General features: G+C 63.7%; 57 protein-coding genes and 2 pseudogenes (1 of these 59 cut by a window edge). 28 read left to right on the top strand and 31 right to left on the bottom strand.

Annotated features, from left to right (window positions below; translation table 11 throughout):
* On the top strand, positions 1 to 165 hold the final stretch of the coding sequence (locus tag VAE54_RS06025) for an ABC1 kinase family protein (RefSeq protein WP_322801041.1). The gene continues 1,482 nt to the left of window position 1, outside the view; the window shows 165 of its 1,647 coding nt (coding positions 1,483-1,647); the start codon falls outside the window, past its left edge; its stop codon occupies positions 163 to 165.
* 240 nt (positions 166 to 405) lie between these two features.
* Here the strand turns inward: VAE54_RS06025 and VAE54_RS06020 are convergent, their stop codons facing one another.
* The 7 genes and pseudogenes from VAE54_RS06020 to VAE54_RS05995 all read right to left on the bottom strand — a co-directional run bounded on the left by VAE54_RS06020 (position 406) and on the right by VAE54_RS05995 (position 6,550).
* Positions 406 to 621, bottom strand: coding sequence for a hypothetical protein (locus tag VAE54_RS06020; RefSeq protein ID WP_322801040.1), 216 nt, complete (start codon positions 619 to 621; stop codon positions 406 to 408).
* Positions 622 to 888: 267 nt separating this feature from the next.
* Positions 889 to 1,908, bottom strand: coding sequence for a tyrosine-type recombinase/integrase (locus VAE54_RS06015; protein WP_322801039.1), 1,020 nt, complete (start codon positions 1,906 to 1,908; stop codon positions 889 to 891).
* A 320-nt stretch (positions 1,909 to 2,228) separates the two neighbouring features.
* Positions 2,229 to 2,633 (bottom strand): hypothetical protein, encoded by a 405-nt coding sequence (locus VAE54_RS06010; protein WP_322801038.1) that lies wholly within the window; start codon positions 2,631 to 2,633, stop codon positions 2,229 to 2,231.
* Positions 2,634 to 2,729: 96 nt separating this feature from the next.
* Positions 2,730 to 2,915 (bottom strand): annotated as a pseudogene (locus VAE54_RS14565) (helix-turn-helix domain-containing protein); the annotation flags it as partial.
* 65 nt (positions 2,916 to 2,980) lie between these two features.
* Positions 2,981 to 3,130, bottom strand: a complete 150-nt coding sequence (locus tag VAE54_RS06005) for a hypothetical protein (protein ID WP_322801037.1) — start codon at positions 3,128 to 3,130, stop codon at positions 2,981 to 2,983.
* Positions 3,131 to 3,293: 163 nt separating this feature from the next.
* Positions 3,294 to 3,938 (bottom strand): class II aldolase/adducin family protein, encoded by a 645-nt coding sequence (locus tag VAE54_RS06000; RefSeq protein WP_322801036.1) that lies wholly within the window; start codon positions 3,936 to 3,938, stop codon positions 3,294 to 3,296.
* A gap of 218 nt (positions 3,939 to 4,156) precedes the next feature.
* Complete coding sequence (locus tag VAE54_RS05995) at positions 4,157 to 6,550, bottom strand: TIM-barrel domain-containing protein (RefSeq protein ID WP_322801035.1); 2,394 nt, start codon at positions 6,548 to 6,550, stop codon at positions 4,157 to 4,159.
* A 127-nt stretch (positions 6,551 to 6,677) separates the two neighbouring features.
* Here VAE54_RS05995 and VAE54_RS05990 point away from each other — a divergent pair, with 127 nt between their 5' ends.
* Together VAE54_RS05990 and VAE54_RS14560 are read left to right on the top strand one after the other, a co-directional pair.
* Positions 6,678 to 8,000, top strand: coding sequence for an MFS transporter (locus VAE54_RS05990; protein ID WP_322801034.1), 1,323 nt, complete (start codon positions 6,678 to 6,680; stop codon positions 7,998 to 8,000).
* Between the two features lie 28 nt (positions 8,001 to 8,028).
* Positions 8,029 to 8,226, top strand: a pseudogene (locus tag VAE54_RS14560) (nucleotidyltransferase family protein); the annotation flags it as partial.
* A gap of 132 nt (positions 8,227 to 8,358) precedes the next feature.
* Here the strand turns inward: VAE54_RS14560 and VAE54_RS05985 are convergent.
* The 8 genes from VAE54_RS05985 to VAE54_RS14550 form a co-directional block, all read right to left on the bottom strand.
* Complete coding sequence (locus tag VAE54_RS05985) at positions 8,359 to 9,246, bottom strand: carbohydrate ABC transporter permease (protein ID WP_322801033.1); 888 nt, start codon at positions 9,244 to 9,246, stop codon at positions 8,359 to 8,361.
* 1 nt (position 9,247) lies between these two features.
* On the bottom strand, positions 9,248 to 10,126 hold the full coding sequence (locus VAE54_RS05980) for a sugar ABC transporter permease (protein WP_322801032.1): 879 nt from the start codon (positions 10,124 to 10,126) through the stop codon (positions 9,248 to 9,250).
* 74 nt (positions 10,127 to 10,200) lie between these two features.
* Positions 10,201 to 11,505 (bottom strand): ABC transporter substrate-binding protein, encoded by a 1,305-nt coding sequence (locus tag VAE54_RS05975; protein ID WP_322801031.1) that lies wholly within the window; start codon positions 11,503 to 11,505, stop codon positions 10,201 to 10,203.
* Between the two features lie 12 nt (positions 11,506 to 11,517).
* A complete protein-coding gene (locus tag VAE54_RS05970; RefSeq protein WP_322801030.1) occupies positions 11,518 to 13,629 on the bottom strand; it encodes a glycosyl hydrolase family 95 catalytic domain-containing protein in 2,112 nt (703 codons plus the stop codon).
* A 71-nt stretch (positions 13,630 to 13,700) separates the two neighbouring features.
* A complete protein-coding gene (locus tag VAE54_RS05965; protein ID WP_322801029.1) occupies positions 13,701 to 14,696 on the bottom strand; it encodes a LacI family DNA-binding transcriptional regulator in 996 nt (331 codons plus the stop codon).
* Between the two features lie 171 nt (positions 14,697 to 14,867).
* Positions 14,868 to 15,311: a YbjN domain-containing protein gene (locus VAE54_RS05960; protein WP_322801028.1), complete on the bottom strand. Its 444-nt coding sequence runs from the start codon at positions 15,309 to 15,311 to the stop codon at positions 14,868 to 14,870.
* 153 nt (positions 15,312 to 15,464) lie between these two features.
* Complete coding sequence (locus VAE54_RS14555; protein WP_416223779.1) at positions 15,465 to 15,635, bottom strand: 2Fe-2S iron-sulfur cluster-binding protein; 171 nt, start codon at positions 15,633 to 15,635, stop codon at positions 15,465 to 15,467.
* On the bottom strand, positions 15,614 to 15,880 hold the full coding sequence (locus VAE54_RS14550) for a FadR/GntR family transcriptional regulator (protein ID WP_416223778.1): 267 nt from the start codon (positions 15,878 to 15,880) through the stop codon (positions 15,614 to 15,616). Before VAE54_RS14550 ends, VAE54_RS14555 begins: the two co-directional genes overlap by 22 nt.
* A 5-nt stretch (positions 15,881 to 15,885) precedes the next feature.
* Between VAE54_RS14550 and VAE54_RS05955 the strand changes: the two genes are divergently transcribed.
* From VAE54_RS05955 to VAE54_RS05900, 12 genes are all read left to right on the top strand, one after another.
* Entirely contained in the window at positions 15,886 to 16,689 is an 804-nt protein-coding gene (locus VAE54_RS05955; RefSeq protein ID WP_322801027.1) for an IclR family transcriptional regulator, read from the top strand.
* Positions 16,690 to 16,702: 13 nt separating this feature from the next.
* The gene (locus VAE54_RS05950) at positions 16,703 to 17,380 is read left to right on the top strand and encodes an RraA family protein (RefSeq protein ID WP_322801026.1); all 678 of its coding nucleotides are present in this window, start codon (positions 16,703 to 16,705) and stop codon (positions 17,378 to 17,380) included.
* Positions 17,381 to 17,399: 19 nt separating this feature from the next.
* On the top strand, positions 17,400 to 18,977 hold the full coding sequence (locus tag VAE54_RS05945) for an ABC transporter substrate-binding protein (protein WP_322801025.1): 1,578 nt from the start codon (positions 17,400 to 17,402) through the stop codon (positions 18,975 to 18,977).
* 122 nt (positions 18,978 to 19,099) lie between these two features.
* On the top strand, positions 19,100 to 19,960 hold the full coding sequence (locus VAE54_RS05940) for a sugar ABC transporter permease (protein WP_322801024.1): 861 nt from the start codon (positions 19,100 to 19,102) through the stop codon (positions 19,958 to 19,960).
* Between the two features lie 17 nt (positions 19,961 to 19,977).
* Complete coding sequence (locus VAE54_RS05935) at positions 19,978 to 20,844, top strand: carbohydrate ABC transporter permease (protein ID WP_322801023.1); 867 nt, start codon at positions 19,978 to 19,980, stop codon at positions 20,842 to 20,844.
* Positions 20,845 to 20,846: 2 nt separating this feature from the next.
* Complete coding sequence (locus VAE54_RS05930; RefSeq protein ID WP_322801022.1) at positions 20,847 to 21,968, top strand: ABC transporter ATP-binding protein; 1,122 nt, start codon at positions 20,847 to 20,849, stop codon at positions 21,966 to 21,968.
* Positions 21,968 to 23,044, top strand: a complete 1,077-nt coding sequence (locus tag VAE54_RS05925) for an ABC transporter ATP-binding protein (protein ID WP_322801021.1) — start codon at positions 21,968 to 21,970, stop codon at positions 23,042 to 23,044. The genes VAE54_RS05930 and VAE54_RS05925 overlap by 1 nt, the downstream gene beginning before the upstream one ends.
* Positions 23,045 to 23,056: 12 nt before the next feature.
* The gene (locus VAE54_RS05920) at positions 23,057 to 24,229 is read left to right on the top strand and encodes a Xaa-Pro peptidase family protein (protein ID WP_322801020.1); all 1,173 of its coding nucleotides are present in this window, start codon (positions 23,057 to 23,059) and stop codon (positions 24,227 to 24,229) included.
* Positions 24,230 to 24,237: 8 nt separating this feature from the next.
* Complete coding sequence (locus tag VAE54_RS05915; protein ID WP_322801019.1) at positions 24,238 to 24,873, top strand: bifunctional 4-hydroxy-2-oxoglutarate aldolase/2-dehydro-3-deoxy-phosphogluconate aldolase; 636 nt, start codon at positions 24,238 to 24,240, stop codon at positions 24,871 to 24,873.
* 95 nt (positions 24,874 to 24,968) lie between these two features.
* Positions 24,969 to 25,919 (top strand): sugar kinase, encoded by a 951-nt coding sequence (locus VAE54_RS05910; RefSeq protein ID WP_322801018.1) that lies wholly within the window; start codon positions 24,969 to 24,971, stop codon positions 25,917 to 25,919.
* Positions 25,920 to 25,940: 21 nt separating this feature from the next.
* Positions 25,941 to 26,714 carry a glucose 1-dehydrogenase gene (locus tag VAE54_RS05905; protein ID WP_322801017.1) on the top strand — a complete coding sequence of 258 codons (774 nt, stop codon included), beginning with the start codon at positions 25,941 to 25,943 and terminating at the stop codon, positions 26,712 to 26,714.
* 229 nt (positions 26,715 to 26,943) lie between these two features.
* Positions 26,944 to 27,351: a hypothetical protein gene (locus VAE54_RS05900; RefSeq protein WP_322801016.1), complete on the top strand. Its 408-nt coding sequence runs from the start codon at positions 26,944 to 26,946 to the stop codon at positions 27,349 to 27,351.
* Positions 27,352 to 27,444: 93 nt separating this feature from the next.
* Here VAE54_RS05900 and VAE54_RS05895 read toward each other — a convergent pair whose 3' ends face one another.
* From VAE54_RS05895 to VAE54_RS05845, 11 genes are all read right to left on the bottom strand, one after another.
* Entirely contained in the window at positions 27,445 to 28,377 is a 933-nt protein-coding gene (locus VAE54_RS05895) for a hypothetical protein (protein ID WP_322801015.1), read from the bottom strand.
* Complete coding sequence (locus VAE54_RS05890; protein WP_322801014.1) at positions 28,367 to 28,837, bottom strand: PTS glucose transporter subunit IIA; 471 nt, start codon at positions 28,835 to 28,837, stop codon at positions 28,367 to 28,369. The genes VAE54_RS05895 and VAE54_RS05890 overlap by 11 nt, the downstream gene beginning before the upstream one ends.
* A complete protein-coding gene (locus VAE54_RS05885; protein ID WP_322801013.1) occupies positions 28,838 to 29,083 on the bottom strand; it encodes a PTS glucose/sucrose transporter subunit IIB in 246 nt (81 codons plus the stop codon).
* A gap of 165 nt (positions 29,084 to 29,248) precedes the next feature.
* A complete protein-coding gene (locus VAE54_RS05880; RefSeq protein ID WP_322801012.1) occupies positions 29,249 to 30,340 on the bottom strand; it encodes a PTS transporter subunit EIIC in 1,092 nt (363 codons plus the stop codon).
* Between the two features lie 78 nt (positions 30,341 to 30,418).
* Positions 30,419 to 31,588 (bottom strand): DUF362 domain-containing protein, encoded by a 1,170-nt coding sequence (locus VAE54_RS05875; protein ID WP_322801062.1) that lies wholly within the window; start codon positions 31,586 to 31,588, stop codon positions 30,419 to 30,421.
* 317 nt (positions 31,589 to 31,905) lie between these two features.
* Complete coding sequence (locus tag VAE54_RS05870) at positions 31,906 to 32,718, bottom strand: enoyl-CoA hydratase/isomerase family protein (protein ID WP_322801011.1); 813 nt, start codon at positions 32,716 to 32,718, stop codon at positions 31,906 to 31,908.
* Positions 32,719 to 32,847: 129 nt separating this feature from the next.
* Positions 32,848 to 33,213: a cupin domain-containing protein gene (locus VAE54_RS05865; protein WP_322801010.1), complete on the bottom strand. Its 366-nt coding sequence runs from the start codon at positions 33,211 to 33,213 to the stop codon at positions 32,848 to 32,850.
* A 36-nt stretch (positions 33,214 to 33,249) separates the two neighbouring features.
* Positions 33,250 to 34,377, bottom strand: coding sequence for a transaldolase (gene tal, locus VAE54_RS05860; protein WP_322801009.1), 1,128 nt, complete (start codon positions 34,375 to 34,377; stop codon positions 33,250 to 33,252).
* Between the two features lie 3 nt (positions 34,378 to 34,380).
* Positions 34,381 to 34,938 carry a DUF6036 family nucleotidyltransferase gene (locus VAE54_RS05855; protein ID WP_322801008.1) on the bottom strand — a complete coding sequence of 186 codons (558 nt, stop codon included), beginning with the start codon at positions 34,936 to 34,938 and terminating at the stop codon, positions 34,381 to 34,383.
* A 3-nt stretch (positions 34,939 to 34,941) separates the two neighbouring features.
* A complete protein-coding gene (locus VAE54_RS05850; RefSeq protein ID WP_322801007.1) occupies positions 34,942 to 35,343 on the bottom strand; it encodes a hypothetical protein in 402 nt (133 codons plus the stop codon).
* Between the two features lie 148 nt (positions 35,344 to 35,491).
* A complete protein-coding gene (locus VAE54_RS05845; protein WP_322801006.1) occupies positions 35,492 to 36,130 on the bottom strand; it encodes a superoxide dismutase in 639 nt (212 codons plus the stop codon).
* A 357-nt stretch (positions 36,131 to 36,487) separates the two neighbouring features.
* On the opposite strand from VAE54_RS05845, the gene VAE54_RS05840 reads away from it, so the two are divergent.
* On the top strand, positions 36,488 to 37,366 hold the full coding sequence (locus VAE54_RS05840; RefSeq protein WP_322801005.1) for a ParB/RepB/Spo0J family partition protein: 879 nt from the start codon (positions 36,488 to 36,490) through the stop codon (positions 37,364 to 37,366).
* Positions 37,367 to 37,405: 39 nt separating this feature from the next.
* Here the strand turns inward: VAE54_RS05840 and VAE54_RS05835 are convergent, their stop codons facing one another.
* On the bottom strand, positions 37,406 to 37,825 hold the full coding sequence (locus VAE54_RS05835; protein WP_322801004.1) for a heavy metal-responsive transcriptional regulator: 420 nt from the start codon (positions 37,823 to 37,825) through the stop codon (positions 37,406 to 37,408).
* A 24-nt stretch (positions 37,826 to 37,849) separates the two neighbouring features.
* Complete coding sequence (locus tag VAE54_RS05830) at positions 37,850 to 40,030, bottom strand: cation-translocating P-type ATPase (protein WP_322801003.1); 2,181 nt, start codon at positions 40,028 to 40,030, stop codon at positions 37,850 to 37,852.
* 262 nt (positions 40,031 to 40,292) lie between these two features.
* On the opposite strand from VAE54_RS05830, the gene VAE54_RS05825 reads away from it, so the two are divergent.
* From VAE54_RS05825 to VAE54_RS05780, 10 genes are all read left to right on the top strand, one after another.
* On the top strand, positions 40,293 to 41,150 hold the full coding sequence (locus VAE54_RS05825) for an ABC transporter ATP-binding protein (protein WP_322801002.1): 858 nt from the start codon (positions 40,293 to 40,295) through the stop codon (positions 41,148 to 41,150).
* The gene (locus VAE54_RS05820) at positions 41,119 to 41,838 is read left to right on the top strand and encodes an ABC transporter ATP-binding protein (RefSeq protein WP_322801001.1); all 720 of its coding nucleotides are present in this window, start codon (positions 41,119 to 41,121) and stop codon (positions 41,836 to 41,838) included. The genes VAE54_RS05825 and VAE54_RS05820 overlap by 32 nt, the downstream gene beginning before the upstream one ends.
* A 13-nt stretch (positions 41,839 to 41,851) precedes the next feature.
* Positions 41,852 to 42,760: a branched-chain amino acid ABC transporter permease gene (locus VAE54_RS05815; protein ID WP_322801000.1), complete on the top strand. Its 909-nt coding sequence runs from the start codon at positions 41,852 to 41,854 to the stop codon at positions 42,758 to 42,760.
* 1 nt (position 42,761) lies between these two features.
* Positions 42,762 to 43,871: a branched-chain amino acid ABC transporter permease gene (locus VAE54_RS05810; RefSeq protein ID WP_322800999.1), complete on the top strand. Its 1,110-nt coding sequence runs from the start codon at positions 42,762 to 42,764 to the stop codon at positions 43,869 to 43,871.
* Positions 43,872 to 43,873: 2 nt separating this feature from the next.
* The gene (locus VAE54_RS05805) at positions 43,874 to 45,094 is read left to right on the top strand and encodes an ABC transporter substrate-binding protein (RefSeq protein WP_322800998.1); all 1,221 of its coding nucleotides are present in this window, start codon (positions 43,874 to 43,876) and stop codon (positions 45,092 to 45,094) included.
* 108 nt (positions 45,095 to 45,202) lie between these two features.
* Positions 45,203 to 46,549 (top strand): glutamine synthetase family protein, encoded by a 1,347-nt coding sequence (locus tag VAE54_RS05800; protein ID WP_322800997.1) that lies wholly within the window; start codon positions 45,203 to 45,205, stop codon positions 46,547 to 46,549.
* 14 nt (positions 46,550 to 46,563) lie between these two features.
* Complete coding sequence (locus tag VAE54_RS05795; RefSeq protein WP_322800996.1) at positions 46,564 to 47,682, top strand: amidohydrolase family protein; 1,119 nt, start codon at positions 46,564 to 46,566, stop codon at positions 47,680 to 47,682.
* A 48-nt stretch (positions 47,683 to 47,730) separates the two neighbouring features.
* The gene (locus VAE54_RS05790; protein WP_322800995.1) at positions 47,731 to 48,468 is read left to right on the top strand and encodes a gamma-glutamyl-gamma-aminobutyrate hydrolase family protein; all 738 of its coding nucleotides are present in this window, start codon (positions 47,731 to 47,733) and stop codon (positions 48,466 to 48,468) included.
* Positions 48,469 to 48,778: 310 nt separating this feature from the next.
* A complete protein-coding gene (locus tag VAE54_RS05785) occupies positions 48,779 to 48,994 on the top strand; it encodes a DUF2281 domain-containing protein (RefSeq protein ID WP_322800994.1) in 216 nt (71 codons plus the stop codon).
* A complete protein-coding gene (locus VAE54_RS05780; protein ID WP_322800993.1) occupies positions 48,994 to 49,365 on the top strand; it encodes a PIN domain-containing protein in 372 nt (123 codons plus the stop codon). The genes VAE54_RS05785 and VAE54_RS05780 overlap by 1 nt, the downstream gene beginning before the upstream one ends.
* Positions 49,366 to 49,484: 119 nt before the next feature.
* Here the strand turns inward: VAE54_RS05780 and VAE54_RS05775 are convergent, their stop codons facing one another.
* Genes VAE54_RS05775 through VAE54_RS05765 form a run of 3 tightly spaced genes read right to left on the bottom strand, consistent with a single transcriptional unit; the run spans position 49,485 to position 52,181 of the window.
* Entirely contained in the window at positions 49,485 to 50,576 is a 1,092-nt protein-coding gene (locus VAE54_RS05775; RefSeq protein WP_322800992.1) for a HAMP domain-containing sensor histidine kinase, read from the bottom strand.
* A gap of 4 nt (positions 50,577 to 50,580) precedes the next feature.
* Positions 50,581 to 51,081, bottom strand: coding sequence for an NUDIX hydrolase (locus tag VAE54_RS05770; protein ID WP_322800991.1), 501 nt, complete (start codon positions 51,079 to 51,081; stop codon positions 50,581 to 50,583).
* A 41-nt stretch (positions 51,082 to 51,122) separates the two neighbouring features.
* Positions 51,123 to 52,181: an alpha/beta hydrolase family protein gene (locus tag VAE54_RS05765; protein WP_322800990.1), complete on the bottom strand. Its 1,059-nt coding sequence runs from the start codon at positions 52,179 to 52,181 to the stop codon at positions 51,123 to 51,125.
* Between the two features lie 114 nt (positions 52,182 to 52,295).
* On the opposite strand from VAE54_RS05765, the gene VAE54_RS05760 reads away from it, so the two are divergent.
* The gene (locus VAE54_RS05760) at positions 52,296 to 53,294 is read left to right on the top strand and encodes a prenyltransferase (protein WP_322800989.1); all 999 of its coding nucleotides are present in this window, start codon (positions 52,296 to 52,298) and stop codon (positions 53,292 to 53,294) included.
* A gap of 248 nt (positions 53,295 to 53,542) precedes the next feature.
* Positions 53,543 to 54,934: an AAA family ATPase gene (locus tag VAE54_RS05755; RefSeq protein ID WP_322800988.1), complete on the top strand. Its 1,392-nt coding sequence runs from the start codon at positions 53,543 to 53,545 to the stop codon at positions 54,932 to 54,934.
* Positions 54,935 to 55,021 lie beyond the last annotated feature (87 nt).

The following is a 55,021-nucleotide window of genomic DNA, read 5'->3' as shown; positions in this document are numbered from 1 at the left end:
GCGGAGGGGTTTCAGCGACTGGTCTGGCAGATCACCGGGTTCGTGTGGGTGATGCTGGCGCTGTTCGCGTTCGCGAACCAGCAGGTGACGCTGGCCGGGGTGCTGTTCGGGATCGGGGGGTTGTGGCTGCTGTGGGGGCTCCGCCCGCTGCGGCGGCAAAGGTGAACAACACGGATATCCCCCCGATCAGGAGGCATTTGAAACCGGAAAAATTCGTGATAGAGAATAACCGATGGATCCCGGCGGCTGAGGATGACCCCATCCGGCTCCCGGAGGGTCTCAGCGATTCGATTCTCCTGTTCCCGCATCTCCGGGTGTTCCTGGATAGGAGACCAGCGCTCCGCGGTCAGACGGATCCGGCGGCCCGTGAAGTCCAGGAGCTCCCTCATCCGGGGTCTCCTGGATTCAGGAGGGTCGAGGGCCGGTCTGCGGCCGCTCTTCCTCCTCCAGCCATGCATCCAGGGCCGTGCGCAACGCCAGCAGGGTTTCCCGGCGGGCGGCGCGCAGATGCCGCCAGAAGCCCTCCGGGAGCATCGCCTTCATGGCCTCCTGGAGCTCCCGGGAAGCCGCCCGCAAATGGGTCCGCGCCTCCTCTGGCCATCGCTTCCGCGCCTCGGCCATGCGCCACCCCCTGGAAGTTTTTCAGGCCATGTTCATTTTGACCGGAAAACGGAAGTCATGCAAACCCGTTCGGCCAGCGGTTTCCGGCGGCCGAAATCTCCTGTCATCCTTTGCCGACCGGCATCCTCTCCTCGAAACGCAGGGACTCATCGAAGGGGCCCGTGTAGCCGCATGCGCCCACGCGCGGCGAGTTGACGATGGGCATTCGCTTTGGCGAACGTCTCGCCGCACAGGAAGCATGATGGGCTTCCCTTGGATAGATCTGGATCATGGATCCGGCTCCGATCCTTCGAAGGCCTGGCGGTGGACCGCGCGGAGCCGCTTCGGAGAGACCCGGGCGTAGCGGCGGGTGGTGGTCGGGGAGGCATGCCCCAGCAGATCCTGAACCGCGGCCAGATCGCCCGTGGCCTCCAGGATCCGCGTGGCGAAATAATGGCGGAATTGGTGGGGCGTGAGGGCTTCCTCCAGGCCAGCCTCCCGGGCCAGGGCCATCAGCGCCCGCCGAACCCCCTCCGGGGTCAGGGGTCGCACGGCATCCCCCGCGCCCCGATCGTGCCGGGCAAACAGCGGCCGGTGATCCACCGCCTTGCCCCGGGCTCCGGCATCCCGGGCCTGCAGATAAGCCTGAAGGGCCTGCACAGCGGCGCGATCCAGGAACGCCAGTCGCTCTTTCCCACCTTTCCCGTGACGCACCCACAGGATCCCCTGAGCGGGGTCAAAATCGCCCCGCCGGAGAGCCACCAGCTCGCCCACCCGGATCCCGCTGCTGCGCAGGACCAGGAGCAGGGCAAGGTCCCGGAGGCGGAGCAGTTCCTTCCGGCGGGAGCGCGCGGCCGGCCGGGAGCGGGCTGCCCGGAGCAGCGCCTCCAGCACCTCCTCCCGGGGGAGCCGGGGCAGGGGAGGGGAGGGCCGCCCCCGTTGCGATCGCAGCTCCCGTACCAGCCGGCGGGCTTCCTCCGCCGGCAGCCTCCACAGGCCTTCATCCAGGAGGAAGTTCACCCAGCCCACCAGGGCCGCCAGATAGGTCTGGCGGGTGGCCGTCGGCAGCGCCCGGCCTTCCTCCCGGTATCGTCCCTCCAGATAGGTGATGAAATCCCGCACGATCCCGGGGTCCAGATCTGCCGTCGTGTGCTGATCGGGATCCACATTCAGCGCCGATAGATATTCCAGGAAACGCTGGAGGGCGGTTCGATACGTCTGGATCGTGCGGGGACGCCGGCCGTAGCGGACGGCCAGGCCCTCCAGGAAAGCCAGCACCGCGCTGCGCAGGCCCAGCGCCTCGGTCATGGGTCCCCCCTGGAAGCGCTCTTCAGGCTCCGGCTCGCGCCGCCCGCAGGCCGTTGGCGACCGCGAGGAGGGAAGGGTAGACGAACCATCGACCCTCGAAGGTTTCTTCCATCGCGACGTCTCCTCCGTCTTGGGGCTTGCTAGGATCGGCCCGGGGAATCTCCTGGAGCGATCGCCCGCTCTATTGTAAACCCGCAGCAGGGCGATCCAGGGGACGAACGGGGTGGGGTAGGCCGGCGGGGGTCCTGGGTTCCGTGGCAATTTTGATTTGTTTAACATACCTTATGCCAATCATATAGAGGCCTCATGGCGAACGCCATCTACACCGCGTCCTCCCCCCGCACATAATCCTTTCGAATGCGCTCCAGCGCCCTCATGATCTTCCGATTGGCCTTTCTCCCTCGCACGTTCAGATATTCCGCAAGGGCCTGATGCAAACAGAGAAAATCATCCAGAAGCTCCTCAGGCTCCACGGATTCCTCCATGGGCGAAAGCGAAACCAGCTGCACCCCCAAGAGCGCGAACACCAGATGGAAAAAGCGCGGATCCGCCGCCCCCAACCACCCCAGCCGGCTGTAAGAGGTCACCAGCACCGCTCGAAACGCTCTCTCCCGGGCCAGCAGCAGAAGACGCTGAAGCCCCACCCCCAGCTGATGGCCGCGCTGCAGATCGTATTCCTCATACACCACCGGATAGCCGATCTCCGATGCGGCCCGCCGGAGCATCCGGAATTGTTCCTGGATCTGTCTATACCGGTGACCGCGCGCATATAAAGCAACGCCGCGGTCCACAGAAGGGTTTGAAACTCCTCGATCCCGCAGGACCTGTAGAATCGACTCCAGCGGATATCGATAGTGTCCACCCGCCGTTCGAACGGCAGCGATCCTGCCCGATTGCGCCCATCCACGCAGACAGCGTTCCGTCACCCGTAGCAGTCGCGCAGCCTCTTTGGGCTTGAAAAGAACATTTTCTAAGATAATTCCAGATAAAAGACGATTTTTGCTCATATATTATCTCTCTTAAATTAAGTTTTGCAAAATATGATGTGTGCTGACAGGCTATGAGGATTCTCTCATGAGGGTTTGTGTTCCGCGGGAGCAAGGGTCCGGGGGGACGTCAGCAGCTCCCGGGTCAGCAGACGCTGACGCAGGGCCTCTACCCACTCCGGGTGCCGGTCCAGCAGGCGAATCGGATCGTTAAAATCCCGAACCGTAAACCCCATCCGGGATCTCCCGCCCCATTTTATTTATCATGGGCATCCTGGGATCCGCCAGGGCATTCCGGCTTTTAGGACCTTTTGCCTTGACGTCGAGGTTTGGGTTCGATCCCCCATGGGTTCCGTGCACACCCCGTCCTTCACGCCGGCTACGGGCTTGCCCTGGGGATTAGCCCGCCGTGACCAGGGCGGTCAGGAACTCCGGGGGCAGCGGCCGGGCCTCCCCCAGCACCCGGCTCAGCAGATAAACTTTCGCCGCATACTCGATCCGCTCCAGGATCACCCAGGCCTCCTCCACGGTCCGCCCCACGGTCACCACCCCATGGTGGGGCAACAGCACGGCATCGTGCTCCCGGATCCACTCCCGGATGGCCAGGGCGTCATCCTCGGAGCTGGGGATCGCCAGCCGGGCGGTCGGCACTTTCCCTACCGTCATCACGACTTCAGGCAGGACCTCGGAGGGGAACGGCACGCCCGCCACGGTGAGGGCTACCGTGAAGGGGGGATGCGCGTGAAGGACCGCGCCGGCATCCGGACGCTGCCGATAAGCCTCCACATGCATGGGCCACTCCGAGGAGGGCATGGCCATGCCGCGCCCGGGCTGGATCACCCGGCCTTCCCGATCGATGACCACGAGATCCTCCGGGCGCAAGCGCCCTTTGCTCCGCCCCCGAGGGGTGATCAGGATGCGCCTTTCATCCAGACGGGCCGAGAAGTTCCCATCGTTTGCAGAGACCAGGCCGCGGGCGTATAGCCGGGCTCCGATCTCCACCAGCGTCTCCCGCAAGCGTCGCTCCCGAATTCCCCATCGCATCCTGTCCGCCTCCGCGATATATGAGTCGAATGAATTCGACCTCCATGGGCCTCCGGCCACCGGCCGGCCTGCGCCGGCCGAAAACATCTTCGCGTCGGCCTGCGCCGACGCGAGGCACGTTAGCGCCTCGCGAGGCCGATTTCCAATCGGCGTGAGCGGCCGACGTTCGACGCGGAGCGCCTTGCGAGGCCGATTGCCCATCGATGCATAGCCCCGATTCATGCGGAGTCGATCTCCACGATCAGCTCCTCAAAGAGAGGGGCGATGACCGTTTGCCCCTCCACCGGAACAGGACGCCCATCGGCGTGGGCACGGGCCGGAGCGACCCCATGGATCCGAAGCCGAAGACCCCCCTCGGGCCACGGGAGATCCCCCTCCCATATGCGGCGGATGCGCAGCACGCCTTCTTCCCACTGCCCGTGGAACCGATCCACCCGATAGGGACCGAAGCCGTCCCCGGCGTCCTGATACAGGATGCCCTCCCCTTCCCCATCGGACGGCCCATACAGATGCAGGGTGAGCCTGTCCTCCGCCATCGGCAGGATGCTTCCTGCCCGGACGAAGACCGGGATGCGCTCCAGAGGGGCTTCTACCTCCACAACCCCCGGGCCGGCGAAGCGCCGATCGCTCCAGAAGTCATACCACTCCCCCGCAGGGAGAAAAACCGCCCGTGAACGCGCCCCTTCCTCCATCACCGGCGCCACCAGCAGGGCGGAGCCCAGGAGAAACAGATCCTCGATCTCCCAGAGGGCTGGATCTTTCGGATCCAGCCAGAAAAGCGGACGCGCGAGCGGAGCCCCGGTCTGTGCCGCCTCCCAGGCCAGAGTGTAAAGATACGGCAGCAGGCGGACGCGCAGGCGGAGAAATTCCCGGAGGATGGAGAGGGCGGGCTCGCCGAAGACCCAGGGCTCGCGCCGCGGTGTGCCCTTCGCCGCATGGTTTCGGAAAAAGGGCATAAACGTCGCCGCCTGGAACCAGCGGACGAAGAGCTCCACGGTCGGTGCCCCGCTGAACCCCCCGATATCGGGTCCCGTATATGGGATGCCAGAGAGACCCAGTCCGAGGACCGTAGGGATCGTCTGCCGCAGCGCCGCCCATGTGCTCTCCGTGTCTCCCGTCCAGTTCCACGCGTAACGCTGGATCCCCGCCCATCCCGAGCGGGTGAGCAGAAAGGGACGCCGCTCCGGGCGCAGCCGTCGTAATGCTTCCCACGCCGCTCGGTTCATCAGCAAGCCATACAGATTATGCGCCTCCCGATGATCCCCTCCCCGTCCCTCCATCGCGTGGCGCACCCCACGGGGGAATGTGGGTTCCCCCCACGCGACAAAGGTCGTGGGTTCGTTCATGTCATGCCAGAAGCCCGCGACGCCCATCTCCACAAAGGATCGATACTGATCTCCCCACCACTCCCGGACTCCCGGATCGGTGAAGTCGGGGAAGACGCACCAGCCCGGCCACACCAGCCCGCGGTAAACGCTCCCGTCCGGCAAACGGCAGAACCGGCTGTGTGCCATCCCTTCCCGATAAACGGAGTAGCCCGGATCCACTTTCACCCCCGGATCCAGGATCACCACCGTTCGGACCCCCTGCCCTTCCAGCTCGCGGATCAATCCGGGGAGATCGGGGAACCGTCGGCGATCCACGGTGAACACCCGGTAACCGTCCATGTAATCGATGTCCAGGTGGATCGCATGGAGCGGGAGATCGTGGTCCCGGAACCCCTGAACCACCGTCCGCACTTCGTCGGCGCTCTCGTAGCTCCAGCGGGACTGATGGAAGCCCAGCGCCCAGCGGGGCGGCATGGGAGGGCGTCCGGTGAGGGCGGTATAACGCGCCAACGCCTGATCTGGAGGCCCCATGCAGACGAAATAGCGCAGCGCTCCCCCCGCGAACGTCAGGCAGGCGACATCCGGCTCGGTCGCGCCCAGATCGAAGATCGCCTCAAAGGGGTTCTCATAGAAGACCAGGTAGCTTCCCTCCGGGCCCAGGCTGAGCCAGAGGGGAACGCTCAGATAAAGGGGATCCGCCCCGGGGCCGTAGCTTCCGCCCGGATCGCGGTTCCACATGCGGTAGATCCGACCCCGCCGGTTCAGGGGAGTGGCCCGCTCGCCCAGGCCGTAGATCCGCTCTTCCGGGCCGAGCCGGACTCGATGGCGCCACGCTTCCCCGGCGCGCGCCGGCGGCTCCTCCTCCCGCCAGATCGTCCCCGAGGGATCCCGAAAGTGGATCCCTCCGTCGGCCCGAATCTCCAGGCGCATCGCCGCGCTCTCCAGGGACCATCCTTCCGCGTGCCTCTTGTGGGAGACCGACGCCTCCGTCAGGCGCTCCCGGACCACCGCGTAAGGCAGCGGGAGGACGCCGGGGGTCCAGGTGAGGCGGACGACGTCGGGGGCCAGGAAGCGAATCTCCAGCTCGGCGTCCGGCCCGGCGAAGCGGGCGCCGTCCGGAAGCGGTTCCATCGTTTCCAGAGGCTTCACCATCCGCCAGGCCGCGGGAACAGCCGGCAGGACTCTGCCTTCCCATCGATCTCGCTCCCGCGCCGCACGCACGGCCCGGAGGGTGGTGCGCAGACCCACGAAGCGGAGGGCCAGAAGGGCTTTCCGCAGATCCATCGGCCGTGGGCTCCCTTTGGATTTCTCGCGCATGCGGATCCCATGATACCGGAAGACGGACGGTTCGCAGAGCGCCCCGTCGCTTTTACAATAGTTCGGCGATGATCGGATCAAGGAGTGCTTGTCCATGCCCTTCCGTTCGGTCTTCCGAAGCCTTCAGGCGATCTCTATGGCCGTGCCATGGTGGCAGGAATCGGCGGCGGGCCGTTCCCGCATCCTGCGCCGGTTCTGGTGGGATGGGGTGCTGGCCCGTCTCTCCGATGCGTTTGTGGTGGATTACGTGCCCCTCTTCGCCCTGACCATGGGCGCTGGACCGCGGGAGATCGGCTGGCTGAATGGCCTGGCCCAGCTGATCTACGCGGCTCTCCTGATCCCGGGGGCCCGCCTGGCCGAGCGCTGGGGCCATCGCAAGGCGCTGGTGATGATGTCCGTAGGCCTCGCCCGCGCGAATCTCTTGCTCTGGGCTCTCATGCCGTTCTTTCTCTCCGGCCCTCCGGCGGTCCGCCTGATCGTCCTCACAGGGGCATTGCGCGTCGGCTTGTGGGGATTGGGATTGCCGGCATGGACCAGCCTGGCAGGCGACTGGGTGCCGCGGGAGATTCGAGGACGCTATTTCGGCTGGCGGAATATCGGCAGCGGACTGGCGGCCCTGGCCGGGGTTGCAGCCGCCGGCGCCATGATCACCGCCCTCGGCGGCGTCCAGGGTTATCAGGCCGCCTTCGCCATCGCTTTTCTGGTAGGGGGGATCGGATGGATGCTGTTCGCCAGCATCCCGGAGATCGGCCCCGGCGTGGTGCGAGGCAAACGACTGCCTCCATGGCGTGAGGTCCGACAACAGCCAGCATTCCTTCGCTATCTGGCCATGGCCGGGACATGGAACTTCGCCGTCTTCCTGGCCGGCCCTTTCTTCAACGTCCACCTGGTCCGGAACCTGAGAGCAGATGCCCGCACGGTCGGCTTGCTCTCCATGGTGTCGACGCTAACGGCCCTGCTCGGCCAGTGGGTCTTCGGGCGCTGGAGCGATCGCATCGGTGCCCCTCGAGGGTTGCTGTGGGCAGGTGTCTGGATCCCTCTGCTCCCATGGGCATGGCTGCTGGCTCGCTCGCCGTGGCACGTCCTCCCGATCAACGCCCTGGCCGGCTTCCTGTGGGCCGGCTTCGAGCTGTGCAGCCTGAATACTCTCCTCGCCTTCTCGCCTCCGGAAACCCGGCCCCGCTATGCGGCCCTTTACAATCTCGTCTCCGGGATATCGGCAGCCCTGGGGGCCGCGACGGGGGGATGGATCGCCGCCGGATGGGGCTTTTATCCGTTGTTTGCCCTCTCGGGATTCGGACGAGCTCTGGCCATCGGCGTCTATCGCTGGAAGGTTCTCCCCTGCCTTTCAGAAGGAGACCTGCAAAAGCCGTCGGGTTCGGAGGGAGATCCATCGGAGCTCGCTCTTTCAGGGTGAGAAAACTGGTGCGTAAGTCTGGGCCTTCGGCTCCCTGGTCCGCGATCCACTGGATGAGCGTTCGGACATCGATCTGGCCGTTGTCGGTCTGGCGGAGCGGGATCTGTGCCGGGCGGTCGGCCAGCTCCAGGCTCTGGACCCCGAATTCCCCATCGATGTGGTGCGGCTGGAGGATGCCTCGCCGTCGCTTCGCCAGCGAATCGAGGATGAGGGAGTGCCGCTGTGAGCGCTCGCTTCTTGCCACTCAGAGGAGAACGATAGGTTCGCCATGCGGCCTGCTCCGCCACAGCCCCACACGTTCGAGGTTTACGTTGCTGAAATGGCCTTCTGCCTGCTCGAACCGTGAGCGCCGGTATCCCTACCCTTCCCGCAGCCCCGTGAGGGCGATGCCCCGGGTGAAATAGCCCTGGAACAGGAAGAAGAGCAGCAGGATCGGCACGCTGTTGAACATCGACCCGGCGAGGACCACCGAGTAAACCGTGTAATATTCCCCTTTGAACCAGCTCAGGCCCAGGGGCAGGGTGAATTTCTCCGGGGAGTTGAGCACGATCAGGGGCCACATGAAGGCGTTCCACTCCCCCTGGAAGGTGAATAGGGCCAGCGTCAGCAGGGCCGGCCGGCTGATGGGCAGGACGATGCGGAAGAAGATCGTGAACCATCCGGCCCCATCGATCATCGCCGCCTCCTCCAGCTCCCGGGGGAGGTTCTTGTAGAACTGGGTCATCATGAACACCCCAAAGGCCCCGGCGATCCCCGGCACGATCAGGGCCATCAGGCTGTCCAGGAGCTTCATCTGACGGATAATCAGAAAGTTCGGGATCAATGTGACCTGGCCGGGGATCATCATCGTGACCAGCATGGCCCAGAAGAGGAGATCCCGCCCCGGGAAGCGGAGCCGGGCGAAGGCATAGCCCCCCATGGCACAGAAGAGGGTGCGGACCACCGCCAGCAGCCCGGCCACGAAGGCGCTGTTGAGCATCCAGCGGGGGAAAAGGTGCCGGAACTCGGTGACCACCTTCAGGTAGTTTTCCAGCGTGAAAGGGATCGGCAGGAGGAATGGCGGCTCATAGAGGTGTGTGAGGGGCTTGAGGGAGAAAACCACGGTCAGGAAGAAAGGCGTCGCAGCGACGACGGACCATCCGATCAGGACCCCGTAGAAGATCGGCTTCTTGATCCGATCCCACCATGCGAACTCATCCCGATAGCGAACGACAGGCTTGGCGGGGGCCATCGCTTCCACAGCCATCTTACACCTCCGCTGGGCGCTCGATCAGGCGGCGCTGGATCACGGTCACGATCAGGATCATCCCGGCCAGCACGAAGGCCACGGCCGAGGCCCGCCCCATGAAGGGGGTGGTGCTCTGGAAGGCCCACTTGTAAATCAGGTAAGCAATCGTGGTGGTGGAATCCAGGGGTCCCCCGGCCGTCATCACGTAGATCTGGTCGAACACCTGGAAGCAGCCGATGACCCCCATGGTGACGACGAAGAAAATCACCGGGCGAAGCAGGGGGATGGTGATGTGGCGGAGCATCTGCCAGCGGTTCGCCCCATCGATCATCGCCGCCTCATAGTAAGTGACCGGGATGTCCTGGAGGCCCGCCAGGAAGATCACCATCATGGTCCCCGTAGTGGCCCAGATGTTCACGATCATGATGGTTGGCAGGGCGAAAGTTGGGCTGTTCAGCCAGTCGATGGAGAGGCCCAGGATCTGGTTGATCACTCCCGTCTTTTTGAACAGCCAGAGGAAGATCAGGCTGATCACCACCGAGGAGGTCACCGAGGGGACATAGAAGAGGGTGCGGAAGAAACGGCGGAACTTGATCTCTTGATCCAGGGCGAAGGCCAGAAGCAGGCTGATCACCGTCTGCACCGGCACCACCACCGCTACGTATTTTAAGGTGTTAGGGATCGCCTTCTGCAGGAACAAGGCGTCCCGGAGCAGATAGAGGTAATTCCCCAGCCCGATCCAGCGGGGCGGGCTGAACAAGTCGAAGTAGGTGAAGGAGAGATAGAGGGCGTAAGCGATGGCGAAGACGTTGAAAACCAGGAAAACGAAAAGATAGGGCGAGAGCAGGACGTAAGCGGCGACCCACTCCCCTAACTGACGGCGACGGATCCGGGGCATCCTGTCCTCCCCTCGGATGATGCGGGGTGGGCGGGAGCTCATACCCGCCCACCCCGCCGGATGCGCTTTGCGGCTTACTGTTGCTCCTTGAGGGCCTTGCGGACCTCCTCGGCGGCCTGCTTGAAGCTGGCCCCCACATCCTGGCCCTCCAGGTAGATCCGCTCCAGGGCCTTGCCCATCTGCTCGTTCACCACATCGCCTCGCAGGCCCCACATGAAGGGCGTGCCGAACTCCGCCCCCTTAAAGATGACCAGGGATTCCGGGTGGGTCTTGAAGTATTCATGCTCCGTAAGTTTGGCGCGAGACGGCAGGGCGAAGCCGGTGGAGAGCACCACCGTCTGGCTCTCCTCGCTGGTCAGGCACTCGATGGTCTTCCAGGCAGCCTCCGGGTTCTTGCTGTTCTTGGAGATCACGTAGGCCACGGTGAAGATCAGGTTCCCGCGCCCCTTGGGGCCCTTCGGCGGGAAGGTGGCGCCCCACTTGAGGTTCGGGAACTGCTCCCGGAGGTAGGGGATCAACCACCCGCCCTCAAAGACCATCGCCAGCTTCCCCTGACCGAAGGCCGTCCCCTGCCAGTCCACCCCCACATCGGACGGGATCGCCCCGATCTTCTCCGCCCGGAAGGAGGTGTAGAACTTCGCCGCCTCGATGACCTCTGGGCTGTCCAGCAGCGTGTCTTTGAAATCCGGGGTCATGATGCGCCCGCCGTTCTGGAAAACGAAGATCGGGAAGCGCCCAGGGTCGGCCGGGACGCCCAGGCCGTAGATGCCCTTCGCCGGATCCGAAAGCTTGCGGGCAGCGTTCTTCAGGTCATCCCACGTCCAGTTCTCGTTCGGCTCCGGGATCCCCGCCTTGGCGAAGAGGTCCTTGTTGTAGAACAGGGCCAGGGTGTTGAAGTCCTTGGGGATGCCGTAGACCTTGCCGTCCGGCCCGGTGAAGGCGTCGATCAGGGTCTTGATGAAGTCCTCCTTCTTCACGCCGGACTTCGCCATATAGTCATCCAGGGGCACCAGGACGCCCTTGGAGACGAAGAAGGGGAACTGGAAGATGTCCATATAGTAGATGTCCGGTTCCTCCTTAGAGGCGACCAGGGTCTTGATCTTGGCCCAGTAGTCCCCAGTGATCGGCTCGTATTTGACGACGACATCCGGGTTCTTCAGGGAACAGCGATAGAGTAGAGATTCCAGCAGGGCCGTCTCCTGGGGGTTGGCCGCCCAGCCGGAGAGCCGCACCGTGATCTTGGGCTTCTCCACCTCCTTGGTGACCTCCACCCGGGTCACCACCACCTCCCGGGTGACCGCGGGGGTGGGCGTGGCCGCCGGCACGCAGGCCGTCACAGCCAGAGCGAGAACGGCGAGCAGGAGCAGGAACCTTTTCATGGCAGCCTCCTTTCAGAATAGAGAGGTTTGGATCCGTCGCGCCTCGCCCGGCGCGACAGTGAGCTCCCCGTCCATCCGGCCGATCCGCAACTGTATGGCGATGGGCTCCCCGGTCGGATTGCGCAGCGAGGCCTCGAGGTGATTCCGCCGGCGATCCCATTCCCCGGAAAGGAGCAGACCGTGGGCCCGCCAGTTCTCCCAGGCTCCCCTCTCCCAGGTCGCCGGCAGGCTCGTCGCGATCCGAATCCCGTCCTCCCGGGTCTGAACCACCAGGTGGTGCAGCGCGGTGCACAGGGCCCCATGAGCCGTCCCAAAATACTGCATGTTCCATCGCCCCTCGTCGTCCACGGTCTCCGCGATCCCCCCGTGCATGGAGAAAGCGGGGCGGATCTCCTGCAACGTCTGCCATGCGCCTTCGCCATCCCCCTGCCATGCCTGGATGGTGGCCAGCACCGCAGCCGCCCATGGGAACCCCCACTCGTTGTTGCCATGGCCCACCATGCGTCCGGCATATCGCTCGCGGTAAGCCCGAACGGTCCGGATCGCCCGCGGATCTTCTGGCGGGATCACTTCCATCGGGTAGATGGGGGCCAGGCTGCTCATGTTGAGATGGTCCTCCTCTTCCGAGGCCTGGAAATAACGCCCGTTGTAGAGGCGGCCCAGGGTGCGGCGAAGCCCGGTGGCGGCTTGGGCGCTCCGCTCGATCAGCCCATCCGCCCGGCCCAGCAGGCGGGCGGCCTGGACATACCGTTCCAGCAGCCGGATGGTCCCCGCCAGGGTGATCCCTTCGTTGCGCACCCGCACCGGCCGCTCATCGACCCCAACCATCGGGCGGATCTCGAAGCCGCGCGGCGTCTCCTCCACGACCGCGTGCAGGAAGAAAACCGCCAGCCCTTCCAGCAGCGGGAAAACCCGCTCGAGGAGGCGGCGGTCCCGGGTGAACGCGTATAGCTGGAAGAGCATGTTGGCGTAGGCAGCGTTGTTATGGACCTGCTCCTTCTGGTGCACCCAGATCCCATAGGCCGGCTCGCCCCGGTGGGTAAGCTCCCAGTCCCATTTCAGGCCGGGGGCGTTGAAATCCTCCCGGGCGTGGCGCTCGGCCGCCTCCCGGGTGCGCAGGAAGAAGCGGATGGCCGCCTCTCCCTCCGCGATATGGTTGGCCTCCAGCAGCGCCCGGTGGATGAAATAGGCATCCCAGAACAAGTGAGAAGACCAGGTCAGCCGCAGGTTGCCCACCGGGAGCCCGCCCGAGATCGGGTTCTGAATCGCCTTGAACAAATACCGGCTGGTCCGGTAGACCCGCTCGAAGGCCGGATCCGGGAGCTCAAAACGCGAGGCGGCGAAATAGTCCCGCCAGAACGCTCGGGTGCGCGCATGAAGCGCCTCCGGCCCCTCGGCCATGGCCCGGGGGATGATCTCGGTGTCCAGAGGGCCCGCATAATCATCGACGATGGCGAAGTAGTGGGTGAAGGCGGTCCCCTCCCCTTCCAGCCACCAGACCTTTCCCTCACGACCCCCGCACTGGGCCTCCGCCAGCGCCACTTCGATAAAGCCCTGATAGGGGCCCAGGCGGTAGAACGCCGCCGGACGCCCATTCAGGAAGGTCAGCGCATCGAAGGGATCCGTCTCGTGACCTTCCTCCTGCCATACGCCTGGCGCGGCCCGGACCCGCAGGCGAACCGGCCGGTTGAAGCGGTAGCGGATCACCAGGAGTGGACGGTCCGGACACAGGAACGTGGTCACCTCCGCCCGGGCCACCCCCCAATCCACCGTCGTGTAAACCGTCCCCTCCTCCGGGATAAAGGTCTGGGTGAATCCATGCACCTGCCCGGCCTGGCCCTCCACCTCCACCTCGTAAGCGGTGTAACCCAGGGGAGCCAGCTCCGCCCACGGCTTCCCCGTCTTCGGCAAGGCCGCCGCGAAGGGTGGGTGGCGCGGAGGGACGACATCCACCAGGCGGTCCTCCGGATAGTAGCGATCGGACTTATACCACTGGCAGCGATCCAGATAGGGGTGCCAGCCGTTCGGCGGGCGGTCCGGCACCATCGCCCCGGTGTAACCGATCAGCACCCCGTCATGCCCGTTCCCCAGAAACGCGTGATAGTAATCCCGTGGCAGCCGCATCGATGGCTCCGTTCGAAACGTTTCAGTTTCCAGGCGCAGGAAGAACCCTCCGTGCGACCTCCGGGCGCGATTCAGGCGGATTCCCGGCGGATCAGGGTCGGCGGGATCAGGGTGGGAGGCAGGGATTCGCCGTTCACCGCCGCTTGCCAGGCGCGGACCAGGGCCCGGCCGATCTGGTCCATGGGCTGGCGCAGCGTGGTGAGGGGCGGATGGGCCTGGGCGGCCATCGGGATGTCATCGAAACCGATCACCGCGACATCCTGCCCCGGCGTCCGGCCGGCCTCATGGAGGGCGCGCATTGCCCCGAGGGCCATCAGGTCGGTGGCGGCGATCAGGGCGGTGAACCGAATGCCCTCCCGCAGCAGCGCCCACGCCGCCTCATAGCCGCCCTCCATGGTCAGGCGGGTGATCCGGACCAGGGTCTCGTCGAAGGGGAGATCCGCTTCGATCAGCCCTTGCTGGTAGCCCCGGAAGCGATGGTAGGCGAAGGTGAAAGAGAGGGGCGGGCTCAGGTAGGCGATGCGGCGGTGTCCCTTCCCGACCAGGAAGGCTACGGCCTCCCGCATCCCGGCCGCGCCGTCCACATCCACCCAGGGGAACTCGCCGTTGCCCTCCACGCGTCCGAAGGCCACAAAGGGGATGCCGGCCTGCTGCAGATGCGGGATGCGGGGATCCTGGCGCTGGAGGTCGATGAGGAGGAAGCCATCCACCCGTCGGCCTTTATAGAGACGATCGATCAGGCGGAGATCGGCGGCGGGGTCCCGACAAGTGGCGATCAGGAGATCGAGGTGGTGATCCGCACAGGCATCCCCGAGGGCATGGATGAGCTCCAGGAAGAAGGGGTCACTGAGGCGGCGCTCGCCGGTGGGAAGGATCAGGCCCATGGTGTCAGAACGGCGGCGTTTCAGCTGTCGGGCTCCGGCGTGGGGATGGTAGCCCAGCTCGGCGATGGCCCGCAACACCCGTTCCCGGGTCTCCGGCCGCACCGGCCCGGAGTTGTTCAGGACATAGGAGACAGTAGCCGGGGAGACCCCCGCCCGCCGGGCCACATCCCGGATCGTCGCCATCTCCTCCCCCCTGCCGACCCGCAGGGTCTAATCCACCTCGGGGATTGAATCGTTTCAATTCCAGGATAACAAAAATCGCGAAAGCTGTCAAAGGGGATCCGGGGGGCGGCTATGGTGGGTCTCCCTCGGCCTCCCCGGGCGGGAAGATCCCAGCGATTTTCCCATGGTCGCTCATGCCATGAAGGGCTTCAGGTGCTCCTGGGCCCATACGGTGAGCGCCGCGTCCCACCACTCCAGATATGCGGAGAACAGCTCCGGGTCCAGGGCGGCGCCGAAGGGGAAGACCGTTTGGCACCAGACATCCCCGTCCTCATCGATGGAGAGCTTGGCCAGGTTATAGGCATCGTTCAACTGGTTGACCGCACGCAGCGCCTCCGGGCTCCGGTTCTCCGGCCCTCGCCCGCCGAAAAGGATATAGATGAGGATGCGGTTGATCTGGGGCCGATGATGAACATAGCGCAACAGGATCCGATACGTGGAGGGGCGGCGGACGATGAGGGGCTCGTTCTCGAGGGAGGGGCGGTGGATGATCTCCCATCCCAGCTGTTCCAGGGCGTCGGCCAGCGCATGCGTGAAGGCCTGCTCATCTTCCAGGGCTTGAACGGATTTCCCCATAGGGCTCCTTTCGCTGAGCGATCTGGGAATGGCGGCGATGAAGCGGCCACTATCCCCATCATAGCCCCGTGGCCGTCTTCCTGCATAGAAGCAGCACGAAGGCGGGAAAATCGTTTGTGGGGAATCGGGTCGCCTTCAGGCTGAAATTGATGGTCAGAAGGAATGCCGCTTTCGGTCCTGGGCCGCCGCGCGGACAGCCTTCAGGATGCGAAGATAGCTTCCGCGCTGGCACAGGTTCCCTGAGAGGTATTCGATAAGGACTGGCTCCTCCAGATCAGGCTCCCTCTCCAGCATGGCGACTGTCAGGAGAACGAAGCCCGGAATGCATCCCGCAATGCCTGGAGGGTCTCCCGCACAGCCGTGCGGCTCGCCCCGAACTGCTCGGCCAGATCCCGCTTGGAGGGCAGCGGATCTCTCGGCTTCAACTTCCCATTGCGGATCCGCTCCTGCCTGACCAAACCGGGGGACGAAAGACGATTTCCACCAAATTTGCGAAACCCATTGACGGATGATCCACAAGCACATAAGATTTTATATAGAGAAACCTTGTTCCAAATAATGGAACACATATAAAATGCGACAGAAACGCTCCGGGTTGCGGAAGGATAAGCGCCAGCGCCTGCAGACGATCGATCGGGCGTTGGGGCTGCTGGAATTGATCTGCCAGGCCGAGGATGGATCTTCGATTACCGAGCTCAGCCGGCAAACGGGCCTGCCCAAAAGCACGGTGCATCGATTGCTGGCGACCCTCAGCGCCCATCGGCTGGTGGTTCAGGATCCCCAGACGAGCCGTTATCTTCCTGGCATCAAACTCTTTGAGCTAGCTCAGGCGGTCCTGCAGAGGCTCGAGCTGCGCAAGCAGGCTCTCCCTGAGCTCCGCGATTTATGTCAGCGAACCAATGAGACGGTGCACCTTGCCATCCTGGATGACGGCGATGTGATTTATATCGACAAGCAGGAAAGCCAGCAGACGATCCGGATGTTTTCGGCAATCGGCAAACGAGGTCCAGCGCATTGCACCGGCGTGGGCAAAGTTCTGCTGGCAGCGTTGCCGGAGCATGAGCTGGACGAGCTGATCCGGCGCAAGGGTCTTCCTCGATTCACAGAGAAGACCATTGTGGATCCTGAAACCCTGAAGGCCCATCTGGCTCAGGTACGACAGCAGGGATATGCCATTGATGACACCGAACATGAGCCCGAGATCCGTTGTGTCGCTTGCCCTATCCGGGATCACACGGGCCGGGTGATTGCCGCGGTCAGCCTGACCATACCGGCTTTCCGGGCCACGCGAGCGCAGATCGAAGCCCTCGCCCCTTTGGTCCGCGAGTATGCCGATCGGATCTCCCGGAAGATGGGCTGGACCGGCGAGAGTCTGTAAGAGAGGTGTTCCGATGCGCAGGCGGATCCAGGCGATGCCGCAGCGGCCATCCCCTGAACTCCTGAACGGCTTCCGGGAGTTGTTGAAGATCTACAGCCCCTCCTGTGTGGTGGCGGATTCGATAGAGCGGGATGGGGTAATGCATTCCAGCCTGAAACCGGTCTTTCCCTGCCGTTTCGTCGGTCCTGCGCTGACGGTGAAACTCTTCCCAGGGGATCTGGTGGATTGCCTGGATGCCCTGACGGTGGCCCAGGAGGGGGATGTCATCGTGGTGAGCGCCGGGGGGGAGACGGAGACCTCAGTTTGGGGCGGCCTGATGGCTGGCCTCTGCAAGCAGAAGGGCGTGGCTGGAGCCGTTGTGGATGGAGCGATCCGGGACATCGATGAGATCCGCGACCTGGGATTCCCCATATTCTCCCGCGCTGTGGTTCCTCGTTCCACTCACTCTCCTTACTCGGGCCGTCTGGAACCGATCGAGGTGAATGTTCCGATTGTCTGTGGCAATGTTCTGGTTCGCCCGGGAGATCTCATCCTTGCGGATGAGATCGGGGTGGTGGCCATCCCGCTCGAAGAGGCCTGGGAGGTTCTGCAACGGGCCCGACAGCAAGCGGAAAAGGAAGAGGCCACTCGTCAATGGATCCGCGCCGGCAGGACGGTGGAAGAAATCCTTCAAGCGTTCGGCCGCCTTTAGAAGAAAGAAGGAGGAAACCATGGCGAACAAGAAGAAGGGATACGGGAAGCTGACGCGCCGCGAGTTTCTGAAGGCCGCCGGGCTCGCGGCGGCTGGAGGGCTGTTGAGCACCTGTGCGCCGGCCCCTACCCCGACCCCTAGGACACCGGCTACTCCTGCGCCAGGCACGCCCGTGCCCCGTGTAGAGGGTGCCACTCCCGAGGAGCGGGCCCTCAACGGAATCAAGGCGTTGAAGGCAGCCGGGAAGATCAAGAATGGCGATACATTCGTCATCCTCCACCACTCCGGCCAGCGCAACAACATCGTTCCTGCCCTTGAGGAATGGAACCGGCTCACCGGTCTGAATTTCGTGAGCGCGGAGGAAGGCCTTGAGGCCAACATCTACACCAAGGTGATGAACGAGGCCGTTACCCGCACCGGGAGCTATGACATCTTCCTGACCTTTGTAAACTGGATCGCCGACATGGCCGAGGCCGGTCTGATCGTCGATCAAACCGAGTGGTGGGAGAAATATGACCCTGAAGTCGATCACGGCCCGAACGCCTATGTCTCTCCAATTGATCGTTTCACCTCTCTGTATAAGGGCCGTCGCTACGCGATGGGAGCAGATAACGACACCTTCTCTATGTTCTATCGAAAGGATCTGATGGAGAACCCCGATGAGCAGAAGCGTTTTGAGGATAAGTTCGGGCGTAAACTGGAGGTTCCCAGGACATGGGAGGAGTTCGATCAGTGGGTGGCCTTCTTCGACCGACCGGATCAGGGCATCCGGGGCGTTCATATGTATGCGGAACGTTACTTTGCTTACACTGGATGGGCGGCCCGTTTCATCTCCCGCGGTGGGGCCTATTTCGATGACAACATGGATCCCCTGATCACCTCTGAGGAAGGCGTCACCGCGTTGGAGGAGATGGTGCGCCTGATTCAAAACCATGCCTGGCCGGATGCGGTGACCGGGGACTGGTCGGTGGCTTACACCCGCTTCCCGGAGGGCTCGGTTTTCTGCGCCTGGGCATGGCCCTCTCTTGGCAAGTGGGCGCAGGACCCCAAGACTTCAAAGATTGTCGGCAAGGTCGGCGCAATGGAGATCCCCGGAACGATGCATGATGGCGAGCTGATCCGCGCCGTGCCGCACGTCGTCGGATGGAGCTTCAGTATCTCCCGTTACAGCAAATCGCCTGAAGCTTGCTATTGCTTCATTCAGTGGTTCTGCGGACCCAAGACCGGCCTGGACGCCATCGCCCGCGTAGGGACGCTGGATATCTTCCGACAGAGCTGGTTCAATGAGCCCAAGATGAAGGAGGCTTATGGCGCGGACTTCCTGCCGGTCCTGCTGGCCAACTCCAAGAATGCTTTCCCGGATATCTCCCTGCGTGGCGCCAACGAGTATCTGGACAAACTGAACCTGCATCTCCAGCAGGCCTTCGCTGGCCAGAAGAAGCCGGAGCAGGCGCTGAAGGACGCGGCCGACGAATGGCAGAAGATCACGGACCGCTTGGGCCGGCTCAGCCAGATCGAAGCCTGGCGGCAGGAGCGGAAGAATTATCCCGAGCCGATCCAGCGGCTCTGGCGGAAGAAGGGCCTCTTCAAGGATTGAGCCCTGGGCAAGCCGTCAGGACGGGGAGCCAGATGTATCTCTGGCTCTCCTCTCCAGGTGGGATAGGAGGCGAAATGCACTTTCCCGTTCGATGGAGCCCAGAGTGGAACGAGGAGCGCTGGATGGGGCAACTGTTGATCCTTCCCATGCAGTTGCTGATCTGGTTTGTCCTGATCGTTCCCATGCTCATTGTGATTTATCTGAGCCTGGTTTCCTGGCAGCCGATTATGGGGGTGGACTGGTGGCAGGCACCGTTCGCGGGTCTGAGCAACTATGTGCAAGCCCTTCAGGATCAGCGCTTCCTGACTGCCCTGGGCCGAACCATGGGCCTGGTCCTGGTCGCCGTCAGCCTGGAGTTCCTCCTTGGGCTGGCGCTAGCGCTCTTCTTTCACCAGGAGGAATTTTCTGGAAAACGGATCGTCGCCTCCATCCTTCTTTACCCCATGATGCTTCCATGGGTGGTGGTAGGGCTTTGTTTTTACCTGCTTTTCCTGGATAAAGGCCCGGTCAACTATATTCTGATCAGCCTTTTTGGGCCCGATGCATCCGTGCAATGGTATCAAAATCCCCTCCTAGCTCTCATGACCATCGCTCTGGCGGATATCTGGCAATGGACTCCCTTCATGTTTCTGGTCATCTACTCCGGCTTGGGCGCTCTCCCTCCTGAGCCCGTTGAGGCAGCCATGACGCTGGGGGCCAGCCGGTGGGAGATTTTCCGCTACATTGTTTTCCCCATGCTGAAGCCTGTGATGCTGATCGCCCTGATTATTCGCGCCCTGGAGGCTTTCAAGATCTTCGATCTGGTTTACATCATGACCGGCGGCGGGCCGGGGACCTCGACCGAGAGCCTTTCGCTGTATCTCTATCGAACCGGATTTATTTACGGGCAGCTTTCTTATGCAGCTGCGATGGCCCTTCTGGTGCTGATTCTGATCGCCCTGGTGGCCCGTCTGGCCGTCCGGCCGCTGGAACGTGAATTGTAAGCCTGAGAGGGGAGATCATGCCGGGGCGTGCATGGACTTCCGGACTCACTCGCTGGGGGGTTGTACTGATCGTGATCCTGATCACGTTGGCCCCCGTAGTCTGGGTGCTCTCCCTTTCCTTTAAGCCACCCCAGGAATGGCTGGCGTACCCACCTACCCTGATCCCCCGACAACCTACCCTGGAAAATTATCTGGTTCTGTTCTGGCCCGGGAATCCCGTGGGCGTGGTCAGCGAGATGGTCCGCACCGCGGAACCAGTCACACGGGCCTTTATAAACAGCCTGATCATTGTTCCCATCTCCACAGCGCTTTCTATCGTTATCGGATTCCTGGCCGCCTATGGGATCTCCCGCTTCGGGGCTGGAGGGAATTTCCTGCCGTTCTCCGTTTTGACCACGCGAATGTTCCCGCCCATCGCCTTCGCAGTCCCTTTGCTGGTCTACTACCGATCTCTGGGGCTGATCGACACCCATCTGGGCCTGATCCTGATGTATACGACTTTCACCCTGGCCTTCTCACTCTGGATGATCAAAGGTTTTATTGACGGGATCCCTCGCCATATCGAGGAGGCCGCCATCCTGGATGGAGCCTCCCGCTGGCGTGTCATGTTCACGATTACCCTGCCCTTAATTCGAGGAGGCCTGGCTGCCGCTGCACTCTTTGTGTTCATTATGAACTGGACAGAATTTCTCTTCGCCCTGATTTTCACCTCCCGTTTCGCGGTCACCCTGCCGGTTCAGGTGAGTCGATATGCAGGGGCTGTCGGGCGATATTATGGCCCGCAGGCTGCCCTGGGTATTGTCGCCTCCATCCCGGTCCTGATCGCCGGCTATCTGATCCAGCGCTATCTCGTTCGGGCCTTCACCTTTGGACTGGTTAAGTAGCCATGGCCTACAAAGAGCAGAACTTGATCCGGCTGGAAGGGATCACCAAAGAATTCAACGGAACCATCGCGGTCCAGGATATGAATCTGGAGGTCCAGGAAGGTGAGTTCCTGTGCTTCCTGGGGCCCTCTGGATGCGGGAAGACGACCACACTGCGGATGATCGCAGGCCTGGAGCGGCCAACGCGTGGGGAAATCTATCTTCGAGGTCAGCGTATCACCGATTGGCCGCCTCAACGACGCAACATCGGCTTTATGTTCCAGAACTATGCGCTGTTTCAGCACATGTCCGTTTATGACAACCTGGCCTTCGGCCTGCGGGTTCGGCGCGTCCCCCCGGCCGAGATCGAACGTCGCGTGCGAGCGGTGGCTCAGGCGCTCGAGCTGGAAACGGTGCTGAATCTTCGGGCTTCCCGACTGGATCTGAGCACCATGCAGCGGGTCGCTCTGGCCCGTATCCTGGTGATTGAGCCCCAGGTGCTGCTTCTGGATGAGCCTCTCAACAACTTCCGACCCGGGCTGCGGGAGTTGATGCGAGCCGAGCTGAAGCGCTGGCAGTATCAATTTGGTCGTACGATGGTCTACGTGACTCACGATCAGGAGGAAGCCCTGACGCTGGGAGACCGGGTGGTTGTGATGAACGCGGGACGCATAGAGCAGGTTGGAACCCCCGATGAGGTTTACTGGCGCCCTGCGACGCTCTTTGTGGCCAGTTTTATCGGCCGGCCGCCGATGAATCTGATCTCCGTCGAATATCGGATCTCCGAAGGGCATGCTTTGCTGAGCTCTCTGGATTTCGAACTGCGGGTGGATGAACGCCGGGGGATTATCGAAGCGAGCCGTTCCCTTCCCCATCTGATTCTGGGGATCCGCCCTGAGCAGTTGCAGATTTCTGATCCGCAGGCACCTTCCCCTGGGGATCTCGTTCGAATTCCGGTGAAGGTCGATCTGATTCGGCCGCTGGGCCGAAAGTTAATCCTGGATCTAAAAACCCGCAGCGGGCTCCTGATTCAGATGGTCACGCCGAGCACGCGACGCTTCACTGTGGGAGATGACCTGGAAATCGTTTTCCATCCGCACCAGGCCTTACTGTTCGACCCACAAACCGGTCAAGGGCTCTACTGATGGCTTCCATCGAAGTCCGCCAGCTCCATAAGCGTTATGGACGGATCACGGCCCTTCAGGGCCTGGATTTCTTTGCGGAAGATGGGGAATTCTTCTGCCTGCTGGGAGCTCCAGGGGCAGGGAAAACCACCACGTTCCGGATCATCGCCGGCCTGGAGAGGCCCGATATGGGGGAGGTCTGGATCGGTGGAGAGCTGATGAACTTAATACCTGCCCAGCGACGGGATGTGGCGATGGTCTTCGAGGATGTCGCGCTTTACCCGCACATGTCGGCGTTTGATAACATCGCCCATCCCCTGCGCCTGCGCCGGCTCCCGGAAGGAGAGATCCGTCGGCGGGTTGGCGAGATCGCTGAATTGCTGCGGATCTCTCACTTGCTTCATCGCCTGCCCCATACCTACAGCGGCGGTGAGCGCCGTCGGGTCGCCATCGCCCGGGCGATGGTCCGTCGGCCTCGCGTTCTGCTCCTGGATCAGGCGTTCACGGATCTAGACGCGAAGATCCGTCAGGAGATGGCCGCGGAGCTTAAGCGTCTCCAGCGGGAGACGGGCCAGACCATGATTTATGCCACCCATGATTTCGAAGAGGCAGTGGCTATGGCGGACCGTATTCTGGTGATACGGGAGGGGCGCGGGGTGCAGGTCGACGAGCCCCAGGTTCTTTATGACCGGCCCGCAACTGCCTTCGTGGCCAGTTTTCTGGGAAGCCCGGGGATGAATCTGCTGCGCTGTCAGGCGATCCCAGAGCCGGAAGGCACCCGCTTCATCCACGCGGATTTCACGCTCCTCTCCCCTGTTCAGCTTGGAGAAAAACGAGAGGTTCTTCTGGGAATCCGTCCCGAGCATCTCCAGATCCTCCTGAGCCGGGCTCCCGGATCCGTAGAGGCCGAGGTTGAAATCATTCAGCCTTTGGGTCTGGAGCGCATTATCGATCTCCGGGCTGGTCCCTTCGTATTGAAAGCGATTGCCTCCATTGATCTACCTTTGCAACTGCGCCAGCGGGTATGGCTGCTATGGCCCCCAGAGCACCTCTTTGTTTTCGATGCTGCAACGGAGGAACGGATCTATCCGAAATGAAGGAGGTCTCCTATGATCGATACCGCTCGCCGGGAGCGCTTGCTGGGGCTGATGCAAGAGGAAGGCTATGATGCCCTGATCTGTCGTTTGCCGGAGCATGTGGTCTACCTGACCAACTACTGGCCCCATCATGGATTCTCCATTGCTCTGATCACCCGTGATGGCTATGTGGGTCTTCTCGTCCCCGAGATCGAGCTGGACTACACTGATCCGGAGTGGGCGGAAGTGGTCCCCTTCGGTTGGGGACTCCTCAAGGATCCGGATCTCTATGTCTCCTATCGCGAGCACCTGTCCAGGTTCCGAGATCGCCTGGGATTGCATCGATCCCTCATTGGGATAGAACGCTCCACCGAGGTGGTCGCTCCAACGTATCGCCACGCAGAACCGGTGGTCCCTGCCGCTCCCTGGCATCATCTGCTTGGTGAGGTATTTCCCAACGCCACCCTGAAAGGGGCGGACGATCTGCTTGCGCGATCTCGCGCCGTCAAGACCTCTTACGAGATCGAACGGATCCGCCTTGCCAATGAGGTTGCCGCGCTCGGCCTTGCGCGGCTCAAAGAGCTGGCCCTCCCGGGCCAGACTGAAGCTCAGGTTGGCGCGGCGATTGAAGCGGAGATCCGGGCGCGAGGAGCAGGTTATCGAGGAGCGCGCCTGGTCCGTGCTTCCGCGGAGGTCAGCGCGGGCCCGGAGGGAAGCTACAGGGGCTACCTGCTGGTCCCCTCGACTTCGCGGGTTATCCAGGAGGGCGATCTGGTAATGGTGGAGCTGGCGACTGTGGTAGATGGCTACTGGTCCGACCTCACCCGGGTTGTAGTGGCCGGCGACCCCAATCCTCGACAGCGGGAAGTTTATAACCTGGTCCAGCAGGCTCAGCAGGCAGCCATTCAGGCAATGCGTCCCGGAGTGCCGGCGGAAGCAGTTGATGCGGCAGCCCGCAGGGTGCTTGAAGAGGCAGGATACGGGGCATATTTCAACCATATCACGGGGCATGGTGTGGGCTATCGCTATCACGAGTTCATCCCCTTCTTGGCCCCGGGCGTTCAGACATCACTGGAGGCCGGAATGGTATGCACGGTTGAGCCGGGCGTCTATATCCCTGGATTCGGTGGGATCCGCATTGAAGACAATGTGGCAGTGACCTCCGAAGGGCCCCAGATCCTCTCCACTGCAGATCGTGGACTGTAGGAGGAGCCATGGAGCCCATTCAGGCGATCCGGGAAAGCCGGGCCCTGATCATCATTCGGGGAGACTTTGGAGATCGGCTCGAGGATATCACGCGGATTCTGGTGGAGGAAGGTTTTCTGGCCATCGAAGTGGCCATGAACTCCCCTCACGCTTCAGAACAGATCGCCCGGATCACGCGGGCCTTCAAAGATCGCGCCGCTATCGGTGCTGGAACAGTCCTTTCCATCGATGAGGCGCGACGCGCGTTGAAAGCTGGTGCCAGTTTCATTGTCAGCCCTCACACGGACGAGTCCCTTCTCGCTTTCTGTCGGGAGAGCGGGATCCCTGTGATTCCCGGGGCCTTTACCCCATCAGAAATCTGGCGGGCATGGCAGAGGGGTGCCGCGATGGTGAAGATCTTCCCCGCCATGCCCGGTGGTCCTGAGTATCTGCGAAACCTGCGTGGGCCTTTTCCGGACATTCCATTCCTCCCAACCGGTGGAGTCACCATTGAGAACGCCGCAGTGTTCCTCCGCGCAGGGGCGATCGCCGTAGGTGTCGGGAGCGCACTGGTGGGCTCTTATGTGATGGCCTCAGGGGGTCTGGTCCAGCTCCGGGAAGCCTGTCGCCGGCTTTCCCGTTCTCTGCGTGAACTTCAGGTTTGATTTTGGACGAACGCGCGGAATCCCGAGCGAATGCGGATGTCTCTTCAAAGACTATTTAAATCCCCGAAACATCAAATCCGGTGAGGCGCCGACCAATGCCCGATGTCGTGACCATTGGTGAGACATTGCTGCGTTTGACCGCACCGCCCGGGTTCGGCCTGGAGCAAACTGAGATCCTCCGTCTGGAGGTTGCAGGGGCGGAATCGAATGTAGCTATTGGCCTCTCACGACTGGGGATTTCCAGCGGCTGGATTTCACGTCTGGTGAACAATCCCCTGGGACGGCGCATTGTGAATAAGATCCGCGAACATGGTGTGGATGTCTCGCGGGTGATCTGGACCTCCGAAGGTCGGGTGGGATTGTATTATCTCGAGCTTGGGCAACCTCCTCGCCCCTATCAGGTGATTTACGATCGGGCCGGTTCAGCCTTCTCTCAGATCGACCCTGAAGAGGTGGATTGGGATTATGTCCATCAAGCCCGGCTGATTCACCTCACTGGGATCACTCCCGGCTTAGGCTCGAATTGCTATCGCCTGATCTGCCGGGCAATTCGAGAGGCCCAATCTGCAGGCCTGAAGATCTCCTTCGATGTGAATTATCGCTCCAAATTATGGTCCCCTGAGGATGCTCGCCAGGCTATCCAGCCCTTCCTTCCTGCTATTGATGTGCTGTTTTGCACTCTGCAGGAGGCCAGGCAGGTTCTCGGATGGAGCGGGGATCCGGAAACCATGTTGCGTGAGGCGGCCCAGCGCTATCCAGGGATGACCATCGTGCTCACCCTGGAAGAGGGCGGAGCTCTTCTCTGGTATGAAGGCGAGATCTACAAACAACCGGGCTACCCTCTTGAGCCCCTTGATCGGGTGGGCGCCGGAGATGCCATGGTGGCAGGCTTCCTCACCGGGTTCCTCCAGGAAGATCCCTTACGTGGATTGGCCTACGGCGTGGCCTATGCAGCCCTGAAACACACTTTCATTGGCGATATCGCTTGGTGCAATCGATCAGACCTGGAGCAGCTGATTCGCAATCAGCAGACTCGCTGGCGTTAAATCCTTTCAGGAGGTATGGCCATGCGGCTGAAAGATAAGGTGGCCATTGTAACAGGCGGAGCGATGGGGATCGGCAAGGGGATCGTGACGGTCTTCGCCCGGGAAGGGGCGAAGGTGGTCATCGCCGACGTCAATACGGAGGCGGGTCAGGCAACCGAGCGGGAATTACGCGATCATGGATTCGAGGTTTTTTTCATCCGCTGTGATGTATCCAATGAAGAGGACGTGAAGGCTATGATCCAGAAAACCATCGAGCGTTACGGAGCCCTTCACATCCTGGTCAACAACGCCGGGATCGGGGTCTATAAAAGCATCACTGAAGCAACGCGAGAGGAATTCGAGCGCTGTCTCGCTGTGAACCTGATAGGTCCTTTCCTGTGCTCTAAATATGCCATTCCGCATATCAAGGCTTCTGGCGGTGGGAGCATCATCAATATCGCTTCCGTCCATGCTGTTCAAAATGTTGGGGGAACGGCGCCTTATGCTGCCTCCAAGGGTGGATTGGCGGCCTTGACGCGAGCCGCGGCGATCGATGTGGCTCGAGACAATATCCGGGTGAACGCCATATGTCCGGGCTGGATCGACACTCCCCTGGTACGGGGGATCTTCGCCTCCTCCCCAGATCCAGAGGGGATGCGCCGTCAGGTGGAGCGTCGTCAGCTGCTGGGCCGCCTGGGGACGCCGGAGGATGTAGGCTATGCAGCGCTTTTCCTGGCCAGCGATGAGTCATCGTATATCACCGGCTCCCTGCTTTTCGTGGATGCTGGGATGACAGCCCAGCTGGAGACGTGGTAGACAGCTTCCTCTGTCCCTCCTTACCCAGGTGACCATCATGGCTACATGCTCGCTTCTTCAGGCTGGTGCTTCCGTTTTTCGTTTGTCGTCCGAGCAGATACAGATCGCCCGCTGGTGCCCGGTTTGCCGGGCCCCCACAGCAGTGATCCATCAGCGACGAATTCGATGGGTTCGAGATTTAACTCCCACGCTGCTGGAGCAGATCCGCTTTCGCTGTAAGCGATGTGGAATGACGTGGACAGCTCAGCCGGAGGTGGTGGAGACCGGCCAGCAACGAAGCCTGATGCTTCGAGCTCTGGGGGTGCTCCTGTATCTGGCCGGTTTCTCTGGGGCAGCTGCCGCTTTCATAATGCGTAATCTGGGCATCCGCATCTCAGCGGCAACCATCTATCGGGATGTGCAGAATCAACGGAGGCGGATGGGCGCTCGAACATGGGAGCGGTGGCGACAGACTATCCAGGAAGGCCGAGTAGAAGTTCGGGCAGGTCCCCTCTATCTTAAAAAGGCAAAGATCGCTCCAGGGATTCTCCTTTTCCCGGCAGGCCCGCTGATGCTGGAGCTGGCTTTCTTCCATTCCTCATGCCCGGATCTTGTTCCCCAGCTGCTTTCCCATAAGTTGCCATGGAAACTGGATTAGGCTTCACCCCGTGAGAAATGCAGGGGCGGGGTGGGCGATGAACCCCCACCCCGCCCTCAGGAAGCCCTGTGAGATCGGATGCCCACATACAGCTCAGCGATAGAGAGATGCAGCCATCCGGCGCCAGGTGTGCCGTCGGCCACGGATGGCCACAGAAAGGGCATAGATGTTCTCCGGGAAGGCAATCCCCATGAATCCCGCATCGCCAATGTGAAAGATATCCACCCCTGCCCGCTTGCCCACCAGCGCCAGCTGCTCTATGACCGAGGGAGTGGCGCCTTCCTGGGAGGTGCCGATGGTTCCCATCACCAGACGGCCTGCCCGGTGAATTCGGGCGGTCAGCCGGGCGGCCTCCTCCTCCGTCACGCCCGGAACGGTCCCGGGCAGGGGGATCAGGATCCCATCCGCCCCCGCCTCGATCATCGCCTCCACGTCCCGCCCCGAGATCACCGGCTCGTCCGCTCCAGCTCGATGCATCTTGCCAGCCAAAATCAAGGGAATGTTGCCGATCGCCTTTCGGATTTGAGCGACTGCCTCGGCGATTCCCTCTCCGGTCACCCCCGTCTCCGGGTTGCCGGTGATCACCAGGAAGTCCGCACCCTGCTCAAGGGCGCGCCGGGCGTTCTCTGAGGTGGCCAGTCGCCCCACTGCCCGAGCGGCTTTCTCAGGGTTCGGGATCGGTTCCAGGTTCAGGCCGACCGGGCGTCCGATCCACGCTTTCACCTGCGCGGGAGTCGTGCCTACGCCGGTGGATAGACGCGCCCATCCCAGATCCAGCTCGGATTCACTCGGGAAGCCAGGCACCTGCGGCTGAAGCACATTGTAACCGTTCAGCAGGATCAGATCGGCTCCCATCGCGGCCGCCAGCTCCGCATTGCTGATCCCATCGACCAGAGGAGGGGCAAGCGCCAGGACCTCTGCACACAGGACCCGCCCTTCCGATCGCCGGATGCTCTCCAGGAGGGCCCGACCGTCCATGGCGCGGAAATCGCTGGCAAAAGCTTCCAGCAGGCGCTTAGCCGACATGGTTCTCCACCATGACGTAAAGCAAAGGATCCCGCCCCGCGACCACTTCGGAAGCCATGACAGGTTGAATCCGATAGCCCTCTGGGAGATCCGGCAGGACCACCGGGGAGAGCAGGCAGTAACCGGCTGCCCGGATCCGCCCGGGATCAAAGCGCACGATGGGCTGGCCTGCTTCTACCCAATCCCCCTCCTGGGCCACTCGCTCAAAACCCTCCCCCCGTAGGTGAACAGTGTCCAGGCCGATGTGCACCAGAACCTTCAGGGCGTTCTCCGCCTCGATGGCGAACGCATGGTTGGCCGAGTGCAGCACCACGAGGCGGCCGCGGATGGGCGCCACCGCAATCCCCTCCCTGGGATCGACGGCGACGCCCTCTCCCAGCATGCGCTCCGCAAACACGGGATCCGGAACCTCGTCCAGAGGCACAACACGGCCGGTGAAAGGAGATAGGATGGGCACCATCTAATCCCCCCGGAGGATCTTGTTGATCTCCGTGGCGATCAGCTCCGCGTGGGTACCCACCACGATCTGAATGCCATTCCCCATTCGAATTGGCCGCCCGATCATCCCGGCCGCTCGCAGCTTGGCCTCATCCACTTTACTGGGATCCACAAGGGTGGCCCGCAGTCGGGTGATGCAGCCATCGAGCTCCCGGATGTTCTCGCGCCCCCCCAGCGCTTCAATATAACGCAACGCCTTGTCCCGCATCCTTCACTGCCTCCCAGAAGTCTCTTCTCCCGTCAGCGTGAAGAGCCGTGAACAGGAATTTACCGGGTGCGGGGCATCTGAAACCACTCCACACCCGGTAGCCGGCAAGGCCCCTGCTGATCCCGGTCAATGATGAAGATGCGGGGATGCCTGTCCCGGTTGCTCTTAAGCTTCCGGCTCTCGACCTGGAGTCGGGATGTTCAGAGCGCGGATCAGCCAGCTGAAGAGCACGTAGTAGATCACTCCGAACACCACTCCCACCACCAGGAGCAATAGCGGTTGCCTAGCAATCCCAAAGTTAATAATGTAATCGATGATCCCCGCGGAGAAAGTGAAGCCATCCCGGATCCCCAGGGAAACGGTAACGAAGGCGGAGATCCCCGTCAGCACCGCATGCAGCACATAGAGAACCGGGGCAACGAACATGAAGGCGAACTCCACCGGCTCGGTGATCCCGGTGACAAAGGAGGTAAGCGCTGCCGAGAACAGGATGCCACCTACAATGGGCCGTCGCTTGGGATCCGCTGTCATATACATGGCCAGGGCGGCCCCTGGCAGACCAAAGAGCATGATGGGGAAGAACCCGGTCATGAACAGGCCGCCCTCCGCTCCGCGTGTCTCGAAGAACCGGGTGAGATCGCCGAACTGGAACCAGACGATCGAGTTGATAATATGATGGAGTCCGAAGGGGATCAGCAGGCGGTTCAGAAAGGCATGGATGGCAGCTCCAAAGGGCCCAGCTTGGGTAGCCCAGTTCCCCACCGCGGCCAGCCATTGCTCCGGCCAGTGCCAGATCAGCCCGAACACAATGCCCAGGATCACCGCGGCAAAGGCGGTCACGATGGGAACGAAGCGCTTGCCGCCGAAGAAGGCCAGCCACTCCGGCAGCTGGATAGTGTGGAACCGCTCGTAAAGATAAGCCGCGAGCAGGCCGCTCAGGATGCCGGCCAGCACACCCATGTCGGACGGCTTCTCCAGATGATAGACGCTGGTGCTGATATCCGCAAGGACCTTCGTCATCACCCAGTAACAGACAGCCCCGGCCAGACCAGCCGTCCCGACATCGGCGGTGAAGCCGATGGCCACGCCGACGGCGAAGAGCAATGGAAGGTTGCCGAAAATCACTCCACCCGCATCCGCCAGCCAGGGGATGTTCAGGAGATCGGGCTGGCCGAACCGCAGGAGGATCCCCGCTGCCGGAAGCACGGCGATCGGCAGCATCAAGGAACGCCCGATACGCTGCAGGACCGCAAACATGATGCCCTCCTTGTAAAGGAAGTGTTTAGGGTCAGGCCAGGATGCAAGAAGCCCAGGCCTGGTTCCCCGTATTCGCCCTCATGGGCTCTTCATCAGGAATCGCCGGCGCATTGCATGGCGCATGGATTCCCACAGGAATTCCCATCCCAGCTCGCTGCGTATCGAGGCGACCTGCAGGATGTATGGGAGATCCAGCAGGAGTCGGGCGACGGGGACATGGCGGCCAGGCAACCGGACAATCCGACTGTATCCCCGATAGTCCGCGCGTGCGGAATCCCCCAGCAGGATAGCGGCTGCGGTATCTGTGCGCGGGCGTGGCAATTCCCCAACCGGTCCAATCACGATCGCCGTCTCCCGCGCTTTCGCCAGGGAGATCCCTCCATGCTCCAGCACCCAGATGGTCTCCATCAACGCTCCGGGGATGTTCCACAGAGGCTCAGCCTCAGAGCGGTAAACCCGCACCTGAGGAGGCCATGCATATCGCTCGGGGAATGGATCCGCATGAACGATCCGCTCGCCCAAACAACGCAGGTCCTCCAGCGAGAGGTCCCCCAGGACCTGCAGATCCTTCAGCGAGGCGGGAGCAGATCCCCGCTGGATCGCCAGCCGAAGCCATGAGACCTCCATCGGGTCCAGGCCATACAGCAACGCGGCGAGCCGATCGACAGCAAGGATGTTCGTGCCGATGATCAGCAGGGAAAACGCAACGGGCTCGCCGGCCAGCTCGCCCCCTCGATGAAGGACCTGGGTGGCGTCCAGGATGATCAGATCAGGGGGCCGGATCCTCAAGCTATCGATCAGCACCTCTGGAAGACGCGGGTAAGCCTGCAGATGATCGGAAGGGGATAACAGAAACATATGATGTCGTGCGGCCCCGGCGAATCCCAGAAAACCACTTCCGGTCAATCGAGGCAATGCGATCAGCATGTCCGTCTCGTGAACAACCTGCGGCATCCGGATCCCCGATTCGGATCGCTGGCTAGGCGCTTCATCCAGAGGCCACATGGGAATCCTGTGGTGCCGGGCCCATGCCCAATAACCCGCCTGCTTCATGGTGTAACGCGAGGGAAACCCCGGCAGGCTGCCGGCACCGACGATCAGGGAGTTGCCGGAAAACAGGGCTCGGACGGCCTCGAGAAGCGGGAGGGGCGTAAAGACATGGGGAGCAAAGCGAGGGTGGGCCCATGGGCAGGCGGGCTGGATCAAGATCCGGCGATGGGTGGGAAGTGAGAGCTCCAGCGCCCTCATGCCTCGCTGGATCGCGTTCCTCAAATCCTCAGGCGACGAAGTCGATACCTGGGCGACGAAGACTCGATCCATGGAAGGCACCGCCCGGATTGTAGGAAACCTTCTCGGTGAGAATCCCATGGTTTGAAGAGACCGCTGAGAGCGATCTCTGCAACCCATGGACATGCTATTTGGCCATAGATTATACCAGAGGAATCCGAAGATGAAAAATGCGCTGTTACAATCGGTGGGGTAGCGCGGCTCCATGAAGCCGCCTGCTTCGCTGCCCATGCTTTGGAGAGGGATGTAGATCAAGCCGGAACATAATCGGATGAATACTAAAGCGGTGCCTTTCCGGAAAAGCCGGGCGGGCGCTTTTCTCGCAGGGCCTGGAGGCCCTCCCGGGCGTCCGGAAGCTGGAAGCCCAGGAACTCCAGGGCAGTGGAGACATCGAAGATCGGTCCGGCCATCCGAAACCAGTTGTTGAGGGCATATTTCGTCCAGCGGATCGCCGGGGCGCTCCCCCGGGCGAGGCGCCGGGCGATCTCCAGCGCCGTTTCATAGGCTTTCCCATCCTCCACACACAGGGAAACCAGACCCAGGCGCTCCGCTTCTTCCCCGGAGATGGGCTCATTGAGGAGTAAATAGTATTTCGTTTTGGCCATCCCCATCAGCAGCGGCCAGACCAGCACCGCATGATCCCCCGCCGCCACCCCCAGACGCCCATGTCCATCCAGCAGCCGCGCCCCACGCGCGGCGACGGAGATGTCGGCCAGCAGGGCGACGGCCAGCCCCGCCCCCACGGCTGGCCCCTCGATCGCCGATACGATAGGCTTGCCGCAGTGGAGGATGTTGTAGACCAGATCCCGTGCCTCTTTCCAGACTCGCATGCAGGCCTCGGGATCCGACATGATCTCCTCAATCAGCGCGAAATCTCCGCCCGCAGAGAACGCGTGGCCGGATCCTCGAACCAGGACCACCCGGATGGAGGGATCCGCATCGATGTCCCGCCAGACGTAGGTGAGCTCCCGGTGGGCGACCGCATCGAGGGCGTTGAGGGCTTCGGGCCGGTGAAGGATGATCTCCAGGATCCCGGGCTCGGGCTCCTGGAACACCAGGCGCTGGTAGGCGGAAGTCCAGGTAGGAGCCATCGTCGAGACCTCCTCCTCTTACCCCTCCCCTTTTCCCCTTTATGATCATCCGCAGGTGGGCGACAGCCCGAAACGGGGAGGGGGGATTTTCAAGCTCCCCCTTCCCTCGTAGGAAAGGGGGCCGGGGGGTTAGGTCCGAGGACCCCCCTTTCCCCTCCCCGATTCAGAGAGGGGAAGCGTCAGGAAATCCTCCCGAGGGGGCTGGAAGACATCGAAGGCCAGGGTTTCTTCCAGGAATGTGACCTCATGCTCGACCCCGGATGGGATATGCACGATCTCCCCGGGGCCCAGATCTTTTTCCTCGCCGGCCATCCGCAGACGGAGACGGCCGTGGAGGACCAGGGTGATCTGCTCGTGGGGATGGGAGTGCGCCGGGACGGTCGCGCCGGCCGGGGCTTCCACCCGGACCACCATCACCCGCTCCCCTGTGAAGGGGCGCAGCGTGAGCGCGCCGGCCATGAACCCGGGCAGGGTTTCGGTCTGTGCCCACTTCATCGCAGAGCCTCCAGGATCGTGGGAGGATTGTGCCGATCAATCGATGGGGCGAGCGGTTGCGAGCACGGTTGTCCGCTTGCGCTCCAGCGCCTCCAGGAGGGTTTCGTAAGAGCGGCGGAAAGCGTCCACCCCTTCCGCCTGCAAACGCTCCAGGATCTCCTCCAGATCGATGCCCAGCCGGTCCAGCGCGCGGAGATCCGCTTCCGCCTCTTCCCATCCCTCCAGGATGGTATCCCCGGGAACGCGACCATGGTCTTCGAAGGCCTGCAGGGTCGCCAGGGGCATCGTGTTCACGGTATCCGGGCCGATCAATCCCTCCACGTATTTCACATCCGAGTAGGCCGGGTTCTTGGTGCTGGTGCTGGCCCACAGCACCCGCTGGGCCCGGGCTCCCCGGGCGGCGAGATCCGGAAAGGCATGGGGGAGAAAACGCTCCCGGAAGCGCCGGTAGATCCGTTTGGCCACCGCGAGCGCGATCCGCCCCAGAAGGGCGCGCGCCTCCGGCGTCCCCAGGGCCTCCAGCGCGCGGTCCACCGCGGTATCGATGCGGCTGACGAAGAACGAGGCCACCGAGGCCACAGATCGGAGGTCCCGGCCGGCTTCCGCCCGGCGCCGCAGGCCGCGCCAGTAGGCCTCTGCCGCCGCCTCATAATGAGCGGGGGAGAAGATCAGGGTGACGTTGACGTTCACTCCTTCAGCGATCAGGTCCTCGATCGCCGGGATGCCGGCGGGGGTGGCCGGGACCTTGATCATCAGGTTCGGACGGTTCACGGCATGCCACAACCGCCGGGCCTCGGCGATCGTCCCCCCCGTGTCGTGCGCCAGATGGGGCGAGACCTCCAGGCTGACGAAGCCATCTGTCCCTCCGGTCGCCTCATAAACCGGGCGCAGGAGGTCCGCGGCCATCCGGATATCCTCCACCGCCAGGGCTTCATAGAGGGCCGTCGTCTCCATCTCGGGGTCCCGGGCCAGATGGGCTTGGAGCGCCGCATCGTAAGCCGGGCTGGTGGTGATGGCCCGCTCGAAAATGGTCGGGTTGCTGGTGACTCCGGTGACGCCGCGCTCGATCCAGCGGGCCAGCTCTCCTTGGGTCAGCCATTCCCGGCGGATCTCATCCAGCCAGACCGACTGGCCGCGGGCGCGGAGCTCATGTAGGGAAGCCATGGTTTATCCCTCCTCAGGATGACAGGACATGGGCTTTTCATTCTGGCTCTCCTCGGGTCCCAGAATCTCTTCGACCAGAAAGCGCGCCCTCGGAGGAATCCGGGCCTCCGGGTAAGTCTCCAGCAGGATCCGGAAAGCCTCCGCTGGACGCCGGATGTTCAACATATCGAGCAGGTAACGGATGTCCTCTTCATCTTCCCGTCGGGCTGCCAGCAGCTTCATGGCCAGAAGATGCCGTGGAGAAGCAGCCATCACGCGAAGACCGGGTTCATCCAGGACAGGGAGCGGCTGCGGATCGGGCTTTTCCATTCCGACGAAGCCTTTTACCGCATCGTTCAACCAGCCTTCGGGCAAGCCCATTTCGTCTGCCACCTGACGTGCGGCCTGGTAAATCTCCATTTTGGGCTCGAAGATCGCAGCGACATCCCGTGTCGACCGTCGCGCGTTGTAGGCTACGGCCATCGCTGCGCCACCCACCAGATACAGATCACCCTGAATGCCTCGCTCATGAAGAAAAGTGGCCAGGCGCCGCAGCGTGTCCAGGATCTCCTCGCGGTTCATGGTTCAGCAGCGCTCGAATTCGGTGTGGTCGATAAAAATCCCCCGTCGCCGGAAGGAGGCCGGACTCTCCACCAGGGCCATCGCATGCAGGCTGCGGAAGCGGGTGGGGAACCACCAGCGATCCAGAAACCGCCCGGGCTCCTCAACCCACTCCGGGACCCTCAGGTTGTGATGGATGGCCAGATGCTCGGCCAGGGCCGCCAGGTAGGCGTCGAAACGGGGGTCCCCGGTGGGCTCCGGGCGGGCCTCGATCATGGCCTGCCGGACCTCCGGGGCAGCGGCGCGGAAATCGTCCAGGAACTCCCGGATCGGCAGCCAGGCGTCCGCTTCTCCCCCTTCGGGATCCGTCAGAGCCTCCCGGATCCGCCGTGCGACCCCCTGGAGGGTCAGCGGCGCGTAGCCCATTCGAAACCCCTCCCGAACGTCCTCGTGTTCATCCTGGCATGCCTTTGGGCCTCCCGGCAACCGGGCGCCATGGAAAACCAGCGCGAGCCCGGCCTTCTCGGACCGGGCTCGCGGATCTTCGGACGGCGCCTCTTCCTCGCATGGGAGTTCAGGCCCGGGCGCCGGCACGGATCGCTTCGAGGGCTTTGGCGTAGTTGGCCGCCACCTGATCCCAGTTGACCACGTTCCACCAGGCCTGCACGTAGTCCGCCCGCCGGTTCTGGTATTTCAGGTAGTAAGCGTGCTCCCAGACGTCCAGGCCCAGCAGCGGGATGAGGCCTTCCATCACCGGGTTGTCCTGGTTCGGGGTGGAATGCACCACCAGCTTGCCGAAGGCCGTCATGCTGAGCCAGGCCCAGCCGCTGCCGAACCGGCCCATGGCCGCCTTGGTGAAGAGGTCCTTGAAGTTGGCGAAGCTACCGAAGGCCTTGGCGATCGCCTCCGCCAGAGCGCCGGTGGGCTCCCCGCCCCCGCCGGGTTTCATCAAGGTCCAGAACATGCTGTGATTCAGGTGGCCCCCGCCGTTGTTGCGCACCGTCTCCCGGATGTCCTCGGGGACGCTGGGAAGGTTCCGCAGGAGGGTTTCCACCGGCACGTCCTGGAGCTCCGGGTATTTCTCCAGGGCGGCGTTGAGGTTGTTCACATAAGCCTGGTGATGCCGGGTGTGGTGGATTTCCATGGTCTGGGCATCAATGTAAGGCTCCAGCGCATCATAGGGGTATGGAAGCGGAGGAAGGGTGTGCGCCATGATGCACCTCCCGGTTTAGGATCCACACGGTTATTTTAATGCGGATCGCGGAAGGGCTCCACTTCCTAAGCGGCTGAAATCCGAACATGGGTTCGGACAAGGGCGTGCTGCCGGGGCCGGGCGCGGATTGGAAACCCCCGCCAGGCCCTCAGAGTGGTTTTCGTGACCCATCATTCCCTTTCTCGCTCTTCCAGAGGGGGATTTGTAAAGCTGGTATAATTTTGGCGGGAGCCGATCTCGCTTCCCATCCTGATCGAATCCCTCCTTCCGCGGCTCGCTGGATCCAGAGAGGAAACATCCGCCCTCAGGCGTTCTGGATTCGGTCGTGCGCTGCATCCCTCGCCGGAGGGGATGGCCATGTTCCGGGAAGTTCCCGAGGAGATCCAGCAATTCATCCGGCAGGTGGAGGCGGATGGCGGCATCGTGTGGGCGGCTTATCCAGAGCCCTACGCCCGCCGCTGGCAACTCCTGGTGGAGCTGCCGCTGGATCGCGTGGAGCCCACCCCCTACCAGCGGGATCTTTCCCCTCACCATGTGGAGCGGCTGAAATCGGTCATTCGGGAGATCGGCCGCTTCATTGACCCCATCGTGGCCGTCCGAACGCCGGATGGCCGCTACTGGACCCCCAACGGCAATCACCGGCGGGAGGCGATGGCCCAGCTGGGAGCCCGGACCATTATGGCCATCCTGATCCCGGATCCGTCGGTGGCCTATCACATCCTCGGCCTCAACACAGAGAAGGCCCACAACCTCCGGGAGAAGGCGCTGGAGGTCCTCCGGATGTATCGAACCCTCCGGGAGGAGCATCCAGAGGCGCCAGAACGAACTTTCGCCTTCCAGTTTGAGGAGGCCTATCTGATCACCCTGGGCATCCTGTATGACCGGAAAGAACGGTTCGCCGGGGCCGGCTATGTGCCGATCCTGCGCAAGGTCGATCGCTTCCTGGATCTGCCGATGCGGGAAGCGATCGGGGAGCGGGAGCGCCGGGCGCAGGTTATTGAGACCATTGACCAGCTGGTGGAACCCATCCTGGAGGCCCTGCATGAGAAAGGGATCCGCTATCCCTTCCTCAAGCAGGCCGTGCTTTCTCAGGTGAATCCGATCCGCCGCAAGCGGATCGTGACGATGTCCTTTGATGAGGTGATGGCTCGCATCCGCGATGGGCTGGCCCGTTACAACGTGGAGGCGGTGACGGCGGAGGAGCTGGCCCAGGTGGCCGCCGAGGTGGAGGAGTAGAAGAGGGGGCAGGGGAAGCTCTTTCCCCTGCCCCCAGGTTCATGCGGCATGCTCAATGATCCCGCAGATCGCCCCGTGGCGGTGAGCCCTTCGAGCCGCTCGCCGGCGCAACGCCTGAAGCTCGCGTCGGAAGCGCTCCAGCGCCCGGATCTGCCGGTCGAGGTCGGCGATCTTCCGATCCAGCATGGCGATGACATGCTCGCATGGTTCTCGCCCGGCATCCCGGAGCCGCAGGATCTCCCGGATCTCAGAAAGGCTCAGCCCGATCGCCCGGGCTTTGCAGATGAAACGCAAGCGCTCCCGCTCCGCGCTCCCATACAGCCGGTAGCCGGAGGATGTCCGGCGCGGTGGAGGGATCAGGCCGATCGCCTCATAATAGCGCAGCGTCCGCGGGTTCATCCCCAGTTCCGCCGCCAGCTCACCAATCCGCCACGTTCGCTGACCGTCCCTCGACCGCATTCCCTGCGCCTCCTCGGAGCCCTCTCAGGATTCAAGCAAACGGGCGGAGACCGATCGGAGCCACACCGTGGAGACGCTGAGCCCCATCGCCAGCATGGCCCATATCGGATCCACGCGCCCCGTGAGGGCGGCTAGCACGCCGATGCCGTTGAAGCCCAGGGCCAGCCCCACATTCGTGGCCGCGAGCCGATAACTGGGCTGGGCAAGCTGGAGGGCCTCCGCCAGGGCGTGCAGGCGCTTTCCGACGATCACGACGTCCGCCGCCTCCAGGGCGATGTCGGTCCCCGTCCCGATGGCGATACCGATATCCGCCTGCATCAGAGCCGGCGCATCGTTGATCCCATCCCCGACGAATGCGACCCGCAGCCCCGAACGCTGGAGCTGCCGGACGATCTCAATCTTCTCCTGAGGAAGGAGCCCTGCCCATGCTCGAGCGATGTCCAGAGCTTCCGCGACCGCGCGGACGGCCCCCGGATTATCCCCGGAAACCAGCATAGGCTCCACGCCCAAACGACGCAATGCGACCACCGCCTCGGCAGCGTCCGGCTTCAGAGGATCCCCAAAGACCAGGATCCCCATCACCCTTTGATCCACCGCCACCAGCACGGTGGTCCGACCCTTCGCCTCCTGGGCGGCCAGCGCCGGAAGGGCAGCCGTCCCATCCAGCCCCTGTTCATTCAGGAAAGCCATCGTTCCCACCCGGACTTCATGGCCCCTCACGCGCGCGATCACGCCCCGACCCGGGAAGGCGACGAAGGCCTCGGGCTCGGAGAGCGGGATCCCGCGAGCACGAGCAGCGGCCGCGATCGTTCGGGCCAGAGGATGCTCCGAAGGGAGCTCCGCCTCCGCCGCCCATCGCAGCAGCTCCCGCTCATCCCCGATCAGAGGGATCGCCGCCATCAAGGCCGGCTGGCCCTCGGTCAACGTTCCCGTCTTATCGAGAAGAACGGCTTTTACGACTTTGAGGGCGTGAAAAGCCTCCGGGGAACGCATCAGGATGCCCCGCGCGGCCGCTTCCCCGCTGGTCCGGATCATCGCCAGCGGGGTGGCCATGCCCAGAGCGCATGGATATCCCATCACCAGCGCGGTCAGCAGCGCGAAGAGGGCGCGGGTCAGATCCGGCCCCCTTCCCGTCAGCACCGGGCCCACGGTCCAGAGCAGGAAGCCAGCCAGGGCTGCGACGAAAACCGCGGGGACATAGATCAGAAGCACCCGATCGATCAGACGGAGGATCCCGGGTTTCATCGCCCGAGCTTCCGCCACCAGCCGGGCGATCTGGCGCAGAAAGGTCTCCTCCCCCACGCGGGTCACCTCCACCATCAGGGCGCCGCTCTGGTTGATCGACCCGGCGATCACCGGATCGCCAGGCAGCCGATCGCGCGGCCGGGGTTCTCCCGTGAGCAAGCTTTCATCGACCGCGGAGGTGCCCGCGCGCACAATCCCATCGGCTGGGATCCGTTCCCCCGGGCGCACCCGGATGAGATCCCCGGGCCGCAGCCATGAAGCCGGAACCGTTTCCTCGTTTCCATCCGGCCGGATCCGGGTGGCCTCCTCGGGCTGAAGCCGAAGTAAACGGCGCACCGCCTGGGAGGCCTGCACATGCACTCGAACGGAGAAGTAGCCGCCGATCACGTGGAAGGCCAGCACGAAGACGGTGGCGCCCAGGAAGGCGCTGGCCGGAAAGGATGGATCCAGCACGCCTAACCCCCCGCCGATCAGGCCCGCCAAAGCCGCGGCTGAGACCAGCACGTCCTGGTTGAGGATTCGACGGCGCAGGGCCTGAAGGCCATTGCGCATGATGAAGCGGGCCGGGCCCAGAGCCATCGCCAGAGCTAGTATGCTCATCCCGGCCATCCCGAGCGGATGAGGGCCGGCGAGGAAGCGAAGGCCCATCAGGCCGCTCCCGATCGCCAGCGCGAGGCCCGCCCATCCCGCCTTCCGCCTCGCATTTCGAAGCTCCATCTCCTCCCGGGCGAGGGCTGCGGCTTCATCGGGGGGCTCCACCGTAAAGCCCAGCGCTTTTAGCGCCCGGTGGAAATCCTCCGGCCGCGCCCGCTCCGGATCGTAGTGCACCAGCGCCTCGCCGTGCGCCACGCTGACATGGACCTCCAGAGCGCCCGGGAGACGCGAGAGAGCACGGCGGATGGAAGATTCGCACAGCGAGCAGTGCATGCCGCCAATTCGCATGGGGAGAGAAGCGACCATCCCGCACCTCCTGATCTCCAGGATTTTTTAGGGCATCCCCCTACCTCGTTCAACGCCAGGATAAACCTTCCGGTTAACGGGAAGGTCAAGTTTTCGACACCCCGGGATTCTCCCCAGAGAGGGTTAACGGTGCGTTTCTGGAGATCGGAAAGCCATGGTTTTTCAAGAGGGACGCTTGACAAATTCCCCCCACCCCCATACAATAAGTCAAAATTGAACATATATTCACATTTGTGCATTAAGTCGTCGAGAGGGTCAGGCCATGGGATCGGCATCGGTTGTCCCGCCCCATACGATGGGGAACCCCCTGCGGGAAGGGACGGGGATCTCGTCCCCCCCGATCCCCTTACTGGCGGTTGAGGGCTTAACCAAGCGGTTCCAGGGGGTGGTGGCGTTGCGGGATTACCGGCTGACCCTTCAGGAGGGGGAGATCCTGGGGGTGATCGGGCCGAACGGTGCGGGCAAGACGACCCTGATCAACCTGCTGAGCGGCTTCATCCGGCCGGATGGAGGATCCATTCGCTTCCGCGGGCGAGATCTCACGCGCCTCCCCACCCATTACATCCCGAAGCTGGGGATCGCCCGCACGTTTCAGAACATCCGGTTGTTCCCCTCCCTGACGGCTCTGGAAAACGTGATGGTGGCCATGACAGCCCACTATCCTCCGGATGTGCTATCCACGCTCTTCGGGTTCGGACCCGGGCATCGACGGGTTCGGGAGCTGCGAGAACGGGCGATGGCGCTGATGGAGCAAATGGGGATCGCCCATCTGGCCCATCGGCCGTCCAGCGCGCTCTCTTATGGAGACCAGCGACGGGTGGAGATCGCCCGCGCCCTGGCCCTGGAACCTTCGCTGCTCCTGCTGGATGAGCCGACGGCCGGACTACACCCGGAGGAGAGCGAGGCGCTGATCGATCTGCTGAGCCGGCTGCACCGGGCGCGGCGGATGGCGATTGTGATGGTCGCCCATGACATGCCGGTGGTGATGCGTTTCTGCCCGCGCCTGCACGTGCTGAGCTCCGGCGCCCTGCTCGCCGAGGGGACCCCGGAGGAGATCCGCCACAATCCCCTGGTTCTGGAGGCCTTCCTTGGACGGCCCGGCCGTTCTGGAGCTGCGTAATCTCGAGGCCGCTTACGGGGCGATCCGCGCCCTGCACGGCCTGTCCCTGACCCTCGGGCCCGGTGAAGTGGTGGCCCTGCTGGGGCCGAATGGGGCGGGCAAGACCACCACGCTGCGGGTGATCTCCGGCCTTCTGCGACCGGTGCGGGGCCAGGTGCTGTATCGGGGCGATGAGATCACCGGGCGCCCTCCTGCAACCATCGCCCGGTTGGGGATCATCCAGTGCCCCGAGGGCCGCCAGATTTTCAAAAACCTGACGGTTCGGGAGAACCTGATCCTGGGTGGCTATCGGCTGCGGGATCCGGCTCGGGAACGCCGCAACCTGGAGCGGGCCCTCGACCTCTTCCCGATGTTGAAGGAACGCCTGCATCACCCGGCGGGCCTGCTCTCCGGTGGCCAGCAACAAATGCTGGCCATCGCCCGCGCCCTCATGGCCGACCCGGAGGTCCTCCTGCTGGACGAGCCATCGCTGGGACTGGCTCCGCGCGTGGTGGAGGAAGTCTTTGAGGCGCTGGCGCAGTTGAAGGCCCAGGGGCTGACGATGCTGATCGTCGAGCAGAACGCGGAGAAAGCCCTGGAGATCGCTGACCGCGCCTACGTGCTGGAGGCCGGCCGGCTGGTCCTGGCGGATGCCGCCCATCGCCTGCGGGAAAACCCGGATCTGATCCGTATTTATCTCGGTCGCTGAAGGGGGAGATCGGATGCAGGCCCTCAGCTCCCCGGAGTTCTGGATCCAGCAGCTGATCAACGCCCTGGGGCTGGGCAGCCAGTATGCCCTGATGGCCGTCGGCCTGGCTATGGTCTTCGGCGTGATGCGGCTGATCAACTTCGCCCACGGGACGGTGATGATGGCCAGCGCTTACATCGGCCTCCTCCTGCTTCAACAGGGGATGCCCTTCCCGCTCGTGGCGCTCGGCGCCATCGCCGGCGCGGCGGCCCTGGGCGTGCTCATGGAGCGGATCGCTTACCGGCCGGTGCGGGGCGCCCCGGATGTGGTGCTGCTGCTCAACTCCTTCGCGGTGGCGGTCCTCCTGGAGAACGTGGCCATCCTGTTGTTCTCCCCGCGATCCCGCCCCTTCCCCATGCCCGAAGTTCTTACCCGGGTCTTCCACCCGGGCGGGAACCTGTTCCTGCCGTCCATCCATCTCTGGGCGTTCGGGGGGGCGTTGCTCGCGCTGGGCGGGCTGGGGCTCTTTGTGACCCGGACCCGCCTGGGCCTGGCGATGCGGGCGGCGGCGGAGAACCCCACGGCCGCGCAACTCCTGGGCATCGAGATCGGGAAGGTCACGGTGCTGGCCTTCGCCATCGGGTCGGCTATGGCCGGCCTGGCCGTTCTGTTCTGGACCGCCCACGTGGGGACCATCAACCCGGGGATGGGTTTTGAGCCGGTTCTGAAAGCCTTCGTGGCCTGCGTGATCGGCGGCTTCGGAACGATCCCGGGGGCGGTGCTGGGAGGCTATCTCCTGGGCGCTCTGGAGATCGCGCTCCAGGGCCTCCTGCCTGCCGGAGTGGTGGGTTATCGGGATGCCCTGGTTTATGGGATCCTGATCCTGATCCTCCTGGTGCGACCAGGCGGCGTGCTGGGCTATCTGGAAGCGGAGCGGGTGTGAGATGATCGGCCCTTCGATCCGACGGGAATGGAGCTGGGCGCTGCGAGGTTTCCTGGTGTTGTTGCTCACCGGCGCCTATCTGGCGCTGGACCGCGGGGGGAACGCTTACCTTCAGCGCCTCGCTATCCTGTTCCTGATCAACCTGATGCTGGTGGTGAGCCTGAACCTCTTCACCGGGTTCACCGGCGTGTTCTCCCTGGGTCACATCGGCTTCATGGCCCTGGGCGCCTACGCTTCTGCCATCCTGACGCTTCCGGTTAACCAGAAGGCGGTCAATCTGCCCGATTTGCCTGCTCCGCTGGCCTCGATCGCCCTGCCCTTCCTTCCAGCGCTCATCCTGGGGGGCCTGGTTGCGGCGATCGTCGCCCTCCTGATCGGCATCCCGGTTCTGCGGCTGAGCGGGCACTTCGTTGCTGTGGCCACCCTGGGCTTCCTGGTGATCACGCGGGTGGTCCTGATCAACGCCGAGGCCTTCACCCGGGGTACCCGCACGTTCACGGGCGTGCCTCCGTTCACCACCATGGGCTGGGCAGCCATGTGGGCCCTTTTAAACGTCTATATCGCCTGGCGCCTGAAGCATTCGCCCCTGGGCCTGCGGCTCATAGCCGCCCGTGACGATCCATGGGCCGCGAAAAGCGTGGGGGTGTCCATCGGTCAGATGCGGCTGCTCGCCTTCGGGATCAGCGCCTTTTTTACGGGGATCGCCGGAGGGCTGTGGGCCCATTTCCTCACCGCCTTCTCTCCGAACGCCTTTTATTTCTCCAAGACCTTCGAGATCATCGTGATGATGATCGTGGGGGGGATGGGCAGCGTCACCGGATCGATCCTTGGGACGCTGCTGGTGATGGCCGCCACGGAGGCGCTCCGAAACCTGGAGCCGGGACTCGCCGTCGGTTCCCTCACGATCGGCCCCCTCTACGGCCTGAGCCAGATCGGCCTGGCCGTGCTGCTGATGTTGTTGATGACTTTCCGCCGTCAGGGGTTGCTGGGCGATCACGAGCTCCGATTCGAGGCCATCGCTGAACGCCTGGAGCGCTGGCTCACACGACGGAAAACAGCCCTGGAAGCTCCGCGCGTTCGGAAGGCAGATCCTGAATTGAAGGAGGGATAGCCATGCGCCCGCTACGTCCATGGATGGCTCCGGTTCTGGTTTTCCTCCTCGCGGCGGCTGCCTGTCAGCCAGCGGCCCCGCCTCCTGCCCTCACCCCGACCGTCCCTCCAGCCTCCCCGCCTGGGGGCGGCGCGCCGATCCGCATCGGCGCGCCCTTCAATCTGACCGGCGGAATGGCCTCGATCGATGTCCCGGCAGCCAATGGGGCCCGGCTGGCCGCTGAGGAGATCAACGCCGCCGGCGGTGTGATGGGCCGCCCCATCGAACTGCTGATCCGCGATACCAAAACGGACCCGGCCACGGCGGCCACCGTTGTCACCCAGCTGATCGAGCAGGATAAGGTGGTGGCCGTCATCGGCTTCAACGATTCGGACTACGTCCTGGCGGCCGGCCCGATCTGCCAGCGAGCTGGGATCCCCTTCATCACGGTAGGGGCCACCTCGCCGCGCCTGCCGGGGCAGGTGGGGGATATGCTCTTCCTGGCCCCCTTCGGGGATAACGTGCAGGCCGCGGTGGGGGCGGAGTTCGCCTTCGAGAAGTTCGGCAAGACCGCCTATCTGCTGTGGGATAAGGGGGCCGAATACACGACGGTGCTGGCCAAATACTTCAAGGAGCGCTTCACCGAGCTGGGCGGCACCATCGTGCTGGAGGACACCTACCAGTCCGGCGACAAGGATTTCTCGGCCCAGATCGCCAAGGTGAAGGCCCTTTCCCAGCAGCCGGCCTTCTATTACATCGCGGCCCTGCCTGACGATGTGGGGACCATTGTGAAGCAGTTCCGCAACGCCGGCATCACCGGGCCGATCGTCGGCGGTGATGGGTATGACACTCCTTTGCTGATCCAGGTGGCCGGATCCGCAGCTGAGAACGTGTTCTTCACCACTCACTCCCTGCTCGCCGCCGACTCGCCGAACGAGCGGGTGCGGAAATTTGTCGCCGCCTACAAGCAGAAATACGGGACGGAGCCGGAGGCGGTCTTCGCCGCCCTGGGTTACGACGCCGTGTATGTGCTGGCGGAGGCCATCCGACGCGCCGGCTCCACCGATGGCCAGGCGATCAAAAAGGCGCTGGAGAGCATCCGGGACTTCCCGGCGGTCACCGGGGTGATCCGTTACTCGCCCCAATCTCATATCCCGCAGAAGGGAGTGACGGTGATCGAGGTGAAGGGCGGGAAGTTCACCCTGGCCGCCGAGCGTGTCCCTCAGAAGGTCCCCGCCCCCTGAGCGAAGGTTCTCTGGCGTCCGGTCCGGGGCAGGCTTGGCCCTGCCCTGGACCGGGTGATCGTTCGTCGTTGTTGCTTCACCCCACCTGACTGGAGGGAGGCCAGGAACATGGCGTCTGGGAAGAGCGAGGTTCTCGCCGCGATCCGCACCCACCAGATCCGCTATGTGCGTTTCATCTGGTGTGACAACGCCGGCCTCATCCGGGCCAAGGCTGTCCACACAGCTTTCCTGGAGGACTACCTGGAGGGAGCAGGGGTGGGCATCGCGGCCGCTCAGCAGGCTCTCCCGGTGATGATGGACGCCCTCGCCCCCGGTTCCGGGCTCACCCCCGCCGGCGAGGTCCATATGCGGGCGGACTGGTCCACTTTCACCCCCCTGCCCTACGCCCCCGGCCATGCTCGGGTGCTCACGGATATCTACGAGGGAGATGCGCCATGGTCCCATTGCCCGCGCTCGTTCCTCCGCCGGATGATCGAACAGGCGGGGCGTCGCGGATGGCGCATCATGGCCGCCTTCGAGAACGAATTCTATCTGCTCCGGCGGGAGGGGGATTCGGTGCTCCCGGCGGATGCGACGGTTTTCGCTCAGACGGCCGCCCTGGACGCCGCGGCGCTGTTGCTCGAGGAGCTCACCGCTGCCCTGGAGGCCCAGGGGATCGTGCCGGAGATGATCTACGCGGAATCCGGTCCGGGCCAGTTCGAGATGCCGATCCGGTATGCGGAAGCCCTGCGGGCGGCCGACAACCAGATCGTCTTCCGGGAGACCGTCCGCGCGGTCGCTCGCCGTCACGGCCTGATCGCCTCCTTCGTCCCCAAGATCTTCCCCGATAAAGCGGGCAGCGGCGCCCATCTCCACTTCAGCCTGTGGCGGGGCGATCGCAACCGCACCGCGGACCCCCGCCGTCCCGACGCCCTTTCGGCCGAGGCCCGGGCGTTCATCGCCGGGATCCTCCAGCACCTGCCCGCCCTGATGGCCTTCACCACCCCCAGCCCCAATTCCTTCAAACGGATCCGCCCGCGCTTCTGGAGCGGGGCCTTCACCTGCTGGGGATACGGCAACCGGGAGGCTGCGGTTCGTGTCCCCCAGCCTCCCGCCGGCCGGCCGATCACCCACATCGAGCTGAAGACCGTGGATCCCTCCTGCAATCCCTATCTGGCGCTCGGGGCGGTGATCGCCGCGGGGCTGGACGGCCTTGAGAAAGGGCTCGACCCCGGCGAGCCGGTCCAGATGGATCCCGCTGATCTGCCGGAATCCGAGCGGGCGGCTCGAGGGATCCGGCCGCTGCCCTCGACCCTGGGGGAGGCCATCGCCGCCCTGGAGCAGGATGAGGTCCTCCTGCAGGCCCTGGGGCCGGAGCTCGCCCGCTCCTACCTCGCGGTGCGACGGGCGGAGTGGGAGGCGATGAAGGACATGCCCCACGAAGAGGAAGTGCGAATTCTTCTGGAACGCTACTGATCCAGGAGGGCCCGGTGGATCTCTCCGCCATCCCCATCGTCGACCAGCATGCCCACAACCTGCTGCGGCCGGAATCCGCAAAGGACTTCGCCTATCCTTCCGCCTTCACGGAAGGCTATGCCGCCGAGGTGGTGACCCGTCACGCGCAGGAGACGATCTTTTTCCGTCGCAGCATGCGGGAGATCGCGGAGCTCCTGGGGTGCGAGCCGAGGCTGGAGGCCATCCTCGAGGCGCGCGGGCGTCTGGGGTTCGAGGAAGTGGCCCGGCGCTGCTTCGCGGCCGCGGGCTTCGAGACGATTCTTCTGGACGACGGGTTCATGCCGGATCGCGTCATGCCGACCCGCTGGCACAGCCGCTTCGCGCAGGTCCGCCGGCTGCTTCGGGTGGAGTTCTTGGCCGAGCAGTTGATGGGGGCGCTTTCTTCCTGGGAAGCGTTCGAGGAGGCTTTCCGGGCGGCCCTTCACGCACCGGATCCCGAGGTGGTGGGCTTCAAGACCATTGTCGCCTACCGGACGGGCCTGGCCATCGAGCCCCCGGATCCGGAGGCGGCGCGGGCGGCCTTCCAGGCCCTGCGTCGGCAGGCGGAGCGGGGGGAACGCCTCCGGCTGGCCCACAAGCCCCTGAACGACTGGGTGGTGTGGCGGACGCTGGAGGCCGCCGCCCATCTCCGGTTGCCGGTTCAGTTCCACACCGGCTTCGGGGATCCGGACCTGGATCTGCGATGGGCCAACCCCCTTCACCTGCGGCCGCTGCTCGAGCATCCCGGCTTCCAGCGCGTGCCCTTCGTGCTGCTGCACGCCTCTTACCCCTACACACGCGAAGCGGGATATCTCGCCGCCGTTTATCCTCATGTTTACGTCGACCTGGGCCTGGCGATCCCCTTCCTGAGCCGATCGGGCATGGCGTTCGCGGTGCGTGCCTTTCTGGAATTCACACCTCTCAGCAAGATCATGTTCTCCACCGACGCCCATCTGATCCCGGAGCTGTTTTATCTGGGCGCGCGCTGGGGACGGCGCATCCTGGGGGAGGTGCTGGAGGAAACCATCCGCGCAGGGGATCTCACCGCCACAGAGGCCGAGGAGGCCGCGGAGGCCATCCTGCGACGGAACGCCCGAACGCTGTATGGCCTGTAGTCCGGCAGCGGCTTGACATTCAGCGCTTCGAAACCATGGAGGAACCCCATGCGACGGCCATGGATCGGGGTCACGGTGAAACACATCCGGGAATCGGGTTCGCTGGGTCGCGCGCAGAGCGCCACGGAGACCGCCTACCTGCAGGCGGTGTGGCGGGCGGGAGGCTTGCCGGTGATGCTCCCCAACCTCCCGGAAGCCGCTCCCGAGTTCGCGGAGCGGATGGATGGCTTCCTGCTCACTGGAGGCTGCGACATCGACCCGGCGCGTTATGGGGCTTCCCCCCATCCCCGAACCGGACCCGTGGATCCACTCCGGGACGCCTTCGAGTTCGCCCTGGTGGAGGTCGCGCGGGCACAGGGGAAGCCGATCCTGGGGATTTGCCGGGGCTCGCAGGTGCTGGCGGTGGCCTTCGGCGCTGTGCTCTGCCAGCATCTCCCCGATGTCACGGAGCTGACCCACGACAGCGACGCCCCTCCGCCTGCCCGGGCCCACCCGGTGCGCCTGGAGCCCCCGCCCGCCTTGCGGGATCTCCTCCGCGCCCACGGGATCGGCGAGGTCCTGGAGGTCAACTCCTATCATCACCAGGGGATCCGCCGCCGGGCGGATTGTCCGCCCGCCCTCCAGCCGATCGCGGAGGCCCCGGATGGGGTGGTCGAAGCGTTCATATGGGCTCCCGATGCCATCCGGGCCCTGGCAGTGCAATGGCACCCTGAGCTGCTGGTGGAAGACGATCCCCGGCATCTGTGGCCGTTCCGCTGGCTGGTGGAAGCGGCCCGCCCATCGTGAGACAGCGGGATATCGTCGCAAGGCTCGGCAGGAGCTTATCCTGGATGATCTCCCTTCTGTTAGAGCCTTGAAAAGCCCTGAAGGATTGGCTGTGCTTTGGTCGGGCTAGCGGTGAGGAGTATCATTATCAAAAGAGCTGAGTGATGCCGGCAGCGGATAGGCCTCATAGCCGATTGGCTCGGGTCTTTGGCCTTCCCCGCCCTTCGTGCGTGCTCCCGCCCCAGACCTTGGTCCGGCTTATCGAGCGGGGCTTCCTTGGAGTGCGGTGCCTAGGCACCGCACTCCAGCCAGATTTCCAGGAGGTTGAGCGATGCATGCTGCTCAGGACCTGAAGGAATTGATTGACCAATTGCCTCCGGAACTCCTGCAGGAGGTGCGGGACTTCGTGGAGTTCCTGCTGGAGAGGCGGGTTGCTGGTCCCAAAACAGAGTTGAAACTTGACTGGAAGGGAGCGTTGCGGGATCTGCGAGATCAATACACTTCTGTTGAGCTCCAGCACAAGATTGCTGAGTGGTGGGGGGATTGATGTATCTCCTTGATCAGGACCGTGCGGATGATGTTGAGAAATTTTTGCGGTCAGTTCAGCAGCCAAGACTCAGCATCTCGGAATTTTCACTCTACTCCATAGGAATCGTCTTATTTCGACGCAAGCTTTTTGATGTCTTTATGCGGCTTGTGGACGATCTTGTGATAAATGGTGGCGTTCGCCTATTGAGGCTCTCTGCTGGAGACTTGAAAGAATTAACCAGGATCGCTCAACAGTTCAGCCTTGATTTTGATGATGCCTACCAGTATGCTATAGCTGAGCGCTATGGGCTGATCATTGTAAGCTTTGACAGTGATTTTGACCGGACCGAGAGAGGCCGCAAGACCCCGGCGGAGTTGATCGGAACATAAAGAGGGACTTCAACATCGGCTTTAAACTTTGTAAGCCTTCCTGGGGCTGGAGTCCGATTGCCTGTGAACAGGGTTGAGCAGGTATGAAGCCAGGGCCGCAGGCAACACGAGCTGTCTCCCTACAATGGCTGGGCAGGCAGTCGAATCCGCACCCGGGTGCCCTGGCCCGGCGCGCTCTCCACCTCGATCGCTCCACCCATCGCCTCCAGGAGGCCGCGCGCCACGGCCAGGCTCAGCCCGAAGCCCGGGGCCTCTCGCACGCGCGGGTCTTCCGAGCGCCAGAAAGGGGTGAACAGCCGCGCCTGATCCGAGGGCGCAATCCCGATCCCGGTGTCCTCCACTTCGCAGACCACCGCGCTTCCCTCGTGCATCGCCCGAACCCGGATCTCCCCGCCGGGCGGCGTATACTTCGCCGCGTTGTCCAGCACCTTGCTCAGGATCCCCTCCAGCCGCTCCCGATCCGCCGCCACCGAAGGCAGATCCCGCGGTAGATCCAGGGAGAGTCGATGGCTCCGCCCTTCGATCTCCTTCCGAACTCGCCCCAGGGCGCCCTCCAGCGCCTCCTCCAGGGAGACCGGCTCCACCCGCAGCCGCAGGCGTCCGGTCTCCATGCGGGAGTGTTCCAGCAGATCATTCACCAGGGCGGCCAGCCGGTCGATGTTCGCCCGGATGGTCTCCAGGAAGCGCTGCTGGTTCTCGGTCAGGGGCCCGGCGAGCCCTTTCCGCAACAGATCCGTGTAGCCCTTAATGCTCGTCATAGGCAGGCGCAGCTCGTGGACGGCGGTAGAGAAGAAGGCGCCGCGGGCCTCCCGCTCCCGGGCAGCTTCCAGGGCGATCCCGATCAGCAGCCTCGCCACCTCCCATCCCGCCGCATCCTGCAAGGCCTCCGGCCCTGGATCCCGAAGGCCGAGCCATTCGGGGGGCTCTTTTTCCACAAGGGGAAGAAACCAGACGGAATCGGCGACCCGCATCCATCGGGATCCCTGACCAGGCGGGAGCGCCCATCCTTGCGTCCAGGATGAGGGATCGCCATGGGCGATCGCGCAGCGCCAGGCCCCGGACTCCTGGATGAGGATCGCACCCTCCCTCGCGCCTGTCTGGGCCAGCGCCCAATCCAGGGCCGTGCGGCGGATCTCCTGGGGATCCCGCAGCAGCCTCAACGCCTGCCCCAGCTCCACCAGTCGTTCCGTCCGGATTTGCATCTCCGCCATCGGCTCATCCTTCCCGAACGATCAGATGGTCCTGCGCATCATACGCGTAGCTCAGGAAGAAGGGCTCGCCGGTCTCCCGGAAGCGCAGCACCCGGGGCCAGAGCGCCGGGAAATCTTCCACCACCGGCAGCTCCAGCACCCGAGCGATCGGCGTCCAGACCAGCGTCCCCTCGGGAGTCGATCCGGCTGGCTCCCCGGAGGCCTCCCCCACGAACACCGCGATGAGGACGCCCGGGGAGGCGCCGGTGTCCACGGTGATCAGGCCGGCCAGCCGGAGCGTTTCCACCGGGATGCCCGCCTCCTCCGCGAGCTCCCGTCGGGCGGCGGTGCGCAGATCCTCCCCGGGCTCCACATGCCCGCCCAGGCCGTTGTAACGCTCGGGGAAAATTTTATTTTCTGGAGAACGCTGCAACAGCAGCACCTGATCCTCCCGGAACAGGAAGCACAGCACCCGCGGGATCACCACCCAGCGTCCGGCGAAGCTCCCCTGATCCGCTCGTCCCACGCTCTCACCCTCCTCCGCCCAGAAGGTTACCGGCTCTCCCCTCAAGGGTTCCGGCCCACATGCTTCCGGAAGAAAGCGGTCGATCGCTCCAGGAGCAGACGGTCCGCTGGGCTGCCGGCGGGGAACGTATGAGGCTGCCCGGGGTATTCAAACCATTCCACAGCTTTGCCCAGGCCGCGCAGCTGCTCATACAGCTCGCGGGACCATTCGGGGGGCACCGTGGCGTCCGACGCGCCGTGATGGATCTGGATAGGCGTCCGGATATCCTGCAGGTAAGAGGCGGGCGAGATCCGCCGGAGGATCTCCTCGGGAACGCTCAGCTCCTCCCGGCCGCGGGCGCCTCCGGACCACTGGAGGATGCGCTCGAAGTTCCTGCGCTCGTCAGCGCTCATCGAGCCATAAAGCACGGCCGCGCGGATCGTCGGGTTCACCGTCAGGACCCGCAGGGCGATGCCGCCGCCCATGGAGTGGCCGAACAGGCCGACCGCATCCGCCCGGGCCATGGGCAGCGTGGGCAGCATGGCGATCAGATTCAATACGTCCACCGCGTAGCCTACGCGAAACATATTGGGGCCCTCGTCGGAGGGCGGGTAATTGCGGTAGTTGGGGTGAAGGACCAGGAACCCGGCCCGGGCGAGGGCGTCCGCATAGCGCGTGGTGTAGGCCAGGGTCGAATAGCGCGCGGGATCCACGTAGCCGTGCAGCACGATCACCACCGGGAACGGCCCCTTGCCCTGGGGGATGTTCATAAACCCGTAGATCGTCAGGCCGTCGCTCAGATAGGTGAACAGGGTGCGGGTGAAGGCGGGGGTGACCGCCAGGACGCGTTCAAGGCGGATATAACCGCCGCCGTAGGCGCGCCGACGCAGGGCCTCGATGGTGAGATCCGCGTAGGGATCCGGCGTCGGCGTGGAGATAGGCCGGGCCGTCGTCGTGGGCATCGGGCTCGGAAGGGACACCCCGGCCGGGCCGGCCTCCCCAGGGGTCGGCGTCGGAATGGGGATCGCATGGGGGGAAACCCTGCCCGGCGAGGCCGCGCGCCCCGCGCAGCTCGCCGCCATCAGGCCCACCACGATCCATCCGTAGCGGAAGATCCGCATCGGCGCAGCTCCTTAAAGTTCAGATAGACTCCGGTTACAATCTATTCGGGGAGGAGCGAGCGCGCAACCGGCGCCTCCCCAGGAAGAAGAAGACGATCCTCTGGAGGATGGTCGATGTGGCGGAACTGGCTGGAGATCTACCGCACGTGCAACCTGCGGGCCGATCGCCCGCTGGATCCGGTCTCGAAATGGCTGCTCATCGTCCGCTGTTGCGTTTTCCCCATGACCCTGATCTCCGCCGCCATTGGAGGGTTGCTGGCGGCGGCGTCCGGGCGGTTCGAGCCCCTGCCCTTCGTCCTCTCCACCATCGGCCTGCTGCTGGCCCACGCGGCGAACAACATGATCAACGATTACTTCGATCTGGAGACTGGGCTGGATACGGCGGAGTATGTGCGAGCCCAGTATGCCCCCCATCCGGTGCTTTCCGGCCTGGTTACGCGCGCCCAGCTGCGGCGGGCCATCCTGCTGGTCAACGCCCTGGACGCCGCGATCGCCCTCTACCTGACGGCGCTGCGCGGCTGGCCGATCCTGGCCTTCGCCCTGGCCGGGCTGTTCATCAGCGTGTTCTATGTGGCTCCGCCCCTGCGCCTGAAGCGCATCGGCCTGGGCGAGCTGGGCGTCTTCATCGTGTGGGGGCCGTTGATGATCGGCGGCACATTCTACGCGACCACCGGGACCATGCCGGGGTGGGTCTGGCTGGCGTCGATCCCGTATGCGCTGCTGGTATCCACCGTGCTCATCGGCAAGCACATCGACAAACTGGAGCAGGACCGCGCCCAGGGGATCCATACGTTGCCGGTCTTGCTGGGAGAGCGGGGGGCAAGGGCCCTGAACGCCGGGCTGATGGTGGCCTTCTACTTGGTGGTGGGCGGGCTGGCGCTGACGGGGGTGCTGGGGCCGTGGGTGCTGCTCACCCTGCTGGGCCTACCGCGCCTGCGGGATGTGCTGCGAACCTATGCCCGCCCCCGCCCGGCCGAGCCGCCGCCAGGCTATCCGGTGTGGCCGCTCTGGTATGTCTCATGGGCCTTCGTGTTCAACCGCCGCGCTGGCACCCTGTTCCTGGCCGGGCTCCTGCTCAATCTCCTTTTCCCCATGCGCCTCCCGATGGGATAAGACGCTCGCCGCGCCCTCCGAGGGAAAGGCCGCACTTCCCGCAGCGCCGGCTCGATCCTCGGGTTCCAGCGGAGGCGCCTCCGTATCTTCACCCTTTGCGGTCGCGGTCTTCTGAAGAAGAAGAGGTTGCTGAAGATCCCCGGAGGATCCAGAATGGAAGGGATCCGTTATCATGGCCCTGTTGAACCATGGAGGCCCGGGGCCCTTCGCATCGCAGCGTTTCGATCCCCACAGGAGGAGGAGAGACCATGGCGAGCGCCTCGGTGAGCGCATCGACAGAGACGTCCACGACCGCAAGACCCACGGCCCCCGGAGAATTCGCGTTCCTCCCTCCGGTGCCGCGCGCTCTGGAAGAGACGGGGCTTTCCCTGGCCTTCCTGGCTGACCTGAGCCTGAAGATCCTCTACAACGCCGGTTATCTCACCGGCGGGCAGCTGGCGGAGCGCCTGCGCCTTCCCTACACCGGGGTCACCGAGGTCATCCTGGACTTCCTCAAGCGGGAACAGCTGGTGGAGGTGCAGGGGGCTCGAGGGGTGGGCGAACAGGCCTATCAATATGCGCTGACCGCGCGGGGGCGCGATCGGGCCCGCGAGGCGCTGGATCGTAGCCAGTATGCCGGGCCCGCCCCAGTGCCCCTCTCCGCCTACGCGGTCGCCATGCGCCGGCAATCCCATAAGGGCACGCGGGTGACCCCCCGGCTGATGCGCCAGGCCCTTGGGCACCTGGTGCTCAACGATCGCGTGTTTCACAAGATCGGCCCCGCCATCAACTCCGGGACTTCCATTTTCCTCTATGGCCCGCCCGGGAACGGGAAGACCTCCATCGCCGAAGCCATCGGCCATCGGGTCTTCCAGGGGGGCATCTTCATCCCCTATGCGGTGGAAGTCGGAGGTTTCGTCATCAAGGTGTTCGATGAAGTGAACCATGAGCCGCTGACGAACCACCGGTCCGGCCAGACCGGCGTGTTGAAGGCTCCGGCGGACGCCCGATGGATCGCCATCCGGCGGCCCTTCATCGTCAGCGGCGGGGAGCTCACCCTGGAGATGCTGGACCTCACCTGGAATGAAGTGAGCCGTTACTATGAGGCGCCGCTTCAGATGAAGGCCAACGGCGGGGTCTTCCTGATCGATGATTTCGGCCGTCAGCAGGTGCGCCCCCGCGATCTCCTCAACCGCTGGATCGTCCCTCTGGAGAAAGGAGTGGACTATCTCACACTGCACACCGGCCAGAAGTTCGAGATCCCCTTCGAGACCCTGATCCTTTTCTCCACCAACCTGAACCCCCGGGATCTGGTGGATGAAGCCTTCCTGCGGCGCATCCGGCACAAGATCGAGATCCCGGATCCCAGCCCAGCGGAGTTCCGGGAGATCTTCCGCCGCGAATGCCAGGCCCGGGGGATCCCCTACGATGACCAGGCGCTGGTTTATCTGCTGCAGGAATGGTATGTCAAACGCCGGCGGCCGCTGCGGGCGGTTCACGCCCGGGATCTCCTGGCCCACATTCAGGACATCGCGGCGTATTTCAACGTGCCCCCAACGCTGAACAAGGAGCTCATCGATCGGGCATGCGAAGCCTATTTTGTGGAGATGGGCGGCCCCTCCCCGGCGGCGCCCCCGCCCAAACCCTCCGGAGCCTCATAAATCCGGTTTCGGTTTCCGCGCCCTCCTCGGGCGGGACGTCTTTTTCCTGAAGGCCTCCGCATAATTGTGCCCCGGTAGGGGCGACCC

The organism is Thermoflexus sp., assembly GCF_034432235.1.
Lineage (GTDB): Bacteria > Chloroflexota > Anaerolineae > Thermoflexales > Thermoflexaceae > Thermoflexus.
Note: the sequence above shows the minus strand (reverse complement) of the source record. Positions and strands in the feature narration are given on the sequence as shown.

Excerpts from the sequence above, each read along its gene's own strand:
- VAE54_RS06020 (WP_322801040.1), bottom strand. The coding sequence starts at position 621 with ATGGCCGAGGCGCGGAAGCGATGGCCAGAGGAGGCGCGGACCCATTTG.
- VAE54_RS06015 (WP_322801039.1), bottom strand. The coding sequence starts at position 1,908 with ATGACCGAGGCGCTGGGCCTGCGCAGCGCGGTGCTGGCTTTCCTGGAG.
- VAE54_RS06010 (WP_322801038.1), bottom strand. The coding sequence starts at position 2,633 with ATGCTCCGGCGGGCCGCATCGGAGATCGGCTATCCGGTGGTGTATGAG.
- VAE54_RS06005 (WP_322801037.1), bottom strand. The coding sequence starts at position 3,130 with ATGGGGTTTACGGTTCGGGATTTTAACGATCCGATTCGCCTGCTGGAC.
- VAE54_RS06000 (WP_322801036.1), bottom strand. The coding sequence starts at position 3,938 with ATGCGATGGGGAATTCGGGAGCGACGCTTGCGGGAGACGCTGGTGGAG.
- VAE54_RS05995 (WP_322801035.1), bottom strand. The coding sequence starts at position 6,550 with ATGGATCTGCGGAAAGCCCTTCTGGCCCTCCGCTTCGTGGGTCTGCGC.
- VAE54_RS05990 (WP_322801034.1), top strand. The coding sequence starts at position 6,678 with ATGCCCTTCCGTTCGGTCTTCCGAAGCCTTCAGGCGATCTCTATGGCC.
- VAE54_RS05985 (WP_322801033.1), bottom strand. The coding sequence starts at position 9,246 with ATGGCTGTGGAAGCGATGGCCCCCGCCAAGCCTGTCGTTCGCTATCGG.
- VAE54_RS05980 (WP_322801032.1), bottom strand. The coding sequence starts at position 10,126 with ATGCCCCGGATCCGTCGCCGTCAGTTAGGGGAGTGGGTCGCCGCTTAC.
- VAE54_RS05975 (WP_322801031.1), bottom strand. The coding sequence starts at position 11,505 with ATGAAAAGGTTCCTGCTCCTGCTCGCCGTTCTCGCTCTGGCTGTGACG.
- VAE54_RS05970 (WP_322801030.1), bottom strand. The coding sequence starts at position 13,629 with ATGCGGCTGCCACGGGATTACTATCACGCGTTTCTGGGGAACGGGCAT.
- VAE54_RS05965 (WP_322801029.1), bottom strand. The coding sequence starts at position 14,696 with ATGGCGACGATCCGGGATGTGGCCCGGCGGGCGGGGGTCTCCCCGGCT.
- VAE54_RS05960 (WP_322801028.1), bottom strand. The coding sequence starts at position 15,311 with ATGGGGAAATCCGTTCAAGCCCTGGAAGATGAGCAGGCCTTCACGCAT.
- VAE54_RS14550 (WP_416223778.1), bottom strand. The coding sequence starts at position 15,880 with ATGTGTTCCATTATTTGGAACAAGGTTTCTCTATATAAAATCTTATGT.
- VAE54_RS05955 (WP_322801027.1), top strand. The coding sequence starts at position 15,886 with ATGCGACAGAAACGCTCCGGGTTGCGGAAGGATAAGCGCCAGCGCCTG.
- VAE54_RS05950 (WP_322801026.1), top strand. The coding sequence starts at position 16,703 with ATGCGCAGGCGGATCCAGGCGATGCCGCAGCGGCCATCCCCTGAACTC.
- VAE54_RS05945 (WP_322801025.1), top strand. The coding sequence starts at position 17,400 with ATGGCGAACAAGAAGAAGGGATACGGGAAGCTGACGCGCCGCGAGTTT.
- VAE54_RS05940 (WP_322801024.1), top strand. The coding sequence starts at position 19,100 with ATGGGGCAACTGTTGATCCTTCCCATGCAGTTGCTGATCTGGTTTGTC.
- VAE54_RS05935 (WP_322801023.1), top strand. The coding sequence starts at position 19,978 with ATGCCGGGGCGTGCATGGACTTCCGGACTCACTCGCTGGGGGGTTGTA.
- VAE54_RS05930 (WP_322801022.1), top strand. The coding sequence starts at position 20,847 with ATGGCCTACAAAGAGCAGAACTTGATCCGGCTGGAAGGGATCACCAAA.
- VAE54_RS05925 (WP_322801021.1), top strand. The coding sequence starts at position 21,968 with ATGGCTTCCATCGAAGTCCGCCAGCTCCATAAGCGTTATGGACGGATC.
- VAE54_RS05920 (WP_322801020.1), top strand. The coding sequence starts at position 23,057 with ATGATCGATACCGCTCGCCGGGAGCGCTTGCTGGGGCTGATGCAAGAG.
- VAE54_RS05915 (WP_322801019.1), top strand. The coding sequence starts at position 24,238 with ATGGAGCCCATTCAGGCGATCCGGGAAAGCCGGGCCCTGATCATCATT.
- VAE54_RS05910 (WP_322801018.1), top strand. The coding sequence starts at position 24,969 with ATGCCCGATGTCGTGACCATTGGTGAGACATTGCTGCGTTTGACCGCA.
- VAE54_RS05905 (WP_322801017.1), top strand. The coding sequence starts at position 25,941 with ATGCGGCTGAAAGATAAGGTGGCCATTGTAACAGGCGGAGCGATGGGG.
- VAE54_RS05900 (WP_322801016.1), top strand. The coding sequence starts at position 26,944 with ATGACGTGGACAGCTCAGCCGGAGGTGGTGGAGACCGGCCAGCAACGA.
- VAE54_RS05895 (WP_322801015.1), bottom strand. The coding sequence starts at position 28,377 with ATGTCGGCTAAGCGCCTGCTGGAAGCTTTTGCCAGCGATTTCCGCGCC.
- VAE54_RS05890 (WP_322801014.1), bottom strand. The coding sequence starts at position 28,837 with ATGGTGCCCATCCTATCTCCTTTCACCGGCCGTGTTGTGCCTCTGGAC.
- VAE54_RS05885 (WP_322801013.1), bottom strand. The coding sequence starts at position 29,083 with ATGCGGGACAAGGCGTTGCGTTATATTGAAGCGCTGGGGGGGCGCGAG.
- VAE54_RS05880 (WP_322801012.1), bottom strand. The coding sequence starts at position 30,340 with ATGTTTGCGGTCCTGCAGCGTATCGGGCGTTCCTTGATGCTGCCGATC.
- VAE54_RS05875 (WP_322801062.1), bottom strand. The coding sequence starts at position 31,588 with ATGAGGGCGCTGGAGCTCTCACTTCCCACCCATCGCCGGATCTTGATC.
- VAE54_RS05870 (WP_322801011.1), bottom strand. The coding sequence starts at position 32,718 with ATGGCTCCTACCTGGACTTCCGCCTACCAGCGCCTGGTGTTCCAGGAG.
- VAE54_RS05865 (WP_322801010.1), bottom strand. The coding sequence starts at position 33,213 with ATGAAGTGGGCACAGACCGAAACCCTGCCCGGGTTCATGGCCGGCGCG.
- tal (WP_322801009.1), bottom strand. The coding sequence starts at position 34,377 with ATGGCTTCCCTACATGAGCTCCGCGCCCGCGGCCAGTCGGTCTGGCTG.
- VAE54_RS05855 (WP_322801008.1), bottom strand. The coding sequence starts at position 34,938 with ATGAACCGCGAGGAGATCCTGGACACGCTGCGGCGCCTGGCCACTTTT.
- VAE54_RS05850 (WP_322801007.1), bottom strand. The coding sequence starts at position 35,343 with ATGGGCTACGCGCCGCTGACCCTCCAGGGGGTCGCACGGCGGATCCGG.
- VAE54_RS05845 (WP_322801006.1), bottom strand. The coding sequence starts at position 36,130 with ATGGCGCACACCCTTCCTCCGCTTCCATACCCCTATGATGCGCTGGAG.
- VAE54_RS05840 (WP_322801005.1), top strand. The coding sequence starts at position 36,488 with ATGTTCCGGGAAGTTCCCGAGGAGATCCAGCAATTCATCCGGCAGGTG.
- VAE54_RS05835 (WP_322801004.1), bottom strand. The coding sequence starts at position 37,825 with ATGCGGTCGAGGGACGGTCAGCGAACGTGGCGGATTGGTGAGCTGGCG.
- VAE54_RS05830 (WP_322801003.1), bottom strand. The coding sequence starts at position 40,030 with ATGGTCGCTTCTCTCCCCATGCGAATTGGCGGCATGCACTGCTCGCTG.
- VAE54_RS05825 (WP_322801002.1), top strand. The coding sequence starts at position 40,293 with ATGGGATCGGCATCGGTTGTCCCGCCCCATACGATGGGGAACCCCCTG.
- VAE54_RS05815 (WP_322801000.1), top strand. The coding sequence starts at position 41,852 with ATGCAGGCCCTCAGCTCCCCGGAGTTCTGGATCCAGCAGCTGATCAAC.
- VAE54_RS05810 (WP_322800999.1), top strand. The coding sequence starts at position 42,762 with ATGATCGGCCCTTCGATCCGACGGGAATGGAGCTGGGCGCTGCGAGGT.
- VAE54_RS05805 (WP_322800998.1), top strand. The coding sequence starts at position 43,874 with ATGCGCCCGCTACGTCCATGGATGGCTCCGGTTCTGGTTTTCCTCCTC.
- VAE54_RS05800 (WP_322800997.1), top strand. The coding sequence starts at position 45,203 with ATGGCGTCTGGGAAGAGCGAGGTTCTCGCCGCGATCCGCACCCACCAG.
- VAE54_RS05790 (WP_322800995.1), top strand. The coding sequence starts at position 47,731 with ATGCGACGGCCATGGATCGGGGTCACGGTGAAACACATCCGGGAATCG.
- VAE54_RS05785 (WP_322800994.1), top strand. The coding sequence starts at position 48,779 with ATGCATGCTGCTCAGGACCTGAAGGAATTGATTGACCAATTGCCTCCG.
- VAE54_RS05780 (WP_322800993.1), top strand. The coding sequence starts at position 48,994 with ATGTATCTCCTTGATCAGGACCGTGCGGATGATGTTGAGAAATTTTTG.
- VAE54_RS05775 (WP_322800992.1), bottom strand. The coding sequence starts at position 50,576 with ATGGCGGAGATGCAAATCCGGACGGAACGACTGGTGGAGCTGGGGCAG.
- VAE54_RS05765 (WP_322800990.1), bottom strand. The coding sequence starts at position 52,181 with ATGCGGATCTTCCGCTACGGATGGATCGTGGTGGGCCTGATGGCGGCG.
- VAE54_RS05760 (WP_322800989.1), top strand. The coding sequence starts at position 52,296 with ATGTGGCGGAACTGGCTGGAGATCTACCGCACGTGCAACCTGCGGGCC.
- VAE54_RS05755 (WP_322800988.1), top strand. The coding sequence starts at position 53,543 with ATGGCGAGCGCCTCGGTGAGCGCATCGACAGAGACGTCCACGACCGCA.